This is a genomic window from Streptococcus sp. E24BD (assembly GCF_041807825.1).
GTDB lineage: Bacteria > Bacillota > Bacilli > Lactobacillales > Streptococcaceae > Streptococcus > Streptococcus entericus.
The window spans coordinates 1-55,386 of sequence record NZ_JBGTZB010000011.1 but is presented as its reverse complement, the minus strand read 5'-3'; the positions used below and the strand labels follow the sequence as shown (position 1 = coordinate 55,386).

The window sequence follows — 55,386 nt, the reverse complement described above, 5'->3', positions numbered from 1 at the left end:
ACAATTGGCGAAAGTCTTATTTGACATCAATAACCGACCACGAAAATGTTTGGCTTACAGAACAGCTTTTGAAGCACTATTGAAGGAATTGTGATAAGTGTTGCACTTATTCTTGCAATTTATCTAGTTAAATATACTGACAAACTTCCCCATCTTTATAGGCGTTGTCAATCATGCCGCCGCCAAGGCATTCATCACCATCGTAAAAAACAACCGCTTGACCTGGGGTAATGGCTCGTTGTGGCTCATCAAAGATGACCTCAGCATTGTCGCCTGAAACCTTCACAGTCACTTTACTGTCAGGCTGACGGTAACGGAACTTAGCTGTGCACTCCAAGGTGAATTCTTCTGGCATTTTTTTTGTAAAGTGAACTTGACTGGCTTGTAAACTTGTTGACATTAAGCTATCATGGTAGAAGCCTTGACCAACATAGAGGATATTCTGTGACAAGTCTTTTCCAACAACAAACCAAGGTTGGTTGTCACCACCATGTTGACCCCCAATACCAAGGCCTCCACGTTGACCGATGGTATAATACATGAGACCTGCATGTTCGCCCATATCTCGCCCATCAACGGTCATCATGCGACCTGGCGTCGCTGGTAGATAGTTGCTGAGAAATTCCTTGAAATTTTTCTCCCCGATAAAGCAGATGCCTGTCGAATCTTTCTTTTTAGCGGTCGCAAGGTCTGCCCGCTCTGCGATTGCCCTTACCTCGGACTTCTGCAAATGACCTAGTGGAAACATGGTTTTTTGTAGCTGTTCTTGAGATAGTTGGCTAAGGAAGTAGGTCTGATCCTTACCATTGTCCACTCCACGGAGCATATGAACAGTCCCATCCTTATCGCGTCTCACTTGGGCATAGTGACCTGTCGCCACATAGTCCGCCCCCAAGCTCATAGCATAGTCCAAAAAGGCCTTGAACTTGATTTCCTTGTTGCACATAACATCTGGATTGGGCGTGCGACCCGCACGGTACTGAGCTAAAAAATACTCAAAAACACGGTTCCAGTACTCTTTTTCAAAGTTGACTGAGTAGTAGGGAATTCCCAGCTGGTCCGCCACAGCAGCGACATCCTTGTAGTCTTCGGTTGCTGTGCAAAAGCCATTTTCATCGGTGTCGTCCCAGTTTTTCATGAAAATACCAACGACGTCATAGCCCTGTTCTTTTAACAGCAGGGCGGTCACGGAGGAGTCAACACCCCCGCTCATGCCGACAACGACACGAATCTTGCTATTGTCTGTCATAGATTTCTCCCATCAAATGTTTTTTCTTCTGCCAAATGGCAGAGCTGTCAACGGTCGATTTGAAGGTCGATGTTGAGCCTCTATTATAGCACTATTTTCAGGAAAAGAGGAGTAGAACTCCTCGCTCTACTCCAATCAGTTAAGCTTTTTCCTGCAAGCGACCGGTCTCGATATACACCAAACGCTCACAGATATTGGTCAAGTAATCTGCCATCCGCTCCATGTGGAGCGCGATAGACAAATAATAAGTGCCGCTCAAAACCAAATCAGTCTCCCTGTCCATCCGCCGTCTAACGGTCGCTGATAGAGATTTTCTCTTCTCAACCAAGGCTTCTTCTAACTGTGTGACAACCTGTAATTCCTGCTCTTTTTGATGATTGACCAGAGAGCGAACCAGGCTACACAGATGATGCGCTTGTTGGCCCAAGTCAAGCAGAGCACCCTCCAAGTCGGTCGAGCGAGCATGCCCTTGAAGGTTTAGCAAGCACTTTGCCATCAAGGCGCTGTAGTCTCCAATTTTTTCCAAGTCTGAGCTGATTTGCATCCATGACACAATCTGGCGTAAATCTTTCGCAACAGGTTGTTGTCGAGCAATCAGGTGAGCTGCAGCCACTTCGATAGCCAACTGGGTTTGGTTAATCTCAGCATCTTCTGCTAGAATCTGCTCAGCCAGCGCGATATCATCTGTGGCAAGCACTTGATGCACCTTGACAAAACTTTGCTCTGTCAGGTCAAACAACTGATTGACCTGATGTTGTAAATGGTCTAATTCCTCTTGAAATGCTTGTCTCATGAATTCCTCCTTAGCCAAATCGACCTGTCACATACTGCTCTGTTCGCTCGTCTGTTGGTTTGGTAAAAATCTGAGCGGTGTCACCAAACTCACAAACCTCACCCAAAAGGAAAAAGGCTGTTGTGTCTGCTACTCGAGCCGCCTGTTGCATGTTGTGAGTCACCATGATGATGGTATAATCCTTTTTCAAGTCTTGGAGCAAATCCTCGATTTTCAAAGTAGAAATCGGGTCAAGGGCAGACGTTGGCTCATCCATGAGCAAAACCTCTGGCTCGACTGCCAGAGCTCTCGCTATGCAAATGCGCTGCTGCTGACCACCAGATAAGGACCTGGCACTTTTTTTCAACTTGTCCTTAACCTCATCCCAGATAGCCGCCCCGCGTAGACTTTTCTCGACAATCCGATCCAGCTCTGCCTTATCCTGAATACCGTGTGTCCGCGGACCATAGGCAATGTTATCATAGATAGACATGGCAAAGGGATTTGGTTGCTGGAAAACCATACCGACTTTTTTTCGCAGTTGATTAAGATTGAGGGATTTGTCAAAAATATCCTGACCATCTAGGGAAATATGCCCTTCAATTCGGCATCCTGGTACCAAATCATTCATTCGATTGAGGGTCTTGAGAAAGGTCGTCTTGCCACAACCTGAAGGACCAATCAAAGCCGTTACTTGTTTCTCTGGCAAGTGTAAGTTAATGTTTTTCAGAGCTTGAAAATCTCCATAAAAAAGATTCATCTGCTCCACTACAATCTGTCCCATGCTAAATCCCTTTCGTTAATTTCTTGGAGAGTTGGTTAGAAATGGCCTGAATGACCAAGACTGTGACGATGAGGATAACCCCTGTCGCATAGGCTTCTTTCAAATATAGCCCTTCGCTAGAAAGCACATACATGTGAAGAGCCAAGGAACGCCCTGAGTCTAGGAGATTCGTTGGCATGTTGGTTGATGTCCCTAAAGTGTACATAAAAGCGGCAGTCTCTCCGATTATTCGCCCCACGGCCAGTAACACACCTGCTAAAATACCTGGCATGGCTTCTGGGAGAACAATCCTAAAAATCGTTCGAAGCTTTCCAGCTCCGACAGCAAAACTGGCCTGACGGACACTGTCTGGTACAGCAAGCAAGCCTTCTTCTGTCGCTCGAATAATCAAGGGCAGAACCATCAATACTGACGTCAAAATCCCCGACAAGAGTGAATACTGGAACCCACAAAAGATAACGAAGAACAGCATGCCAAAGAGACCAAAGACAATTGACGGTACACCTTGCAGGGTATCTGCAGCCAAACGAATGAAACCAACCACCTTGCTACCTCGGTTGGCGTATTCAACTAAGTAAAACCCTGCAAAAACACCTATTGGAATTGCCAAAAGAAGCGACCCAAGCACTAAGACAAGGGTGGTCACAATAGAGGACAAGAGAGACATGTTGCTTGAGCTGTAAGTCGTAGAAAAAAGTTCTAAACTCAGGTGAGGAAGACCTTTCATCAAAATAAAACCGATGACCAAAAAAAGTGACCCAAACGTTATCAAGGCTGATAGGTAAACGAGACCTCGCAGTAGCTTATTTTTCATCGTTCTGACCTCCTTTTCACCCAGACAAAGACAGCATTTATCAGCAAAATAAAGAGAAAGAGAACTGCTGCGGTCGTGATTAAGGCTTCTCGATGCTCTCCTGAAGCGTAAGCCATTTCTAACACAATATTGGTCGTCATGGTGCGAACTCCTCGTAACAGACCAGACGGCATGACAGGCTGATTGCCCGCGACTAAGATAACCGCCATGGTCTCACCGATTGCCCGACCAACTCCCAAGATAACGGCAGAAAAAATACCTGATCGAGCCGCTGGCAACATCACCTTAAAGACCGTTCGTTCATGGGAAGCCCCTAGAGCCAGACTAGCAGCATAATCATCTTTCGAAATAGCCCGTAAGGCAGTCTCGGATAGACTGATAATCGTTGGCAAAATCATGATTCCAAGCAAAATCACAGCCGATAAGACGCTTAACCCCGTCCCGCCGTAGGAACGAATCCAAGGAACGATAAACTGCAAACCAAAGAAGCCATAAACAATCGAAGGGATACCTGCCATAACATTTACAGAAGGTTTCAAGAGACTGTATAGGGCTTTAGGACAAAAATAGACCATAAAAACAGCTGTTAAGACCCCGACAGGGACACCCAGCACAATCGCACCTGCTGTGACCAATAAGGAACCGACAATCATCGGGAGAATGCCATAAGTTGGCGGTAGGTTAGACGGTGACCAATCCGTCCCAAAGAGGAAATCCCCTAGTCCTTGCTTCAGCAAAAATGGCAGAGCATTCCCAAAAATAAAGATTGAAATCACCACAATGGCCAGTACAGACAATAAAGCCGATAAAAAGAAAACACCCTTGAAAAGAGACTCTCGCCTTTCTTGTCCTTTAAGCGTTAAACGCATAAACCTCCTCCTTGAAAAGTTGACAAGACCTTGACAGTTTTGTCAACCTAATTGTATACATCTTATTCGCCAATCTCATTCCAAGTCAGGAGTTTTCCAGTATAAATTTCCTTAACTTCTTGAGCCGTTAGAGATTCTAGCGGGTTATCCTTATTGATTACGACTGCGATGCCATCCAGAGCAATCACATCCGCTGTCAATCCTGGCTTTTCCTTGTCTTTGAGTTCACGAGATACCATGCCGATATCTGCAACTCCTTCATGAACAGCAGTTACGCCAGCTGATGACCCATTTGAGGTGATGTCAATTTTGACATCTGGTTGAAGGACTTGATAAGCCTCTGCCAACTGTTCCATCAGGGGTGTTACCGATGTCGACCCAACGATTGAAATTGTGCCAGATTGAGGTGTAGCCTGATAAGCTTGGCTATCTGTTTTTGCTGCCACGTATTTCTTATCTGTCACGATAGCTTGTCCATCGCTTGAGTGGATAAAGGTGATAAAGTCTTGTGCTTGTTTAGACAAACTCTCCTTCCAAACAATGTTAAAGGGACGTTGAATCGGATAAGTCCCGTCCAAGACAGTTTCGTTGCTCGGTGCGACACCATCAATCTTGACAGCCTTGACAACATCTGTCAGTGACCCTAATGACACATAGCCGATGGCACTCGGATTGCCAGATACCGTTCCCACAACCCCCTCGGTATTGTTTTGAATAGTTGCTGCTTTTGTGGTCTGGTCGACTTCTATATCGCCAGACTTTTCCAGTACACCTGTGATGTCAACAAAAGCACCTCGCGTACCTGAACCGTCCTCACGAGAGACGACCATGATATCTCCGAGATTGGAAGTTCCATCACTTCCCTGATTGCCACAAGCAGCCAGACTAGCGCCTACCAGCAAGACAAAGCCTGCTTTAATAAGTTGTTTCAACATGATTGACCTCTTTCTCATAGCTGAAATTTTTTTGTTGTCAGCTATAAATCTAGTCTATCAAGGTTTTGTAAGGATGATATGCAGTTTTTTGTAAAGATTGTGTAAAGAAAATGTATGGAATCCAAGCTCATGTATTGCTTTCATTTCTTTTTGTCATCGGTAGGTAAACGGTAAATTGGCTGCCATGCCCAACTTGGCTTGCTACCTCTATCCGACCATCCATCGCCAGCAAAAGGCTTTGCACAATCGACAGACCCAGACCTGTTCCTCCTGTTTGTCGACTTCGACCCTTGTTAACGCGATAAAATCGTTCGAATATCCGGTCCAACTCCTCTTCTGGAATACCAATACCTGTATCAGCAACTTCTATCTTAACGTCAGTTTTTTCTTGTGACAAAATGACCCTTATCTGACCACCTCTATCCGTATAGCGAATAGCATTGGTTAAGAGATTGAGTAAAACCTGCGACAGTTTTCCCCTATCTCCGAGATAGGGCAATGACAGATTGTCCACACAGGTAAACTCAAGCTCTTTGGCGAACAGTTGCCCTGATAAACTGGCGGACAAGTCAGAGACCAGTTCACCTATCGTAAACTCCTCTTCTAAGATAGCCGATGGAGATTGCTCCAATCGTGACAAGTCCAGAATATCCTGAACAATCTGCTGCAAACGTTGACTTTCTTGGTAAATAATGGTCAAGAACTGATCCCGAACTGCTTCATCATCCTTGGCACCTGACAGTAAAGTCTCTGCAAAGCCTTTGATAGACGTCACCGGAGTCTTCAACTCATGAGAAACATTGCTGACAAAATCTTGACGTACCTGCTCCAAGCGCCGTAAATGCGTCACATCATAAAAAAGAAGTAACAGTTGGGTCAGTTTAGCGCCCTGCAAGACCGGCGACACAATGACATCCACCGTACGTTCTTCAGGAAAGTAAATATCAATTTCCTGATTCAGCATGACTTTCCTGTCCGAAACTTCTTGAATCAATAGATTGAGTTCAGCTGTTTTATTGATTTGGACAAAGGTCTCTCCTGTCAGTTGACTATCAGGAAAATAGAGCTGCATGGACTGGCTGGCCAAGGTCACCTGTCCTCTAGCGTCCAAGACCAATACACCCACAGATAGATGACGGAGCAAGAGGTCAAGCTGACTTTTCTGATGACTGTATTTCTGCTCAAACACGGCTAACTTTTGACCCAATAAGGTCAGATTTTTTCCCAACTCATTGTAAACAGGCACAGACTGTTGCACGTAGTCTTTGTCGTAAATATTTTGCTGCAATCGATAAAGCTGACGCTCGACTTGCTTAATCGGATGACGCAGATAGCTGACCACCAAAAAGAGGCTCAAAAGATGGCAACTATAAAATGCCCAGGCTAGAGATAGCCAGATATTCCCATCCGCAAAGGGAAGCTTGACGAAGAATAGATGGCAAATACTGATTAAGAGAAGCACGCCGCCCAACCATACCAAGAATCTGCGATAGCTTGAGGGTAAAAAATCTCTCATTCCTTATCTCCCACAAATTTATAACCAAATCCTCGAACTGTTTGGATATAGCGCGGATTTTTGGTATCTAGTTCCAATTTTTCCCTAAGCTTACCGATATGCACATCCACCATACGCGTCTCTCCTGTATAGTCATAGCCCCAGATTTTGTCTAGGAGATGCTCTCGACTGTGCGTACGGTTTGCTCGCTTCATCAAAAAACGAAGGAGCTCAAATTCCTTTGGTGTCAAGCTCAACAATTGACCCGACTGATACACCTCGTGACGTTCTTCAAATAAGGTCAAATCCTGAACCTGTAGCACTCGCTCTGTTTCTTGAGTGCTGCGATGGCTTCGCCGCAAAATAGCCTTCACTCTTGCGATGACTTCCCTTGGACTAAAGGGTTTTGTCATGTAGTCATCTGCTCCCAACTCCAGCCCGATGATTTTATCCAACTCATCATCTCTAGCGGTCAACATGAGAATAGGAGTGTCCACACCAGCCTGACGGAGTTTTTTGCAGACTTCCATACCGTGCAGCTGAGGCAGCATCAAATCCAGAATGATAAAATCAAACTGACCAGAAAGAGCTAATTCCATCCCCTTACGACCATTATCCGCACTGGTAACAGAAAATCCATCTTGCTCTAGCGTATAAACCAAAAGGGTTACAATACTGGGTTCGTCTTCCACCACCAAAATCTTTTTCATCACCATTTTCTCTTTCTAACCCGTAAACTTTACCTTTTTACTGTATCATGGCTTGCTAAAAAGGCTGTAAAGTCAGGCTGTTCTCCTATTTTTTGTGATAATGCAACAAAAAGTTCAACCTTTAATCTAGCAGTTAGTTCATGTTAGTGAACATCAAGCTTTATCAGGCCTTTCAAACGCTTATTTTTATTGTCAATTTAATTGATACTTTTGTAAACTTATTTGTCAAACATGTAAAGCTGGGGATAATGATCACACTCTGGATGTTTAGGGTGACAGATGGCTCGACCAAAGTAAATCATGGCTTGATGAGCTGGCAACCAGAGCTCTGGAGGTAAAATAGACATGACCCGTTTTTCGATTTCTAAGGGAGTTGCTGCCGACTTGACAATCTTGTGATGTTTACAAATCCTTGACACATGAGTGTCAACAGCAAATGCTGGAATACCAAAACCAACAGACAGCACGACATTAGCTGTCTTTCGTCCGATACCAGACAGACTCTCCAACTCTTCGCGAGTTTGAGGAACTTGCCCATCAAATCGTTCTAAGAGTTGAACAGAGAGCTCGTGCATGAACTTGGCTTTGTTGCGATAAAGCCCTAGTCTGGCAATATAGGGCGCAATCTCATCAGGACTGGCAACAGCAGCCTCTTGAGGACTTGGAAAGCGCTCAAATAAAGCAGGGGTCGCCTTGTTTACCGCTGCATCGGTTGTCTGGGCAGACAGCATGACAGCAACCAGTAGCTCGTAATGGTTTCGAAAGTCCAGACTGGGCTTAGCGTCTGGGAAAAGCGCGATAATCTCCTCGATAACATGACGAGCGTTTTTCTTGGATAAGAGGGGCATATTACATGACCTTTCCATATAAATTATGTTCCTATCTATCATATCAAAAATTACTGAGAAAGTCTTCTGACCTGCCCAAATGTGGTATAATTGAAGCAGTTACAATTCAAGGAGTGCCTTATGAAAACCCTACGTTTCCAGTCAGTTTTTGACATTATCAGTCCGGTCATGATTGGACCGTCATCGAGCCACACAGCAGGTGCTGTTCGTATTGGAAAGATTGTTCATTCTATCTTCGGTGACATCCCTGAGGAGGTCACCTTTCATCTCTATAACTCCTTTGCCAAAACCTATAAAGGACACGGGACTGACTTGGCTCTAGTCGCTGGTATTTTAGGCATGGAAACAGACAATCCAGACATCAAAAATTCTCTCGAAATCGCCCACCAAAAAGGTGTTCGTATCTACTGGGACATCATCAAAGACAGCAATGCCTCTCACCCCAACACGGCAAAAATCACGGTGAAAAAGGGTGACAAGTCCATGAGCATTACAGGTATTTCCATCGGCGGTGGCAATATCGAGGTGACTGAATTGAACGGTTTTTCAGTGTCGCTCAAGATGAATACCCCAACCATTATTATCGTTCATCAGGATATTCCTGGGATGATTGCTCAGGTGGCTGAGATTTTGTCCCAGCATGACATCAACATTGCCCAGATGACGGTGACCCGTGAGGCAGCAGGAGAGAAGGCCATCATGATTATTGAGGTTGACTCCAGAAACTGTCAACAAGCTGTCAATCAGATTATCAACATACCTCACCTACATAATGTCAATTTCTTTGATTAAGTTGACAACCTTGTCAAGAAAGGATTCCTATGTTTTACACCATTAAAGAATTAGTTGAACAGGCAGATCATGATTTCAAGGGCTCTGTGGCCCAACTCATGCTAGCAACCGAGACTGAGCTGACAGGGCGGACAGCTGATGAAAGCCGAGTGATGATGACCAGAAACCTCGAAGTCCTCAAGTCTTCGGTGGTCAACGGCTTGACCGAAAGTAAGTCTCTAAGCGGTCTGACAGGCGGCGATACCGTTCGTATGGACAAGTACATCCAAGCAGGAAAGACCCTGTCTGATAGCACGGTTTTATATGCGGTCCGAAACGCTATGGCGGTCAATGAGCTCAATGCTAAGATGGGCTTGATTTGTGCAACACCGACAGCTGGCTCAGCAGGTTGCTTGCCTGCAGTGCTCAACGTTGCCATTGACAAATTGCAGCTGACCACTGACCAGCAGTTGGATTTTCTTTTCACCGCAGGGGCTTTTGGTCTGGTCATTGCCAATAACTCCTCCATCTCTGGGGCTGAAGGAGGCTGTCAGGCTGAGGTGGGATCAGCTTCTGCCATGTCAGCGGCTGCCCTGGTCATGGCTGCTGGCGGTACAGCCTTTCAAGCCAGTCAAGCCGTGGCTTTTGTCATCAAAAACATACTAGGACTGATCTGCGATCCTGTGGCTGGTCTTGTCGAAGTCCCTTGCGTCAAACGAAATGCCCTCGGGGCTTCCTTTGCCCTCATTGCAGCAGATATGGCATTGGCTGGTATCTGCTCACAAATTCCTGTGGATGAGGTAGTCGATGCCATGTATCAGGTTGGTAAGGCTATGCCAACCGCTTTCAAAGAAACTGCCGAGGGCGGTCTAGCCGCCACCCCGACAGGAAAATTCTACAGCAAGGAGATTTTTGGCGAATGAGACAAACCGTCTATCTGGTTCGGCATGTCGAGCCTAACTATGACAATCATGACGATGCAACCAGAGAGCTGACCGCCAAAGGCAAACAGGATTGCCAACTGCTGGTTGACTTCTTTAAGCAAAGACCGATAAATCAGATTGTTTCCAGCCCTTACAAGCGAGCTGTGGAGACCATTCAACCCGTGGCTGATCAGCTGGGACTGTCCATTGAGCTAATGGCTGATTTTCGTGAGCGTAAGATTGACGACGTCTGGATTGAGGACTTCAAAACCTTTACGGCTAACCAGTGGCAGGACTTTGCTTACAAGCACAGCGACAGCGGCGAGTCACTAGCTGAGGTTCAGCACCGAACTATTGCTGCCTTGACGGTTTTGTTGGAAAATAGCCGAGCAGAACAGCTGATTGTCTCGTCGCATGGCACAACCATCTCAACCATGCTCAATTACTACAATCCTAAATTTGGTCTAGCTGATTTTGAACGGATTAAGACCCTGATGCCCTTTGTGGTTGAGTTAGTTTTTGACAACTTGACACCATTGTCAATCACCCTTTACAACCTCTTTACAGGAGAATCCTATGACTACACTGCTCTTTGATTTGGATGGCACCTTAGTTGACTCTAGTCTGGATATTATTGATAGCTTTCAACATAGTTTTGAGCAAATGGGGCTCGTCTGTCCTGCCCAAGATCAGCTGATGACCTTTATCGGACCTCCCTTACGATTTACCTTCTCACAGTTCTTCAACCATGATACTGAAGTTGACAAGGCAGTCAACTATTTCCGAAACTATTACGAACATCAGGAAATATATCATGATACAGTTTATGCTGGAATAACTGAGCTGTTGATTGCACTGAAAAGCATGGGCTATCAGCTTTTTGTCACTACCAGCAAGCAAGAAGAAGCTGCTAAAAATGTTTTAGGCAAGTTAGGACTATCACATTACTTTACTGGCATTTATGGTGCAACTGCAAGCCATCATCATAAATCAGATGTGATTAGAAGTTGTTTACAAGACTATCAACTTCAGCCAGAAAACTGCTATATCATAGGCGACACCAAGTACGATATGATTGGCGGACGTGAAACAGGTGTTCACCCAATTGGTGTAGCTTGGGGGTTTGGGAATAGACAGGAGCTATTAGACCACGGTGCAGAGGCGATGATGGATAAGCCTGCTGACCTGCTCAGCTATTTTCAATCATCATAAAAAGGAGCTTTTATCGCTCCTTTTCTTTATGACTTATTGCATGCCCCAAGCAGCAAGTCCTTGATTGTTATAGGCGTTGAGGGCAGAGTTGATTTGGTCATCAACAGTTGCCGTTGAACCCCAGCCAGGCATGGTCTGGAAGAGACCAGATGCACCCGAAGCATTTGCAACGTTTGGGTTGCCATTGGACTCACGTGCAATGATGTATTCCCATGTTGCTTGCGGAACACCTGTTGCTGCAGCCATACGAGCTGCTGCTTCCGTTCCCACAGCACCTGCTGTATTTCCATTTGACAAAACTGTTGGATAACTACCTGCTGTATAAGTTGACACGACAGGGGTAAATTGAACAGCCGATTCTGAAACGACTTCAACTGATTCAACGACTGGCTCCTCAGCTATCACCTCAGGTTCAGTAGGCTTTATCTTGATAGAAACCTTAGGCTCAGCTAATTTTAGCTGAGGAGGCAAGGTTGTTAAGAATACGTTTTTTTCTGACTGGCTAGAGGGTACTTTCTGAGTATCCGCCAAAGCAATAGTACGTGGTAAGTCTTGAACAAATAATTTTGTTAGCAATAGGCCAAACGCCAAAATTGAAAAAGCACTTAGAACTGATAGCAATCTTGTTTTCAGATTTTTATGGTTTAATTGAGACATATACCTTATATCCTTTTTTATTTTAGGTAACAAGACTATTCTACGGTCTATATATTACAAAATGATTAAAAAACAGTGTCTAACTATATCAATAAAGTGAAGAACAGGTAAAATGATATATTTTACCTGTTCTTTTTATCTATTATGAGACACAAGATGTAGTTCTTATCATTTATTTCTTCACAATATCTTGTGTTAAAAACTTTTTTGGTCATTTAATACCAGCCATTAGCCTGCCAAAAGGCAAGGGCTGCCGACCATGATCCATAACGATTTTTAACATATGTGTCAGCCACACGCTCTTGATTTTCTGGCGACAGATCCCCATTCAAATAAGACAAGGTCAATTGATAGCGACCATAATACTGGCCGTTCTGAGCAGTGTAACTGCCGCCTGACTCTTTAAAGGCGATGGTTTCTTTGGTAGCAGCATCTGCTACACTGAGTTGAGACACATAAGAGGTTGATGGCTGATTTTGCACTATTTCTGAAACAGCTGTGACAGATGAATTTTCTTGTTTCTCAGCAGCACCTAATTCCAATGACTGACCAACGTAGATTACATCTGCATTGTCTAATTGGTTCAACTTGACCAAATCTGATACGGTTGTCTTATATGTTTGAGCTAGCTGAGACAGGGTATCACCTGCCTTTACGGTGTAAGTCTCTGCCGAAACATGACATCCATAGGTCATCATTGTAAAAGCAAATGCCGCAAACATGCCTTTAATCAGTTGTTTTTTCGTTATTGTTAATACTGTCATCATGTAACTCCTTTCTGATGAATACCCCTATCTTAACGAAAGTTTTTTACAACAGGATTGAGTTGCAATGACAAATATAACAAAAAGATCATATTTTCTTGCTCGATGAGTTGATGTTAAGAATTTTTAAGGTAAAAAAGAGCGACAGCAAATAACATCATCCCAAAAATAGTAAGGGTGTCTCGGTGTTGCCAAGATAATTGTCGGTATTTTGTCCGACCATCACCCCCCTGATAGCCTCTGGCTTCCATCGCAAGAGCTAAACTCTCAGCCCGCTTAAAACTTGAAGCAAATAAAGGAACCAAAATTGGAATGACTGATTTGACTTTTTGAATCAGATTTCCTTCTCCAAAATCCACCCCCCTTGCCCTCTGGGCATTCATGATACGTACAGTATCATCCATCAAGGTTGGAACAAAGCGCAAGCTTAACGACAGCATGAGCCCAATCTCATGAGCAGGTACTTTCAGTGGTTTCAAGGGTTTTAACAGACTTTCGACCGCATCTGATAAACTCAAAGGAGTTGTCGTAAGGGTCAATAAGGTTGAAAATAGGATAATCAGCAAAAACCGCGAAAAAATCAACAACGACATCTCAAAGCCCTTATCTGTGATAGTTAAAAACCAAATATTAGCGATTGGATGACCAGCAGAGGTGAAAAAGAGCTGAAACATGGTTGTAAAGGCAATAAGCCCAAGCAGCGGCAGAATGCCTTGGATAAAGTAAGATAGGCTTATCCGAGACAGGAAAACCAAACCAAGGACAAGTGCTAGAGCTAAGACATTTGTGACAAGATTATTTGCCCAAAAAATGATGAGAATAAACATCATCATCGCCAGCAACTTACTTCGAGGGTCAAGACGATGAAGAACAGACTGCCCTGGAACATAGCGCCCTAAAATCAGTTTGTCCATGACCGCATCACCTCCTTAAACTCATCGATGGTAATTGGTAAACGGTCCATCGCTACACCACGCTCCCTTAGGCGCCGAGCAAAGGTCGTTACTTTTGGTAGGCCAAGTTGTTTTTCAGTTAACAGGTCAACCTTTTGGAAAATCTCTTGAGGAGAACCTGACAGGACTAATCGACCTGCCTCTAGAACATAAACCTGATCCGCGTAGTTAGCGATATCATCCATCAAATGAGTGACTAAAACGATTGTCATTCCTGATGCGTGTAACTGACTAAATAAAGCCATCAAGTCCCTACGTCCTTTAGGATCAAGACCAGCAGTTGGTTCATCTAGAACGAGAACTGTTGGTTCCATTGCTAAAATCCCAGCAATCGCCACTCGACGCATCTGCCCACCAGATAACTCAAAGGGATTTTTTTCAAATAGATCATCTGAAATCCCAACCAGAGCCAACTTTTCCCGAGCAATGCTCTCAGCTTCCTCAGTAGTCTTACCAAAATTTTTCGGACCAAAGGCAACATCTTTTAAAACCGTTTCTTCAAATAATTGACTCTCTGGAAATTGAAAGACCACTCCAACCTGTTGGCGTAACTGCTTGATTGATTTTGGTTTACTCTTGGCTGAAATGGTCACCCCATTAACCTGAACGTCTCCTTTGGTCGGTATATTAAGCCCATTCAGAAGCTGCATCATCGTTGACTTACCGCTACCCGTATGTCCAATAACCGCCGTATAGGACCCATCCAGAATCCCCAAGTCAATATTAAAAAGAGCGCGCCCTTCAAAAGGCGTCCCTTCTTGATAGGTGTAATTTACTCCCCTAAGTGTAATCCCCATAGGTAGTCTTCTAACTCCTTTTCTGATAAATAGCCGAGCTGTTCATCGAGTGCTAACGCCTCAGCCAGCTGACTAGAGAACGGTTTGTCAAGACCTAAGTCAAGCAATTCATCACCTTTGGCAAATAGTTCGCGTGGTGTCGTATCCAGAACCAACTGGCCTTTTTTCATCACCAACACCCGATCACTCAGCGCTACTTCGTCCAAGTCATGGGTAATCGATAAGACCGTTAGATTTGACCGTATTCGCAACTGCTTCATCAGGGTGATTAAGTCCAGCCGACCTTTTGGGTCTAGCATACTGGTCGCTTCATCCAAGATAATAATCTCAGGTTGCAAGGCAAGTGCTCCAGCGATGGCAACACGTTGCTTTTGTCCTCCTGACAAACGCGCAGGCTCCTTGGTTCGATAAGCAGACATTCCAACCAAGTCAAGAGCCTCCGTCACACGTTTTTCCATTTCCTCATGCGATAAGCCTTGATTTTCCAGACCAAATGCCACGTCATCTTCTACTGTTGACCCAACAAATTGATTGTCAGGATTCTGAAAAACAAAGGCGATTTTTCGACGAATCGCCCATATCGTTTCCTCGGACAAGACCTGACCAGCAACTCTAATTTCTCCCGAATGAGCTTCTAATAACCCATCAATCAATCGAACAGCAGTCGATTTGCCACTGCCATTATGTCCGATAATGGATACCCATTCACCTTGTTTCACGTGAAATGAGAGGTTAGCTAGCGCATAATCCTCTCGTTGGGCATCATACTTAAAATAAACTTGTTTAAGATCTATCATCACTGAAAAGTATCCTTGAGCAGGAAACTCGCTCCCTTAAAATAATCGTAGCCAGAGTAAATCGTAAAGAACAAGGCAACATATAACGTTAACTGACCAATCATCGTCCAATGCCATAGCAGGAAAATGACTGATAGCATTTGAGTAACAGTCTTAATCTTACCAGGCATGGCTGCCGCAAGCACTTCGCCTCCAGTTTCAACCAAAAGTAACCGCAGACCCATCACCGCTAGTTCTCGACAGATGATGATAGCAGACACCCAAGCTGGGGCTAAGTCTGCTCCAACTAGCATGATAAAAGCACTCATGACCAGCATTTTATCTGCTAAAGGGTCAGCAAATTTACCAAAATTTGTGACAACTTTCCATTTTCTGGCCAGATAACCATCTAAATAATCGGTCAAGCTTGCCAGAGCAAAAATCACAGCAGCAACACGATACCAGACCAAACCATTTACTGAACCGAAGATGAGAAAGAGAGGAATCATCACGATTCTCATCACCGTTAGAAGGTTAGGTATATTTTCTTTTTTTAACATGAACTAACCCTACTGAATATTAAAGGTCACAATGCTGTAAGCAGTCGCGGTGAGAGCAGTCTTGTCAAGTTCTTGACCGTTAACTTTGATGGTTACCCCTTCAGTAATGCCCATCTCAAGAACAGCTTGAGTTGCACCTTCTGTCAAGGTTGCGGTATAGGTTGGTTGCTCACTGGATAGGGTAACACCTCCTGCAATATCAGATTTACTCAAAGCGACCCAGCTACGCTCTGCTCCTGATAATGATAACTCAACCTTAATCGGTTTTTGAGCAGTTGTCACCGCAACTGTAATTGCTTCACCGCCACCTGTAACTGCCAATTGAGTTGCTGGAGTAGGAGGAGTTGACTCACTAGGAGTTGTTGATACTTCTGAACTTGATGGTGTTGTTGATACTGATGCTACCGTCTCATTGGCCGTATTCGTTTTGGCAGTCAGAAAGTCTGCTAAATAGTTTTTATAAAGCATAAAGCCAGCAAAAATCAAGGTTGCAAGACCCAACAAGGTCAATATTGGACCGAGAAATCTGTTCCCCTTGCCTGAGCTTGATTTTTGAGAATGGCTGTTACGCCCGCTACGGCGAAGCGTTGTTGAGGTCACAGAGGATGGAACATACTCTGGGTCCTCTGATTTGACCAACTCATCAAAACTAGAGACCTTAAATGGTTCCTCAACCTGTTCAACCTGACTTGCCACCTCCGCTACAGGTTCTTCCGTTGTTTCAAACCCTAGATTTGCAAAGTCTAAATCAACAGCCTCAGCGTAGGTTCTCAAGTACTGCTCTAATTTATCTGCATCAATCAATGAAAATTGATCCAACTCGATAGCTAGTAAATTGTGGGTCGCAATTCCTGTTGAGCGCTCAATGGTTTGGAGAGCTAATCCTTTTTTAGTTCTTGCTTCGCGAAGCAAATCTCCAGTCGTTTTATTCATTTGTCGTCTTCCTTTGTTGTGATTAATTCTATTATAGCAAATTTTTCTAACTTATCCAGCCCCTAGAGAGGAAAAATCGTCACTTCTGCAATATCTGCCGAATGAAAGAAAGTCTCTCCGATTAACAAGACGTTCTCAAGAGTCAATTGGTCTAAAATATCAGGCACGTCAAGATAGAAAAGCTCCTGTGTAGAATGTTCTAAAAATGCACTTGCCAATTCATCTGGGCGATCCAGTGACATTAGAAATTCACCATAAAGTTCTTTTTTTAGACTGAATAACCGTTCTTCAGAGACATCCTTACTTGATTTCCCTTTTTTGAGCGCCTGTTTGATTTTGGCTGACATAGCAATCGGCTCGTTAGTATCAAGTAAAACCATGACAAATTGGAATCGCTCATCAACTTCTATCACCACATCAAACGAATCATTAATTTTTCCGTCATCATACCATTGTTGATAAGTCTTTGATGTCCAACCGATTAGCATATTTAGATATAATTTTAAAGCGGTCTTATAAAAGAGGCTACTGTCCTGAATAGGTTCGTGGCGAAAACCAATTCCCAATTTCGGCATATTGACATCTAATTGCAGTGACTGCTTTTTGACAACAGGTTGATAAGAAATAGCAGAGCGTGATACCCTAACCGGTGTCTGTTGTATCATCTGGCTTGTCAAGTATGTCAATCTTTTGTAAACGACATTTTCATCCACATCCCCAATAACAACAAGGGTCATCCCTTCTGGTCGATAAAAGGTCTCAAAGGCATTTGACAAATCTGTCAACGTTATCTTGGCTATGCTGTCAACTTTTCCAGCCAAATCAACCGCTAAAGGTGTCTCAGGAAAAAGACCTGCTAACAAACTGCTGTAAAGCCTGTAATCAGGATCATCCTGATACATGTCAATCTCTTGACTAATGATTGATTGTTCTTTTTTGATAGAATTTTCTGTAAACCTTGGTTGACTTACCAAATCAATCAGCAGCTCTAAATTTTCATTCAGCTGATCAACGCTTGAGAAAAAATAATTAGTGGTTGTAAAGCTTGTAAAAGCATTTGAATCAGAACCAAGTCCTGTAAACTTCTGAGAAAAATCCTGCTTCCCATTATTCTCAAATACCTGATGCTCTAAAAAATGAGCTAGTCCAGCGCTTGTGGCTATCTTTTGATCATTTACTGTAAACTCAGTGTCAATCCCACCAAACCTAACAGATAACATCCCTATGTTTTCTTTAAAACCCGACTTAGGAATAACGATTAGGCGTAGCCCAGAAGGTAGAATCCCTTGATAAATGGTCTCATTTAAGTGTGGAAAGGCTATCTGCTCTAATGCCATTATTGCTCCCCCTCCATAAAATAAACTGCTTGCAACTTTATCTTATTCGCCAAGCGAACAATATCTTGCTTGCTCACTGCCTGAACCTCTTGCTGAAATTCTGACAAAGTCTTCGCTTTCTCTCCAAAAACAGACCGATTATAGGCTAACTCAATCAGAGATTTGGCATAATCTTCGGACAAGGCTGCGCTATTGACCAGCATTTTCTTGGTTTTCTTCACTAAATCACTGGTAAAACGCCCTGATTTCAAGGCATGGAGTTGTTTGGTCACGAGCTGCATCACACGCTGACGCTGGTCTCGATCAATTCCTGTCTGAATCTTCAAAACAGACTGAAAAGGTTCTAAATGACTCGAAATTGTGTAGGCCAGCCCTGCTTTTTCCCGTAACTCTGTAAATAAAAGAGAGTGCGGAAATAGTCCCAATAAACCATTGGCGACGAGGAGCGAAGCGTAATCTTCTCCACCATAGACCGAGGACACATGGTAAGCCAGATCCAACACAGACTGATTGGCCTGCTTCGTTTCTAATTTTTCTCGTGTAATATTGGTTAGATCTTGTTGGTACTGGTAGTTCAAAGAGACCTGACGAGGAGAAAAAGGCAACTGATGAAGCCCTTGTAATATTTTATACTCATCAATCTTACCCACTAAAAAAATATCAATACGGTCTTCCCTCAACATGCGCTGAAATTCCTGAAAAGCAGTGTAGGAATTCTCCTTGGCAACCTGTTCAGGTGTTGAATAGCTAGATTGTTTGAGGCTATTATGCGTAAAATAAAGCTGGTCTAGTTCCAAATCGCTGTAGTAAAAAATATCTTCCTTATCTGCTTCAAGGTAGTTAATCAGATTAGCCTTTTCCATGTCAAAGATACTTGTTTGATACTGCTCGACCGTCCGTAAAGGATTGAACAAAATACTGCGTAAGAGAGCCATCAATTCATTGACCGTGTCCTCACCACCCAGAGCAAATTCACTTCCCACAGCACTGAGGTCGAGGTCCACCAGATGAACCAAGCCTTTCGTAGTCACTTTAGTGGATAAGCCTGCCCCATAGAGCTCAGCTAATTTTTGACGAAGTAATCGTGGGCTGGGGTAATCAGAAGTCGCTGTTGCTAGCATCTGTGCTACCAGAGCTCGTCTGGCCTTATTCACCTTACTCACATCTGCTGAAAATCGGCAAGTCAGATGGTTGGTCTTAAATTTTTCTGTCTGAACAACGTGTAGGTAAACACCGTCAACAATCTGCATAGCTTCCTTTTCCTTAGATGATAGTCCCTTCATTATAACATTTTATTTAAGACATGACCAAAAAAGACGTCGATTGAGACAATTATGCTATAATAGTCTGGTAACATCTGGAGGATACGATTATGGACTACAAACTTTTCACGGATTTCATCACCCTGCAAGCTCTACTGAAAGACACAGGTATCATTAAAAGTGGCGGTGCTATCAAGGCATTTTTAGCCGAAAACACCGTTCTGGTTAACGGTGAGGATGAGAAACGACGCGGCAAAAAACTCCGTATCGGTGATAAAATTGATCTTACTGATCTTGAACAGACTATTGTAATTGTCGCACCAACTGCTTTTGAAATAGCAGAGCACGAACTCGATATTGCAGAGAAAAAACGAATCGCAGAATTGGTAAAAAAAATGAATCAGGCAACTAAAAAGCAACAAGCTCGGCCGAAAAAGTCAGCTCAAAGCAAAAAACATTACCCTGAAAAAAATAAAAATACTGCTGTTAATCGTACGCAAACTTACCGCAAAGTTGACAACCCTGTCAAGCCAGCAGTGCGATTCCCTGGAGTAGACTTATGTGGCTTGAACGCATTGAGCTAACCAATTACCGCAATTACAAAGAACTATCGACTGATTTCTCTGCTAAACTTAACATCTTTATCGGTCAAAACGCTCAGGGTAAAACTAATGTGATAGAGGCTATCTATTTCTTAGCCTTGACCCGAAGCCATCGAATACGCTTTGATAAAGAACTAATTAACTTCGACGAAAAATCATTTACGATTAGCGGCCTAGTCCACCGCACCAGTGGTAAACTTCCACTTGACATTACCTTGACAGATAAAGGCAGAGTCTGTAAACTAAACCACCTCAAACAAAACAAGCTATCTGATTATATCGGCAAGATGACAGTTGTCCTCTTTGCGCCTGAAGATTTACAACTGATTAAAGGGTCGCCAAATTTAAGGCGTAAGTTTATGGATATTGACCTCGGTCAGATTAAGCCACTCTACTTGTCAGACCTATCAAACTATAATCATGTCCTTAAACAGCGAAACAGCTACCTCAAGTCAACAGATAAGGTTGACACTGTCTTTTTATCTGTTCTTGATGACCAATTAGCGGATTATGGTAGCCGTGTCATTCAACATAGACTTGACTTCGTTGACCAACTAACTATCGAAGCAGACAAAAACCACTACGCGATTTCAAATCAACTGGAACATATCAGTTTGACTTATCAGTCAAGTATCAAATTTACAGACTTGTCAACTTTAAAAGATAATTTTGTCAAGCAACTCGAAAGCAATCATCAACGAGATATCTTCAAACGTAATACCTCTATCGGTCCTCATCGGGACGACCTCACCTTTGCCATCAATGGCATCTCTGCTGACTTTTGTAGTCAAGGACAGCATCGCAGTTTGATTCTATCACTAAAAATGGCAGAAATTGAACTCTTCAAGCAACAGACAGGAGATTACCCGATTTTACTCCTTGACGATGTCATGAGTGAACTGGACAATAAGCGCCAAATGAAACTACTAGAAGGTATCAAAGAGAATGTTCAAACTTTCATCACTACAACCAGCCTTGACCATCTAAAAGGCTTGCCTGAGGATTTGAAAATTTTCCATGTGGAAAACGGCACGATAAAAACGGACTGAACATCGTCCGTTTTTTAATATTACATTGACAAATCTGTCAATCTATTAAGACTTAACAACACCTAACAAGATGGCACCGACCAAGAAACAAGCAATACCGATGTAAACCCAGCGCATTTCATTAGCGGTCTTTTTCTCACCGAGAAAGATAATACCACCGATAATCCCAATAATAGCCCCTAATTGTGAAAAACTAAAGGCAATTGCCAAACCAGCTGTGGAAGCCGCAAAAAGCATGAAGATATTTCCCAAGCTCCATTGAAGACCAACCAAGGCATTTTTAAGCACAACAGGTTCAAAAGATAGCTTAAATCTCATAAAGGCAGCAGCTCCTAGTACCATACCGATTGACATTGGAAAAATAGCTGCCAGCGGTTCAAAGTGCATGATATTATTGAACAAAACAGTATAAGCGACATAACCGAAGGTCGAATAAGCCAAGGCGATAAAGCCTTTTTTCATGTCGTAATTGACAGAAGTGTCAACTGACTTGTCAGGGTCAGTTTTACTAGAAAAATAGAACCCAACAACCAAACTAACCAGGGCTATGCTACCGAGAATAAACTGAATTGGCTTTGCCCATTCTCTAAAAACAAAGGCACCAATCAAGCTACCGACAACCAGTTGGCTACCACCTGACAAGGCGTTAGCCACTGACACTCCCATATACTGCATGGCGGAGAATTGACCGTTCTGACCCATTGCCCAGAGCAATCCACCTAAAATCCCAAAAATCCAGTAGTTAAGAGTTAGGTTCGGCTGAACAATCAGATAAGTCACTGTGGCAAATAGCAGAGCTCCCAAAGTCACACCAAAGGTCTGCTGATTAGCATTTCCCCCAATCTTGTTACTCGCTAAACCAAGACTCCCCCAAGCAATCATAGGGACTAGAGCATATAAAATTCCTTGCATGATACTCCTTTACACGATATTTACAACTCTGTCAACATTGTTGACAAGTTTGTAAACAATACAGTTAAGATAAAAAAGTAGGTCAAGACAAGTCTTTTCCCACTCCTTTATTTATTTTACAAAAATGTTCGGTTTTTGTCAAGCCTCTTAGCAGCTGATGGAATAGTTTGGTGCTTCGTTGGTGATGTGAACATCGTGCGGATGGCTCTCAATCAGACCTGCTCCGCTCATTTCTACAAACTGTGCCTTATCATGCAGGTCTTGAATGGTCGCAGCACCCGTATAGCCCATACCAGCCTTGATACCACCAACCATCTGGAAGACGATATCCGCAGCAGCTCCTTTATAGGCGACACGTCCCTCAATCCCTTCTGGCACAAGCTTATTGGCTTCATTGACAGAACCTTGGAAATAGCGATCTCCTGAGCCTTTTTTCATGGCACCGAGGCTACCCATGCCACGGTAGGTCTTGAACTTGCGTCCTTGGAAAATCTCTGTTTCTCCTGGGGCTTCATCAGTTCCCGCCAGCATTGAACCAAGCATGACCGCATGACCACCAGCTGCTAAGGCTTTAACGATATCTCCAGAATACTTAATGCCTCCGTCAGCAATGAGGGTTTTGCCGTACTCACGCGCCACACCAGCCGCATCGTAAATGGCTGTAATCTGAGGCACACCAACACCTGCGACAACACGAGTGGTACAAATCGAACCCGGACCAATACCAACCTTAACCACATCAACCCCTGCATCATAAAGGGCACGAGCGCCTTCAGCTGTCGCAATATTACCTGCAATCAAGATTTTATCAGGGAAGGTCGCACGAATTTCAGCAATCTTGCGCAAGACACCTGCTGAATGTCCGTGTGCTGTATCAATGACAATCGCATCCGCTCCTGCCTCAAAAAGTGCAGTCGCTCGCTCAAAGGTATCAGATGTCACACCAACAGCTCCTGCAACCAAGAGACGACCGAACTGATCTTTAGCAGCATTTGGAAACTCGATAACCTTCTCGATATCTTTGATGGTGATGAGACCAGATAAACGACCGTCTCCATCCACTAGGGGGAGCTTTTCGATACGGTGTTCCTGGAGAATCTGCTCGGCTGTTTTCAAGTCAGTTCCAACAGGTGCAGTCACCAAATTCTTGCTGGTCATATGGTCTGAAATCGGCTGATTATAGTCAGAAATAAAACGCAAATCTCGATTGGTCAAAATGCCAACCAATTTACGGTTCTCCATGGTTTCAACCACAGGCACACCGCTGATGCGATAACGGCCCATTAACTCATTAGCCTCAGCAATCGTATGGTTTGGTGTCAAGAAAAACGGATCGATAATCACACCATTTTCAGAGCGTTTTACCTTGCGCACTTCCTCAGCTTGAGCCTCGATGGACATGTTTTTATGGACAACACCTAAACCACCCGCACGCGCCATCGCAATGGCCATTGCACTTTCGGTTACAGTATCCATCGCTGCGGTGATAATTGGGATATTCAAGGTCAAATTAGGCGCCAACTGGACACTCATATCTACTTCGTTAGGAAGCACATGACTCTCCGCTGGAATCAGGAGCACATCATCAAAAGTAAACCCTTTTTTCAAAAATTTTGTCTGCCAATTTGACATTAACATAACCTCTTTCTGTGTTTATTGTTACTATCATATCACGCTAAAATCATTTGTCAACCGCTAAGGCAAAGTTTTGATAAATGTTTCGGAATATGCTATCATAAGAGATGAAAAGGAGGGTTTACCATGAAAAAACAGTTGCTTTCTTTAGTAGTTATCCTCATATTAGCCATTCTAAGGCCTTATCTGCTAAAGATACCTGTCTTAGGTCCTCTCTATGGTTTTCTTGAGTTTTTAACCATCGCCCTGATTATCGGCTATATCCTCTACCACATCGGGCTGCACATTTACCTTTGGGTTAAGGTGAGAAAGAAGGACTAGCATGACTAAAAAAGATTGGATAACCTTGCAACTAAGGTTCTCCCGCTAGCCATTAGTGGAGCTATTATCAAGCACTTCGGCTGGTCAGGCTTTGCTATTTTTGTCCTATCCTACATGACTCTCCTTTGGCTGATGATTAACAAGATGAAGCCTTAATCGTTAAGTATTTTTTAGGGAAATAGCAGAGCTGGCAGGTTTCATCTGAGATGACTGGTTGATACTACAGTCCTTATCAGCTATTATCAAAAAAGAAACCATAGCCACCAGCAAGAACGGAAGGTGACTTTTTTACCAGACAAGCTCGGTTTTTACTAACTTAGAGTTCCCAAATCTGACTATAGCGGACCTTATCAGACTCTTCAACATGATGAGCAATTTCAATTATGGTCACATCCATATCAAAAAGCAATTGGCGAATACTCCTAGCAACTTCTCTATCTAAAGACGCTGAAAATTCATCAATCAAAATTAGCGAATATTTGCCTACCAAAGCTCGAGCCAATATGACTCGGGCTTTTTCCCCTCCCGATAGTAGACAACCGTCTGTTCCAACAACAGTATGGCAGTCCTTATCTCCTAAACCAACTTTATCCAACACATTGCTAACCTCGTCTTGAGGAATATCTCGTCCCAAGGTGACATTGAAGCCAATCGTGTCATCAAATAAAATCACATCCTGTGGCACATAGCCAATACTAGAATAGAGATCTGCTCTTGGAATCGTTTCAAGAAGGTGACCATTTATCATAATCTGCCCAGATAAAAGATGATGCTGACGAAACAATACTTTAAATAAAGTTGATTTACCTGAACCTGATTTACCTGTCAATAACACTTTATCGTTAGGTCTAAGGGATCTCGTCAATTCATAAAGCGGATTATCATAACCAATTGTTGCTGTCACAAAATCTAATGATTCAACAGCAAAACCAGCTCCCTTGCTACTATCTAATTCAAAGCTATCTTCAAAAAAAGTCGTCACTTTCTCCAAAATTGGTCTTGTTGATTTGATAGCACTCCACTGTCCCATTGCACGTTCAAGTGGAGCAATCACGCGATCAGAAGCTAGAAAAACAGCTAAAAGGGAACCCGCTGATAATTTTCCCTGTACAGCAAAATAACCACCTATCCCAAACGGAAGCAGAAGGCAGACACCTACCGTCAATCCCAGATAGAAGTTCATCACTACAGGTGCTAATTTTTTATCAAAATTTGCCTTCTCTGAACGTATCAACTGAGACATCAACCGATAAAAAAAATAAGACATTTGACGAGAGTGTTTTATAACACTAATTCCCTTAAACGATTCAGTAAAATCTTTGATGAACTTTTTATTTTCATTTGACCAGATATCAACTGCCCTTTGTAATTGTATTTCAAATAATTTTGGGAAAACAATGGGAAAAATAGCGAATACCATAAAAATAACAGCTAATTCCCAATTGATCATAAAAATATATACCGCTGAAACAGTTGAAAAACTAAGTGAATAAATTAGTTGATTCCAAGCTTGCAGATAATTCTCTTCCAGTAAACTCAAATCATTGAACATCATATTTTGAACAACATCATAACTTTCTTTTTCACTAAAAGACTGTTGAAATATAGCATTTTTTGCTGTCTGTAAAAAAATTGACTAAGTTTGGCTTTATAATAGTCAAAACAGAAAGAAAATAGTTGATTGACTGAAAAAGCAACTACTCCAAAAATAATACCTGTAATCAATAAGTTTAAATCTGATTTCTGAACAGCATCAGTCACACTAGATATAATAACAGGAACAACTAAAGTTCCCATACCACTCAAAATAGCAAACATTAGGGACAATAAAAAATATCTCTTACTGATAAATTGACGTAAAACCATTAATAAATTTCCCCTTCAAATAATTTAGTTTCCTCATCAAGATTGATAAAATGACTAACTGTTAAAACGCCATCATTTTTATAATTCATGTAACGTTTCATTACTAATAAAATCCCTGATGTTCCTGATACTAAATCAGCAGACAATTTGAACAATTGTTCCCCTAAGAAAAGTCCTTGTTCATCATCAAAATATAAAGACATACTATCTATTAACTTTTCAATTTTATATAATATTTTATTTTTCAAATTACTATCTTTAATAACAAATAGACAATCCAATAAAAAATCAACTATACCAGCCATACCTCTCATATAAGTAGCAAATGATGTCAATTCAAACAAAGAAGCGCTTATAATATTTATTAATTGAGTATAATAAAATTCTTTCTTTGTCGTTTGATAAAGCCTTAAACAAGTATAACCTACACCAGCAATGCCATCATATAAATATGGAGAAAAAACTTTAAAAGAAGAATTAATACCTTTGATATATTTATAGAAAATTTTATAAAAGCGATAATTCTGAACACTTATGAAAGTGCTCAGCAAATTCGAATAAAATTTCTACGCTTTTATTAAAACATTAGAATCGTATTAGCATCTGAAACTGTTATTTAATGACATCTATCAGCTGCCTCACTTATTTATTCGTTATCACTTCTAAAAAAACAGTTTAACATCAAAAATTTTTTAATTTTTAATCAAGCACAACATAAAAAGCAGGAAAACAAATGATTTCCTACTTGATGTTATGTTTTCTTTAAAAATAATTAATCCCCATAGCAGCTTTGACCTCTGACAAGGTTTGAGCCGCTGCTTGACGGGCTTTTTCACTGCCCATTTCCAGCATGCGGTAAACCTCGCCCATATCCTTGGCAAATTCCAAGCGGCGTTCGCGAATGGGCGCCAGCTCACGCTCCATGATGTCAAGGAGATAGCGTTTGGTCTTGACATCGCCAAGTCCGCCACGCTGGTAGTGCTCTTTCATGGCTGCAATCTCTACCTTATCCTCCTCATGGCCAAAGACATCAAGGTAATGGAAGACCATATTGCCATCAATCTTGCCTGGGTCTTCGATACGGATATGGTTGGGATCGGTGTACATGGACATGACTTTTTTCTTGACCGTATCAGCATCGTCTGCCAGATAGATACCATTATTGAGGGATTTGGACATTTTAGCATTGCCATCAAGGCCTGGCAGGCGACCTGCTGCTTCATTGTCAGGGTACATGCCTTCTGGCTCGACCAGCACTTCGCAGTTGTAGGTGTGGTTAAAGCTACGGACAATCTCACGGGTTTGCTCAATCATCGGCTTTTGGTCAGTGCCAACAGGAACGAGATTGGCTTTAAAGGCTGTGATGTCTGCCGCTTGGGCAATGGGGTAGACAAAGAAGCCCGTCGGAATGCTCTCTCCAAACCCTTTTTGAGCAATCTCTGTCTTAACAGTTGGATTGCGCTCCAAACGACCAAGAGAGACGAAGTTCATGTAGTACATAGTCAGCTCGGCCAGCTCTGGAATCTGGCTCTGGATAAAAATGGTTGACTTCTCTGGGTCAAGACCGGCTGCCAAGTAATCCAGGGCAACATTCCCAATAGATTCCACGATGGTCTGTGGTTCCTTGGCATGGTCCGTCAGCGCCTGCTGGTCGGCCAGAAAGACAAAGAGGTCGTGCTTGCCTTCATTTTGCAACAAGACACGATTTTTCAGCGAGCCAACATAGTGCCCGATATGCAATTTTCCAGTAGGACGGTCTCCCGTCAAAATAATGGGTTTGGTCATGATGTTCTCCTTTACAGTTAATTGACAGGCTTGTCAACCTGATTAAAATAGTCTTCTTTGGTCAGTCGGTAATGAATCACGGTGACAATGCGGTCAGGGTCATTTTCGTCTCGTTTGGCATAGGGTTCCTCGTGACTAAACTGCATCCCGATTTTTGCTATAACTCGACCTGAAGCAGGGTTTTCCTGATCATGACGAGCAATCAGGCAGTTCATGCCAAGATCTTCAAAAAACAAGTTAAGAAAGGCTTGAGCCGCTCTGTCATGTACCCTTGATTCCAAAAGGCTTTGTTCAGTGTGTACCCAAACTCTGCTCGTCCGACAGCTTCAACTAAGTTGTGCATGTCTAAAGTTCCGATAAATTGCCCTGTCTCTTTTAGTTCAATTCCCCAGCGACCAAATGGGCTGGCTAAATAGATTGACGCAATAATATGTTTGGTTTCATCTAAGGATTGGTTCGGCATGAAAGACCAGCGGACATTGTCAGGATCACAAGCGTAAGCAAACATCTCTTCGGCATCTGCTAGGGTCACTGGACGGAGCAAGAGACGTTCTGTTTCTAAAACCTGATGTTCAGCTAACAATTGATAGATGTTTTTCATCCTAAACTCCTTTCTAACAAAAAATCCCCACGCTAAAAAACTAGCGTGAGGGCGTCTGGGTTGACACGGTACCACCTCTACTTGACAGCATATTGACAACTCTGTCATCTCTATTGACACGATAAGGAGTGCACCCGATGCTTATGGATTTGCATTCTCTGTATGGTTTTCACCCATCAGCCCATTTCACAAGCTCTGCCATTGGCTCACAGCACCGCCAACTCTCTAGAGACAGTATTCTTATTACTCTATCTGATAGGCTTATTTTAGCTAATTTTATGGTGCTTGTCAAGGTGATAAAATCATTCGCACCCTTGACGATTAACCTCTTATCAGTCATAATAGAATTATCAACGTTTCACGTGAAACTATAGATAAGGAGAAAAACATGGTAAAAAAAATAAAAGACTATGCCCTAGTAACCATTGGTTGCTTCATTGCTGCTGTTGGTATAAATGGGTTTATGGCTGGAAATAACATCGTTTCTGGTGGTATCGGAGGACTCTCCTTGAGTTTACAAGCCATGTTTGGTTGGGAAGCTGGAACAGTTGCGCTCGCTATCAATATTCCGTTACTTGTGCTCTGCTATTTCTTTTTAGGAAAATCGACCTTTATCTCGACACTCTATGGTTCTTTTGTTTTTCCAATTTTTATCAATCTGACTGCTAAAATGCCTAGCTTGACGCAAAATCAGCTTTTAGGAGCTGTTTTCGGTGCTATTATCCTTGGAGTTGGTATGGGATTAGTCTTTATGGGCAATTCCTCAACAGGGGGGACCAGTATTCCCATCTGGATATTGCACAAATACACACCCTTATCTCTGGGTGTAGCTATGACAATTGTCGATGGTATTGTTGTTTTAACCGGTCTCATCGCTTTTAAAAATATTGACACTGTCCTCTATTCTATTATTGCCCTACTGATTATAGGCTATGTCGTCAATCTAATGATAGCAGGATTCCAGTCATCGAAAAATATCATGATTATTTCAGAAAAATCAGCCATAATCAAGGAAAAAGTGGCGGAAGCAGCCAACCGTGGTGTCACTGAAATTCCTATTTTTGGTGGCTATACAGGTCGTGAAAAACGTATGCTGATGATTACTGTTTTAACAGTCGAAGTGCCGACCATTGAACACCTTGCCCAAAAAATTGACCCTGCAGCTTTTATCATTATCATGCCTGCTACTCAAGTCATGGGACGCGGCTTCAGTCTACACAAATCTTTTGAAATTAGTGAAGAAGATGTCCTGCCACCAGTTTAGATTAACAGAAGGTTTACAGAATTTGATGCCTCTGTAAACCTGTTTTTTTACCCTAAGGGTTACCAAAACCTTTTGATCGAATATAGTGTTTGGTATAGTTAGTTCAATACTATAGAATAAAAGAGCTATTATAGTGGTGGAAGCGGAATGAGTATAACCGATGACACTGCCACTTTATCAGTAAAGTAAGTCTGAACGTTTACATCACATGTTTCTTTTTATTTAAGATTGACAACAGCTTGACAGAGTTGACGATCTTTACTGGTCTGTCAACTTTTTTTTAGTTTTTTCAAGTTCCTTCTTATAGTGCTTGTAGAGACTATGTCCAGTCAACAAGTTGATCAGGACAATCGCTATGACGATGGCATAAAATTTCCAAGGCTGGTAAAAACCGTTGAGGATGTCATTTCTAAACACAAAAATTAGACTGACCTCTGATAGTACCACGTAAAGGAAGATACCAACTAAGTTGATAAAAAATGATTTTGAATCTTTTTTTCTATCCATAACTGTTTCTGCTTTCTTTTTTGATAAATATATTATATAATATAATTATAAAAAAATCAAATAAAAGGAGGTGGTCGTTATGAGACGATTACTCAAATCTACTGCTACTAGCTTCCTAGCACTGACACTATTCTCCACTTTTTTACCAAGCGTCGCTGTGGTCGCAGATGAACTAACTGAAGAACCTAGAATGACACAAACTAGTTCTATCAATATTGATGACATAAAAATTGTAGAAATCAATAAACAAACCGTACAAGTCCATTACCCGAATGGGACAATTGAAACAGTAGAACTTCGTTTAGATGGTGTTTATTTAAACGGTGAATTTTTTTCCACCTATACGAACACTAATGTCACTTCTTTCAGGTCATACGATGCTAATAGATGGAACCACGTTAAGACCGTTTACGGTAATAAACTTGCTAACAGCTTTTCTAATAGTATTGCTGATTTAGGTATAGGCTATTTGATTGGTAAACTAGGCGCTGCGATAGGACCCTACGGTTGGTTAGTAGGGGCAGCTTACACAGCAATTAACCTCTATGGTGCTTGGCAAGATTCACGTGCTCCATATCCTTACTATATTTCAGATATTTACCTTCACCTTGGAAACAGACAATGGAAAATTGTTACACGCTATTATAGAAATTCAAACTACACAGGATATGCTAGCACTGAGACAAATTTCTATAATTTCTAATCGTACCTTGTGTTTCATCAAAAGAACTTGACAAGATTGACAATCCTGTCAAGTTCTTTTTTGCCAAAATCCTCTTTCTGCTCTGCTATTTCCCTTGAAAAAACAGCGACTTTATCGTAAAATAAAGGGGATTATAGAAAAAATGAGGTAATACGTTTGTTAACAGTTTCTGATGTGTCGCTTCGCTTTAGCGACCGAAAACTTTTTGACGATGTCAACATTAAATTCACTGAGGGCAACACCTATGGTCTGATTGGTGCTAATGGTGCTGGTAAGTCAACGTTCTTGAAAATCCTGGCTGGCGATATTGAGCCAACAACTGGTCACGTGTCACTAGGTCCAAATGAGCGTCTCTCTGTCCTGCGTCAAAATCACTTTGACTATGAGGACGAGCGTGTCATTGACGTGGTTATCATGGGCAATGATGAGCTTTACAGCATTATGAAAGAAAAAGACGCCATCTACATGAAAGAAGATTTTTCTGAGGAAGATGGTGTCCGTGCGGCTGAGCTAGAGGGTGCTTTTGCCGAGCTTGGGGGTTGGGAAGCAGAGAGCGAAGCATCTCAATTGCTCCAAAACCTCAATATCTCTGAGGACCTCCACTACCAAAATATGAGCGAACTTGCTAACGGCGATAAGGTCAAGGTGCTCCTTGCCAAAGCCCTCTTTGGTAAGCCTGATGTACTCCTCTTAGACGAGCCAACCAACGGTCTGGACATCCAGTCCATCACTTGGTTGGAGAACTTCTTGATTGATTTTGACAATACCGTTATCGTGGTGTCTCACGACCGTCACTTCCTAAACAAGGTCTGCACCCACATGGCTGACTTGGACTTCGGTAAAATCAAGATTTTCGTTGGTAACTACGACTTCTGGAAAGAATCTTCTGAATTGGCTGCTCGCCTGCAAGCTGACCGCAATGCTAAGGCAGAAGAGAAAATCAAGCAACTCCAAGAATTTGTTGCTCGTTTCTCAGCGAACGCTTCTAAATCTAAACAAGCCACCTCTCGTAAGAAGATGTTGGATAAGATTGAGCTGGAAGAAATTGTCCCGTCCAGCCGTAAATACCCCTTTGTCAACTTCAAGTCTGAACGCGAGATTGGTAACGACCTCTTGACCGTTGAAAACCTGAAAGTAACCATCGACGGTGAGGTTATCTTGGACAATATCAGTTTTATCCTACGTCCGGGCGATAAGACTGCTCTTATCGGGCAAAATGATATTCAAACAACTGCTCTCATCCGTGCCTTGATGGGAGAAATTGATTACGAGGGAACAATCAAGTGGGGCGTGACTACCTCTCGCAGCTACCTGCCAAAAGACAACACCAAAGACTTCGCTGGCAGCGAGTCTATCCTTGACTGGCTCCGCCAATTTGCCAACAAGGAAGAGGATGATAACACCTTCTTGCGTGGTTTCTTAGGCCGCATGCTCTTCTCAGGTGATGAGCCTCTCAAGCCTGTCAACGTCTTGTCAGGGGGCGAAAAAGTGCGTGTTATGCTATCCAAACTCATGCTCCTCAAGTCTAATGTTCTCATCCTTGATGACCCAACCAACCACTTGGATTTGGAATCTATTTCGGCTCTCAACGACGGTCTCAAAGCATTCAAAGAATCCATTATCTTTGCCAGCCATGACCATGAGTTTATCCAGACACTCGCTAACCACATCTTGGTCATTTCTAAAAATGGGGTAATCGACCGTATTGACGAGACTTATGATGAATTCCTTGAAAATGCTGAAGTGCAAGCCAAGGTTAAGGCTCTTTGGGCACAATAATCTATGGAGAGTTGGGTAACCAGCTCTCTTTCTTAAAAATAATCCATGAAACAAAAATATTTCTTTTTTCTTGCTAGCTTTTTTATTCCCTTGACAATACTGTCAATTAGTTTGTCAATCCAAAATATCTGGTGGGGAAGCGATACCACTATCCTAGCCAGTGACGGTTTTCATCAGTATGCCATTTTTGCAACAACACTGAGAAATATCCTGCACGGTCAAGATAGTCTTTTCTACAGCTTTACAAGTGGTTTAGGGCTTAATTTTTATGCGTTAATGAGCTACTATTTAGGCAGTTTCTTGTCTCCTTTGGTTTACTTTTTTGATGTCAAGTCGATGCCTGATGCGCTCTACTTATTTACACTTGTCAAGGTAGGTTTGATAGGTTTGTCAACCTTTACAAGTCTGTCAACTATTTATAAAAAAGCCAATCATTGGTTACTTATCAGTCTATCAACATTATTTGCCTTGATGAGTTTTAGCATAAGCCAAATTGAAATCAACATGTGGCTGGATGTCTTTATCCTAGTTCCTCTGATTATACTTGGTTTGCATCGGTTGATTCATCAGCAAAGTTACTGGTTGTATGTCACTGCTTTAACCACACTCTTTATCCAAAATTACTACTTTGGGTATATGACAGCCATTTTTATCAGTCTATGGTTTTTAGTTCAGTTGACAGAGTCTGTCAAGAACCGCTTGCGCTCAATCATTGATTTTATCATTTGTTCTGTTTTATCTGGTTTAATCAGTGCCGTCATGCTCCTTCCAACCTATCTGGATTTGAGAACACATGGTGAAACCTTGACAAAGTTGTCAAAAATCTTGACAGAAAAATCTTGGTATCTGGATTTATTTGCTAAAAATTTTGTCGGTAGCTATGATACCACTAAATTCGGAGCCATTCCGATGATTTATGTTGGCTTGTTGCCCCTGATTCTCGCTCTGCTATTTTTCACAATAAAATCTATCAAATGGCCCATTAAACTCGCCTATGCACTGCTTTTGATGACAATTATAGCTAGCTTTTATTTGGAGCCATTAGACTTGTTCTGGCAGGGGATGCATGCGCCAAATATGTTTCTTCATCGCTACTCATGGGTCTTTTCCATTAGCATTATTTATCTAGCTGGGAAAACTTTAGAGCATCTTGAAAAGGTCAAATGGGCACACCTTATCACCGTGTTTGCTTTCCTACTATTTGGTTTTTCAGCAATAGTCTACTTCCGCTCTCACTACCCTTTTTTACACATTGAGCAATTTGGGATAACAGCCTTGTTCCTGTTGGCTTATCTCATTATATTTGTTAGTTTTCACGCTAAACAAATTCCATATAAACTTTACATTGTCTTGACACTTTTCTTTACAGTTTTTGAAATAAGTGTCAACAGTTACTATCAGTTAAACGCTTTAAGCCAAGAATGGCATTTTCCATCACGTGATAGCTATGAGAGACAGTTGTCAGATATTGACAACCTTGTCAAGTCTGCAAAGGATAAGCATGCAACTTTCTTTCGCATGGAAAGGTTGCTACCACAAACAGGTAATGATAGCATGAAGTTTGGTTATAACGGGATTTCTCAATTTTCATCTGTTCGTAACCGTCAATCTAGCCAATTATTGGATAAATTTGGTTTCCGATCTGACGGCACAAATCTCAATCTGCGTTACCAAAACAATACCTTAATTGCTGACAGTCTGTTCAACATCACTTTCAATCTGCATCATAACCCCCTTAATAAATATGGCTTTGAGTTTGGAAACCAAATTGGTGAGATGTTTCTTTATGAAAATCGTAATGCTAGCCAATTAGCTATTCTGACTAAGGAACCATTTACTGATTTTGACCTCACTGTCAATACACTTGACAACCAAACCAAGCTACTCAATCAGTTATCAGGTCTTAATCATACGTATTTTTATAAATTGTCAAGCTTTACAGATAACCTAACAGATGTTGACAAGCAACTTGTCACAACTGTCAAAAAAGACGATGGTTCATCTAGTGCTAATTTTAGCATTGAGGTCACCTCAAATAGTCAAGTTTATCTGAGTTTGCCTCATACCACCTCGTCAAATCCAGATAATAAAGAAACAAAAATTCTTATCAATGGGCAGTTGATGAGTTTTACCCGTGACAATGCTTTTTCATTATTTGATTTAGGGTATTATGCCTCTGCTCAAAACCTTGAGATTGAGATGATTTTTCCTGAGACAACTGACGTCAGCTTCCATAAACCCAATATCTATGCTCTGGATACCTTGGCTTATCAGCAAGCGATTGATCAGGTCAATAGCCGAGCAGTGGATGTGACATCTGCCGGCAATCAAGTCTCGATTACCTATGATAGCCCGGCTGACGCCTCGCTTTTGGTCACCCTCCCCTATGATAAGGGATGGACAGCTAAACAAGATGGGAAACCACTTCCTGTCAAATCTGCTAACGGTGGTTTAATCCTCCTAGATGCCAAAAAAGGGCATGGAGAAATTGTATTGACCTTTGTCCCAAATGGGCTAAAAGCAGCAACTATACTCTCCAGCATCGGAATGATCTCTTTTGTTTTATTTTATTCTCATCGAAAACGGCAACTCATCAAGCAATCAAATGTCCAAAATTGCCACCATCAAATGTGATGAAACTTGCTATTTATTTTAGAAATGATATAATAGAAATAGAAAAGAGCTGAGCGGGAACTCAACTCAACGTAGAACCGTTTAAGACGGTGGCTCGTATTTCAGATATAACCCATCCTAATCGCTCAAAAGTGGGAACGGGTTATTTCTTTTTGTCTAAAAAATAGTAACTTTTTTGATTTACTATTTCTACGTTAATATCTATAAAAATGATTTTACAATTTACATGAACGTTAATAAGTCTCATTGACAATGATTTTACTAACTTCCTAACTTTTTATGTAAAAAATATAAGCATCTCATATTTGAAAAATGAAAAAAACGTTGATTTTTCAACGTTTCTATGTACTTTATACTCCGCCAACAGGGCTTGAACCTGTGACATCATGATTAACAGTCATGCGCTCTACCAACTGAGCTATGGCGGATAGAACACTCCGTACGGGATTCGAACCCGTGTTACCGCCGTGAAAAGGCGGTGTCTTAACCCCTTGACCAACGGAGCGTGTCGTTTAATACTTTATTAGTTTAGCAGATATTTTTTGTTTTGTCTAGTCTACTGCTCAACTTTTTTGAACTTTTTAGCCGTTGACAACTAGAGAAGGTTTTTGGTAAAATGGTTCTGTTATGGTTCCATAGCTCAGCTGGATAGAGCATTCGCCTTCTAAGCGAACGGTCGCAGGTTCGAATCCTGCTGGAATCAGAGTTAAACAGCTAAGGTTTTCCTTGGCTGTTTTATTTTTCCTGACGAATAACTTTATGAATAACCAACAGAGGAGGAAACAGTAAAAATAAACCGAATTCCTCCAAAAAGGCAGACAGGTAATGGGAAAGGATAATGCCAAGAATAAAGCTGATTAACACAGCACATCTTTGCATACCTTGTTTGATTTTCACCTGATTGCCCGATAAAAAGCCTTCTGACAAAAGATAAGCACCTGCCTTAACATTTCCCGTCATCATGACATTGGCATACTGGATAGATCCGATTCGCTTAAACACTTCAACTTGAAATGATGAAAAAAGGGCTAGCATCGATATGGTGATATCACTATCGACCATTGGAGCACTAACAGCTGCGAGAAATAGCAGAGCCATCATCACGCGTATCGCTAACAAATGGTAAGGACAACCAGCTGATAACGCCCAGTCTTTCATCACATAAATCAGCAATTGCCCTATACCAAATACCAAGATAGGCAAACAATAAGACCAAGCCTCAAGCCATTTGAATTCAGCTAAACGAAGACCAAGAAAAATTAAATTTCCTGTCTGAGCACCTGCAAAACGCCCACCTTGAGTGTTGTAAGTATAAGCATTGATAAACCCGCTGATAGCAGCCATGGTAAAGGCTACCCAAAAGGCATCAAACACACGATGTTTCCTCACACTATTCTCCTATTTGTGATAAGGGCTACCTTCAGCAATCATAAAAGCACGGTAAATTTGTTCGATAAGGACTAACCTCATCAGCTGATGTGGCAGTGTCAAGTGACCAAAACTCAAGTTCACATTAGCTCGCTTTTTTATAGCATCAGAAAGCCCTAAACTCCCTCCAATGACAAAGGTCAAAGTGGAATAACCTGCCGTCATCTTTTCCTGAATAAGCTGGCTAAAATCCTCTGACGACAGCTGTTTCCCCTCGATAGCTAGAACAACGACAAAATCACGGTCACCAATCTTACCTAAAATACGTTCTGCTTCTTTCGTCATAATCTGTTGATTTTCAAGAAAGCTAGCGCGGTCAGGTGTTTTTTCGTCAGCAACTTCAATCAAATCAACCTTAGCAAAACGGCCAAGACGCTTTTTATATTCTGCAATACCATCTTTGAGATAGTGCTCTTTTAATTTTCCAACACTGATTAATTTGATGTTCATAATAGTATTATACCACAAAATATTGTTGTTATTCACAAGGTTTTCCACAGACTGTGGAAACTTTATTTTTTAACTGTTTTAAGATATAATTAAGTCAAGGGGATTATATTATCCACAACATCAAAAGGAGAATAAACTATGACATCTAAGTTTTTTAAACGATTAATTATCTTAGTGCTGATGGTTTTATCAGGAATCATCGGCGGGCTATCAACCTACGCCCTAATCGGCTATTTACCTAATCATAACATTATCTCGCAAACAACGACCACCACAAATAGTAGTGAAAGTAAGGTAACCATTAACCAGACAGAAGTCAAAACAGCCACCACTGAAGCGGTCAAAACAATCCAAGATGCTGTTGTTTCTGTGGTTAACTACCAAACACAAGTTAGCCAAGAGGATTTATACAGTCGGATTTTTGGCAATAGCAGTGCCACAACTCAATCTGGAGAATTGGCCGTTCACAGTGAAGGGTCCGGAGCTATCTACAAAAAAGATGGCAAATTTGCCTACGTGGTGACAAACAACCATGTGGTTGAAGGGGCTGAAAAACTCGAAATTATCCTCTCAAACGGCACTCGACTGGAGGGAGAATTGGTCGGAGCTGATACTTATTCCGATTTAGCCGTCATCAAAATCTCATCTGACACCATCCAAACTGTCGCACAGTTTGCGGACTCTTCCACACTTACCCTGGGAGAACCTGCTATCGCTATCGGTAGTCCACTTGGCAGTGAATATGCCAATTCTGTCACAGAAGGCATCATTTCAGGATTGAGCCGAACAGTGACCTCAACCAACAATAAAGGACAGACCGTATCAATCAATGCCATCCAAACAGATGCCGCTATTAACCAAGGTAACTCTGGTGGTCCTCTTGTGAACATCAAAGGACAGATTATCGGGATTAACTCGGTCAAAATCACCTCATCACGCACCAACGTTGCTGTCGAAGGTATGGGCTTTGCCATTCCATCAAATGATGTTGTGTCCATTATCAGCCAACTTGAAACCAACGGTCAGGTCATTCGACCAGTTATCGGGATTACTATGGCAAATCTCACCGACGTCGCTGCCAATCTCTACGGTCAGTTGAATCTTCCAAACGACGTTACAAGTGGCATTGTCGTTGCTAGCGCTCAAGAAGGCATGCCTGCAGAGGGCAAACTTGAACCTTATGATGTCATCACAGCCATCAACGATGAGCCGATTCATTCTATCAGTGACCTTCAGAGCGTTCTTTATAAAAATAAACTCGGTGATACAATTACTGTAACCTTCTATCGAAAAAATGAAAAGAAAACAGTCAACATCACCTTGACAAAAACAACTCAAGATCTCTCTTCAACGCAATAATTGACAAGATTAAAAACTCACTTTACAATAAAGTAAAGTGAGTTTTATCATAGAAAGCAGGTCATATGGCAGAGCAACTGGTCAATCTTCCTATCAATAGCATTTCAAAAAATCCTTATCAACCACGCTTGAACTTTTCAGAACAAGAATTGGAAGAACTAGCCCAATCCATCAGAGAAAATGGCTTAATTCAGCCTATTATTGTCCGAAAATCACCTCTTGTTGGCTATAAATTGATTGCTGGTGAACGTCGTTTTAGGGCCTGCCAGTTAGCTGGGTTAACGCATATTCAAGCTATTGTGAAAGAGCTAACTGATGAAGAAAGCATGAAGCAAGCTATCATTGAAAATCTTCAGCGCTATGATCTTAATCCCATAGAAGAAGCCCTGTCCTATCAGCAATTGATTGATAAACTAGGTGTTACCCATGACGAGATTGCTAACACGTTAGGAAAATCTCGTCCTTATGTCTCAAATAGCCTGAGACTGCTTAACTTAACGGAACAGGCAAAAAAAGCTCTCATCACTAAGCGTATCAGCTCTGGGCATGCTAGACTGCTACTAAGCCTCCCTAAACAAAACCAAAATAATTGGCTTGAGGCGACCATTGCAAAGGATTGGACCGTGCGCCAACTCGAAAGGCAATTAAAAACAAGACCTGTTAAAGCATCAAAAAAATCAGATCCTTTTATCAAAGAACAAGAAATGCTTTTAAAACAACAACTGGGATTAAATTGTCAGTTCACTCTCAATCAAGCAGGCAAAGGCCATCTCAAAATTGAATTTTCTTCTTTTGATGATATCGACAATTTTATCAACAGGTTGACGATTGCTGTTGATAAGTAAATCTTAAAAACAGCCTTTTTCCACAAGTCATTCATCTTAAATAACCAGCTTATCAAATGAATTCACAACTTTTCCACAAGATGTGGAAAAGTTGTTTTAACAATGTGGAAGGAAACTAATATACTTGTGGAAAACTTTATTAAAATATGCTAAAATAGAAAAACAAGCAACCAAGGAGACACTAATGACTAAACAAGAACATCTCTTTTGGAATAAGATACTAGACTTATCAAAAAAAGAATTCACTGAAAAAACCTTTGAATATTTTATACTTGATTCTAAATTGATAAAGGTTCAGGATAAGACTGCTCAAATTCTTGTCCCAAAAGTCAAGCAAAATTTCTGGCAAACCAATATTGAATCAATTATTTTAACAGCTGGTTTTGAGGTTTATGATGATGAAATTAAGATTAACTACCTCACTGATGAGGACATCACAAACGATGAGTTTAGACAGGTTAGCTTAGCTCAACCAACAGTTGTTGAGGAGGTCTATCACTCACCTCAACAAGCCAATCTCAATCCAAAATACCGCTTTAATAATTTCATCCAAGGAAAAGGCAGTGCTTGGGCTTTTGCGGCTGCTCTAGCTGTTTCCAGTAACCCAGGAACAGTTTATAACCCCCTCTTTATCTGGGGCGGTCCTGGACTTGGAAAAACACACCTTCTGAATGCCATCGGCAATCAGGTATTGGAAGACAACCCGAGAGCAAAGGTGAAATACATCACCACTGAAGATTTTGTCAATGAATTTGTCAACCACATCAAATTATCCAGCATGGAAGAATTGAAAAATCAATTTCGAGAGCTGGATGTCCTTCTCATCGATGACATTCAATCCTTGGCCAAAAAAACAGGGACGCAGGAAGAATTTTTTAATACCTTCAATGCCCTTCACGCTAATAACAAGCAAATTGTGCTGACCAGTGACCGTGCGCCTGACCAGCTAAATGACTTGGAAGAACGTCTTGTGACGCGCTTCAGTTGGGGGTTAACACAGGACATTACACCTCCTGACTACGAAACACGTGTGGCTATCCTCCTTGATAAAATACAAGATTATGCCTTTGATTTTCCAACAGAAGCTATTGAATATCTCGCTAATCAATTTGATTCTAACGTGCGTGAGCTAGAAGGGGCTTTAAAAAATATTAGCCTTGTGGCTAATGCTAAAGGTGCAACAACCATTACCGTAGATTTAATTGCTGAAGCTCTTCGTGCCATTAAGCCGGATAAAATCAAAAAAACAGTCATCGCTATTGGTGATATTCAAGAACAAGTTGGGAAATTCTATGACATTGCTGTTAAAGATATAAAAGGAACTAAACGACAACAAAATATTGTCTTAGCTCGTCAAATTGCCATTTATCTGACCCGTGTCATGACAGACTACAGCTTACCAAAAATCGGAAAAGAATTCGGTGGACGAGACCATTCAACAGTCCTACATTCCTACAATAAAATCAAAGACATGATTGAACAAGATGTCAATCTGGAAATCGAAATCAATACCATCAAAAGTAAACTGACCTAGGCTGTGTAAAACTTTCTTTCTAAGTTACCCTTTTTCCACAAGTTATCCACAGTGCTTTTGCTTAGTTAATTCAATAAATAATTGTCTTTTCCCCATTATCAACAAGACCTACTACTATTACTAATTCTAATACTTATAAAATAAAGGAGATGCCATGCTACAATTTTCCATCAATAAAGCTTTTTTCCTACAAGCCTTAAATGCCACCAAGCGAGCTATTTCAAGTAAAAATGCTATCCCTATTTTGTCTACAATTAAAATTGAGGTTAAGAAAGATTATTTGACCCTAACAGGGTCAAATGGTCAAATTTCAATTGAGCATACCATTGCAAGTTCTCAAGAAGATGCAGGACTTTTAATTACGACACCAGGTGCCATCTTACTTGAAGCTAACTTTTTCATCAATGTTGTGTCAAGTCTGCCTGATGTCAGCCTCGAGGTCACTGAAATTGAACAAAAACAAGTTGTTATTCGTAGCGGTAAGTCTGAAATTATTCTAAAAGGTAAGGATGTTGACCTCTACCCTCGTCTGCAAGAAATTTCAACCAGCAACCCTCTCGTTTTTGAAACCAAAGTGTTACGTCAGTTGATTGCAGAAACAGCCTTCGCAGCTAGCACTCAAGAAAGTCGTCCGATTTTGACTGGTGTGCATCTGGTGTTATCTCATCATCAAGAGTTCAAGGCTGTCGCAACAGATTCTCACCGCTTGAGCCAACGTCAAATCAGCTTGGAAAAAGCCAGCGATAACTTTGATGTGGTTGTTCCTAGTCGTTCCTTAAGAGAATTCTCAGCAGTCTTTAATGATGAGGTTGAGACAGTTGAAGTCTTCTTCTCTAGCAGCCAGATGCTTTTTAGAACAGAAACTATTTCTTTTTACACGCGCCTGCTTGAGGGGAATTATCCCGATACCGACCGCCTCTTGACAAAGACTTTCGACACAGAAGTGGTCTTCACCACTAGCAAACTTCGTCAGGCTATGGAGCGTGCTCACCTCATGTCTAATGCGACTCAAAATGGGACAGTAAAACTTGAAATCACAGGTAAGGCTGTCGCTGCCCATGTTAATTCGCCAGAGGTTGGTCAGGTTCACGAGGAACTTGATACCGAGAGTATCTCAGGCAGTGAGTTGACCATCAGTTTCAACCCGACTTATTTGATTGATGCCCTCAAAGCCATCAAGAGTGAACAGGTCACTATTCGCTTTATCTCCCCTGTTCGTCCCTTTACCCTCACTCCTGCTGATGATAGTGAGAACTTTATCCAACTCGTGACGCCTGTGCGCACCAATTAAACAAAAGCTCCTCGTGGGCTTTTTTGGTAGATAGATGACAGTATATATTCTTTACAATCCCTCTTCTGGCAATGGCAGAGCTACTCAGCTGGTTGCTACCCTCAAGAAGACCTATCCAGAACTCTCCTATGCTTTATTTGCCACAGATAAGGCAAAACTGATGAGAAAAGACATGTCAAGACTATTCTGAGCCAATTTGAGCCGTCTAGGGACCGTTTCCTCATCATCGGTGGAGATGGGACCTTGTCCAAGTCTTTGAGTTACTGGCCAGCTGAGCTTCCCTTTGCCTACTTACCAGCAGGTTCTGGTAATGATTTTGCTCGTTCGCTAGGTGGTCTCACGATGGCACAGGTCATGAGGTCACTGCTCAACCATGCTCCCAAAGCCACCACTGTTCTAGCCAATGACCAGCAAGTGGTGGTGAACAGCCTAGACGCTACCTATGCTGCTCAGACTGTGGCTTTATCTGAGCAATCAGGACTTAAAAAGGGCTTGAACTGTTTTTCTATGGGCAAGTTAGCCTATATCTTACTAGGAATTAAAGCCCTCTTTGTCACTTGCCCTGTGTCTGTCCGTCTGACGGTTAACGGTCAACTTGTTGACCTTGATAATCTCTTTTTCTTCTCTGTGTCTAATAACACCTTTTTCGGTGGTGGGGTGACCATCTGGACGAGCAGCCATGTGACAAGAAAGGAAATGGTCTGTGTTTGGGCAAAGGATAGAGGGATTTTTGGCAATTTACTGACCTTGGTCCCCATTCTTTTGAAAGGTCACGAGAAAAGCAAACACCTCTCTCACTTAGTAGGGCAAGAGGTGGAGATAGAATTTGAAAAGCCTGAGCTTGTTCAGATTGACGGTGACTTGACAGAGTTGTCAAGTATTAATTTGATCTGTCAGACCAGGTGGATTTATAGTTAAAGGAGAATCAGATGTATCAATTAGGATCCCTTGTGGAAATGAAAAAGCCCCACGCCTGCACCGTCAAATCAACTGGTAAAAAAGCCAACAGCTGGGAGGTGGTGCGTGTAGGAGCTGACATCAAAATCAAATGCACCAACTGCGAGCACATTGTTATGATGAGCCGCCATGATTTTGAGCGGAAGATGAAGAAGGTACTACAGTTATAAAAGCTATAACTATGCGGTTTTTAGAGGATTATGCAATGGATAGTGGCGTAAGATGTTGCTAGTTTTTCAGCCGAAAATGGCTTATACTAGCCTTATCACGTTAAAAGGAGAATTACTCATGAAACACCATCCCTTATTACAATCGATAATGCTAACGGTCACTTTTTTATTAGGTTCTATAGGATTAGCATATTTTGATATTCCAAGTCCTTTAATTGATTTGCTGATGAATAGTTTTGCTGTTGTCCTTATTTACTTTTTTACCGTAATATTTGACAAAACAAGGTTATCAGTTTTAAAGATGACTTGGACCAAAAAATCAGCTAAGGGATTTTTAGTTTCTCTGATGCTAACAGCCCTTCCTGTTGTGACGAGTGCTGTGATAGCTCGACTAGTATTTCATGAAAAGCCTTTTTTAATTCGTGGAACAGTTAATGCTACTGCTATTATTTTTACCTTGATTATGTTCTTTGCTGAGGCTTTTATCAAACAAGGGTTTCCAGAAGAATTGATTTTTAGGGCTTATATATTAAATAGATTGAAAACTCGATATAGCCAATTAACTTCTATGATTTGGTCAGTCCTTCTCTTTACAGCTATTCATGCAATCCACCTGTTTAAGGAAGGTATTTGGATGGGTTTATTGGTCATGGGATATGCGTTTAGCTTTGCTTGTCTGGCTAGCTTACTAACCATTATATTTGATACGAGCTGGGCAGCAGTTGCTGTTCATGGGGGTATTCATTGGTGGACAGCTGTTATGCTGCTATTTGGTGTTTCTGAAAGTCCAGCAACAATAGCTATGCAGAGCACCTTTTTATTGATGCTATCCTTGTATCTCTTTTACCAATTTAAACCTAATATTGTTGGAGGTTGATGTGATTAAATTACCTGAACAACTCAAACAGCTAAGAGCCAGTCATCACCTGTCTCAAGATGATTTGGCAAAGGAATTATTTGTCTCTCGTCAAACGATTTCTAAATGGGAAAACGGGGAATCAACTCCTGATTTAAATAGTCTAGTAACACTGGCCAATCGGTTTGAGGTGAGTTTAGATGAGCTGATTATTGGAAAGTCATCATCATCAAAGCGTATCATTGAACGTATTATCGAAAAAGAAGCTCCTTCCCAAATCACTTTCTATCATTTCGTCAGTGATCCTAAAAATCGTTGGTTAGTGATTTCAATCTTAATTTTACTCTTTATTGCTATTATGAATTTTGGTACATAAACACTATATTTGTCTCTGTCAACTGCTGGTTGACACCTTAAAATATTTGCTTGCCAATTATTTTTGGGCTATACTAGACTTATCAAGAATACAGGAGAGTTTCTATGACCATATTTTCAGAGCAGTTAAAACAGGCAAGAAAGGCTAAGAACTTATCACAAGAGGACTTGGGAAATCAACTGTTCTTGTCACGGCAGTCTATTTCCAAATGGGAGAAGGGAGACGCAACACCTGATCTTGACAATCTTGTCAAGTTGGCGTCAATCTTAGACCTGAGTCTGGATGAGCTGGTGCTTGGTAAGGCACCTGAAGTCAAGATTGAGCGAATTGTCGAAAAATCTGCTTCTACTTGGACAGTTAAAAAGGTTATCATACTTTATTGGATTATCATTGGTAATCTCTTACTGACTCTACTGCTTTATATTCTTTTAGCGATATTTAAAATTATCCCTTCGACATACTACTAAGTTATCCCCTGAGCTCATGCAGTTCAGGTATTTTTTTATGGTCTAAAAAAGGTCTGCACCTGCTCAAACTCAGTGTTGTCAAGGGTTGCAACCAGATGGAAAACCTTTAGTTGACAGCAAAAGTGCTGGAATGTTTAGCACTACTAGGCTATACTGGGAGCAGAAAGAGCAAGGAGGGTTAGAGGATGACTGCTACTTAATTGACAAACAAATAATGTTTGAGACACAGCACATCAATTTAGGAGGTTCTTATGCAACTTGATTTACATCAGATTTCTAAGCGGTATGGTTCTAAAATCGTCCTTGACCAGATTTCTGCTCAGCTGACCCCTGGCCTCTATGGACTTCTGGGGGCTAACGGAACTGGTAAGACTACCCTGCTTAACCTGCTCTGCCATTTCACCAACCCCGACAGCGGAACCATCGAGCTGGACGGTAAGCGTGAGGCTAGCTACTTTTATGAGCAGGTAGGTTTTCTGCCCCAGCACTTTAGCTATTATGGAAACTTTACAGGTCTGGACTTTCTACTCTACATAGCAACCTTAAAAGGCATGCCTAAAAAACAGGCCAAAAAAGAGGCTGACCACTTGCTGCGACTGGTTGGGCTTTACGATGTCCGTCGCAAGCGGATTGCGACCTACTCTGGCGGCATGAAGCAGCGGCTAGGCATCGCTCAAGCTCTACTCAATGATCCGAAAATTCTGATTTTGGATGAGCCGACGGTGGGGCTCGATCCCAAGGAGCGGGTTAAGTTTCGCAACATTATCAGCGACCTGTCCGCCCACAAAATCATCATTTTATCCACCCACATCGTCTCCGATGTGGAGGCCATCGCCAAGGAGATTATCATTTTGAAAAATGGGCAATTTCTTCAGCAGGGCAGTAGCCAAGAGTTGCTTGCGACCATGATTGGTAAGGTCTGGGAGTTTCCTGTGCCTGACGGTTCACATCTGCCAAGCGGTGACCACCTTGCCGTGATCAATGAGAAAGTGACTTCATCTGGCCGAGTGTTCCGTGTGGTCAGCGATGATCGACCAAGCCAGCAAGCTCAGCTTGTTCAACCAACCTTGGAAGACCTCTACATTTACCACTTTAGAGAGGAGCAAGTCTCATGAGAACTATCTTATCCTTTGAATTGACCAAATTACTCCGTAAAAAATCAGCTCTAGGAGCAGTAACGGTTGCCCTACTAGCCTTACTTGGCTTGTTTTATATGCATTTCTTCTGGAGTCATATTAGTAATGGTTACCACGGTGCTATCGTAAAAGGTAAGGCAGCCGTTGCTATCAATCGGCAGATTGCCGAAGAGCATAGTGGCTATTTATCTGACGATTTAATCAGCTCCATCCTCAATGATTACGCCAAAAATCAACCTGACCTCAAGAAAAAAGGTGTTTACAGCGTGGTTTCTCATTACGCCATCAATACCCTAGTTCCAGAACCAACGGAGATGCTGATTGCCATCAACCAGAGTGATGAGGTGCTCCAATTTGATAACATCAAACTGAAATCTCAGGAAGAGCTAGGATCGCATTTCCCACTTGGGGACTTGAAGCTGGGAAATTTCGCCCCTTGGAACCAACTCTTTCTAGTCAGTAACAGTGCCTATATCCTTGTCTTGCTTTTGTCTGTCTACCTATCTGCCCCTCTCTTTTCTGGTGATACTGCTAAGCAGATGAATCCGCTTCTTTTGACGACCAAGTACGGTCGTAATAAATTGACAGTGGCTAAATTGACAGCTAGTTTAGTGATTAGTACCAGTTTGTTTGTTGCCTTTTATGCCATTATTTTAGCGGTCTTTGCTTGGTATTTTGGGTTCAGCGGCTGGGATACTAGTGTCCAGCTCAACCTTGACTGGATTACGCCTTTTGAAAACATCATGGCCTTTCCAGAGAAATTGACACTTCTGTCAACCTTTGTCAACCTAGTTATTTTTCAGTTTATCGGTCTTATCTTCATCACAGCTGTCAATGCCTTTATCTCCAGCAAAACCAATTCTCCCTTGACAACCTTTGCGGTGTCTGCTGGTGCGATTTTTGTACCAAGTTTTCTCCTACAAGTCTTTCAAGGTGGGCTTATTCATAAATTGTTGACCATTGTCTCTGTATCAACCTCTAATACAGCAGGTTTGATGTTACAGTTGTCTCATAAAGGATCTCAAGGCTTTTTCTTGGATAGCTTTTGGTTAAATGGCTTTAGTATTTTGGTCATTAGATTGTTATTAGTGTTTGGACTAGTCCTGTGGACTTATAGAAACTTTAAAAAATCAAGTCATTAAGGACTTGCCACCTTTTGTTGCGTTCTTTCAAGCTATCTGTTTCTTGTTTGCTCAAAGAAATTTGGCTATAATGGGTGTAAAGAAAGCGAGGTTGACGGTATGAATAAATTTCCAGAGCAATTAAAAACACTCCGCACCCAAAAAAGCTGGTCTCAAGATGACCTAGCCAATCAACTCCATCTTTCTCGTCAAGCCATCTCACGATGGGAAAACGGCGAAACCTCACCTGACCTTGACACCCTTGTCAAGTTAGCGTCAATCTTTGAGGTGACCCTTGACGAGCTGGTGACGGGTGTGAAGCCAGTCAATTTTAATGACAAAGTAGAAGAAGATGATGATGAAAATCTTCAACTTTTGAAGGGGAGAGAATTTGTTCTAAATCCTGAGACAGGAAAATATGAAAAAAGAGATGGACTATCTATTTTACTGGATTTATTCTCAGAATATTGGTGGATTTTGCTAGCTGTGATTCCTTGGTTGATTTCCTTTTTCTAAGTTGATAGAAACGTAACTATTGCCACCTTTTGTTGCGGTCTTCCCTGAACTGTTTCTAGGCTGCTCGGGGATTTTTTGATAGAATAAAGGTAAAGAAAGCGAGGTAACTCTGATGAACAAATTTGCAGAGCAATTAAAAGATTTCCGTCATCAAAAAGGTCTATCGCAAGATGACTTAGCTAATCAACTCCATCTTTCGCGTCAAGCCATCTCACGATGGGAAAACGGTGAAACGGCACCTGACCTTGACACCCTTGTAAAGCTATCGTCAATCTTTGAAGTGACTCTAGATGAGCTGGCGACAGGAATCAAACCTGAGCCAGTTATTGTTGAGAAAGTGGTTGAAGTTGAAAAAGAATTTAAAATTCCAGCTGAGTTTCACCAACATCAAGGCTATGGTAAAATGAATGTCTGGGATTTCTTAGCAGATTATTGGTGGGTTATTATACCTATCCTAGGTTATATCGGATGGATATTAGGAAAATAAGCTTGCACCGAGCAAGCTTTTTTGTTGATTTTCTGCTATAATAGTCATGATTGAATTTTTAGATGGAGAAAAAAATTATGGCTTTAACAGCAGGTATCGTCGGTTTGCCAAACGTGGGCAAATCAACCCTTTTCAACGCAATTACCAAAGCTGGTGCGGAGGCGGCTAACTACCCCTTTGCGACCATTGATCCAAACGTCGGCATGGTGGAGGTGCCAGATGAGCGTCTGCAAAAGTTGACCGACCTGATCACACCGAAAAAGACAGTACCGACGACCTTCGAGTTCACCGACATTGCAGGTATCGTGAAAGGCGCTTCTCGTGGGGAGGGGCTGGGCAATAAATTCCTGGCCAACATCCGTGAAGTGGACGCTATTGTCCATGTGGTGCGTGCTTTTGATGATGAAAATGTCATGCGCGAGCAAGGCCGTGAAGACGCCTTTGTCGATCCGATTGCGGATATTGAAACCATCAATTTGGAGCTTATTTTAGCTGACCTTGAAAGTGTCAATAAACGCTATGCGCGTGTAGAGAAGATGGCGCGTACCCAAAAAGACAAGGATTCCGTTGCGGAGTTCACTATCTTGCAAAAAATCAAGCCTGTCCTTGAAGACGGGAAGTCAGCTCGGACGGTTGATTTCACTGATGACGAGCAAAAGATTGTCAAGCAGCTCTTCCTCTTGACCACCAAGCCTATCCTCTATGTGGCCAATGTCGATGAGGACAAGGTCGCAGCCCCTGACAATATCGGCTATGTCCAGCAAATTCGTGACTTTGCAGCGACGGAAAATGCGGAAGTGGTAGTGATTTCAGCCCGTGCCGAAGAAGAAATTTCTGAACTGGAAGATGAAGATAAGACAGAGTTCTTAGAAGCCATCGGCTTGACTGAGTCAGGTGTAGATAAGTTGACCCGTGCTGCCTATCACTTATTAGGGCTTGGCACCTACTTTACTGCTGGTGAAAAAGAGGTGCGTGCTTGGACTTTCAAGCGGGGGATTAAGGCGCCACAAGCAGCTGGTATCATTCACTCCGACTTTGAAAAAGGCTTTATCCGTGCGGTGACCATGAGTTACGACGATCTCATGCACTATGGTAGCGAGAAGGCAGTCAAAGAAGCTGGTCGCCTGCGTGAAGAAGGCAAGGAATACATTGTCCAAGATGGTGACATCATGGAGTTTAGATTTAACGTCTAGCATTTTTCTTAGAGCTATTAGGTGTTAAGTTGTTTTGATAAACCACGCGTTTAATGACTAAGGCTTGCCTACTTATCTTTCAAGAAAAAGATAGACATTTGATGCTTAAATCGGCTGGAACCTTTTTCCAGCCCTTTTGGTGTTTAGATATTGAGGTAAAAAAGATGACAGTTATTCTTATGAGGCACGGACAAGATGAGCAAGGCTATCGTGGTGGCTGGAGTTCGCAAGGATTGACAGCACTAGGAAGAGAGCAGGTTGCTAAAACTGCTGAATCTCTCACTCAGTTGATGATTGACCAGATGATTTCTAGTGATTTGCTACGTGCCCTAGAGACTGCTGACATCATTGCAAAAAAGTGCCAACTATCATTTTCAGTTGATAGTGACTTGAGAGAAATCAATAATGGTGACCTATCAGGATTAGACAATCAGCTGGCAGAAAAATGGTACCCAGGTCTCTATTACAATACCCTTTCCTATCAAGAAGCCTATCCAAATGGGGAAAGCCCAGCAGATTTTTTCAAGAGAGTTTCTCGTTTTTACGATAAACTAAAAACAATGGATCAAACAGTTCTAATTATTACTCATGGTGGGGTTATCAATGCCCTTTACTGCTTCAATAAACAAATTCCACACACCAATAAGTACCAAGAGATTAGCTTGGAACATGGTGAATACTTAATTATAGAAATAGGAGACTAGCATGGTAAAACTCATCGTTGGGTTGGGTAATGTCGGCAGCAAGTATGACCAGACCCGCCACAATGTCGGCTTCATGGCCATTGACAGACTTGTCAAGGACCTTGACGCCACCTTTACAGAAGATAAAACCTTCAAAGCCTATATCGCTAAAAGTGTTATCAATGGTCAAAAGGTCTACTTTGTCAAGCCGACCACTTATATGAACAACAGTGGCCTTGCCGTTCGAGCCATTCTGGCCTTCTACAACATTGACCTCAAGGATTTGATTGTCATCTATGACGACCTTGACATGGAAGTGGGCAAGATTCGCTTCCGCCAAAAAGGATCAGCTGGCGGTCACAATGGTATCAAGTCAATCATTGCTCATATCGGTAGTCAAGAATTTGACCGTATCAAAATTGGTATCGGCCGTCCAAAACCGAATGTCGCAGTGGTCAATCATGTTTTGACAAGATTTGACCAAGACGATTACATCACCATTCTAAATACCTTGGATAAGGTTGACAGTGCTGTCAAATTCTATTTGCAAACCAAGGACTTTGAAAAGACAATGCAGCAGTACAATGGATAAGATGACTTTAATTGACCTGATTGGTCAAAGTAAACCCTTAAAAGAGTGGGCATCCAGCCTTTCTAGCAGAAATCGTCAGCTTGTCATGGGCTTATCAGGGTCAAGTAAGAGCTTGGCTATTGCCTTTGCCTATGAACAGACAAGAGGTAAATTGGTTCTGGTGACCTCTAGTCAGAATGACGCTGAAAAAATAGCAGATGAGTTAGCCAGCCTTATTGGTGAGGAGCATGTCTTCACCTTTTTTGCAGATGATATGCCAGCAGCTGAGTTTATCTTTGCCTCAAAAGACCGGACCCAGTCTCGCTTGACGAGTTTGAACTTTTTGTTAAATCCGTCAGCGACAGGTATTTTAGTGACAACTCTGATTGGCACCAGACTTCATCTGCCAAGCCCTCAACAGTATGAGTCAGCTCAGTTGTCGCTAACGCTTGGTCAGGAGGTAGACCTTGACACGTTTGTCAAGAAATTGTCAACTATGGGTTATACCAAGGTGTCACAAGTCTCCAACCAAGGAGAGTTTGCTAAACGTGGAGATATTTTAGACATTTATGGGTTGACAGATGATCAGGCCTATCGTCTAGAGTTCTTTGGCGATGAGCTGGATAGGATTAGATACTTGGATATTGACAGTCAGAAATCTCTAGATAATCTCGAGCAAGTTGTTATCACTCCAGCAGATACTCTACTTTTTGATGAGCAGGATCGCTTGCGATTGGTGGAGGTTTTGCAGTCAGCTGTCCAGAAGGCTTCTGATGAAGCGCTACCCTACCTCAGTGACCTCTTGTCAACGACAGAGGCTGGTTATCGGCATCGTGATCTTGGAAAATGGCTGTCGCTGCTCTACGAACATCCCCATACCTTGATGGATTACTTGCCGACTGGAACACCCGTTTTCTTTGATGATTTTCAAAAAATCGTTGACCGACATGCTCGCTTTGAATTAGAAGCCGCCAATCTCTTGACAGATGATTTACAACATGGTAAATCTCTGTCAACCTTATCTTACTTTGCCGATAGCTACGCACAGTTGAGAAAATACGAACCTGCTACCTTCTTTTCAACCTTCCATAAGGGCTTGGGCAATATCAAATTCGATCAGTTGTACAATTTTACCCAATACCCCATGCAGGAGTTTTTCAATCAGTTTCCTCTCTTGATTGATGAAATTGCGCGTTATCAAAAACAAGGGTCAACGGTTGTCTTGCAAGCAACAACAGAATCTAGCCTAGAAAAGTTAATAAAAAGTTTACAAGATTATCAATTTGATTTACAATACTGTCAATCTGACAAGCTTTTAAAAGGTCAGGTGCAAGCCACTATTGGTCAACTAACTAGCGGCTTCTATTTTGCAGATGAGCGTTTAGTGGTCATCACTGAACGAGAAATTTTTCATAAAAAAATCAAGCGTCGTCCGCGTCGTCAGAACATCTCTAACGCTGAACGAATCAAAGATTACAGTGAGTTGTCAACAGGTGATTATGTGGTTCACCAGGTTCATGGTGTTGGTCGTTTTTTAGGGATTGAGACCATCAAGGTATCGGGAATTCATCGGGATTATTTAACCATTGAGTATCAACATGCTGACCGGATTTCCATTCCCATTGATCAGATTGACAGCTTGTCCAAGTACGTCGCTAGTGACGGCAAAGTTCCTAAAATCAATAAACTCAATGATGGTCGTTTCCAAAAGGCTAAGCAAAAAGTGTCCAAGCAGGTGGAAGACATTGCTGATGACTTGCTGAAACTTTATGCCGAACGTAGCCAGCTCAAGGGCTTTGCCTTTGCTCCAGATGATGACCAGCAGCGGGAGTTTGATGATGATTTTGCTCATGCTGAAACAGATGATCAGTTACGCTCCATCAAGGAAATCAAGGCTGATATGGAAAAAGATAAGCCCATGGATCGGCTTTTGGTCGGTGATGTCGGCTTTGGTAAGACTGAAGTTGCCATGCGAGCAGCCTTTAAGGCTGTTAACAGTGGCAAGCAGGTAGCTGTTCTCGTGCCGACAACTGTCCTTGCCCAACAGCACTATGACAACTTCCGTGAGCGGTTCGACAATTTTGCTGTTAATGTGGATGTTCTGAGTCGGTTCAGAAGTAAGACTGAACAAATTGACACTCTTGACAAGTTACGTAAAGGTCAAGTTGACATTATTATCGGCACCCATCGTTTCCTATCAAAAGACGTTGACTTCCTAGACTTGGGTCTTTTGGTCATTGATGAAGAGCAGCGCTTTGGTGTCAAGCATAAGGAACGGTTAAAAGAGTTGAAAAGTAAGGTGGATGTGTTGACCTTGACAGCGACACCGATTCCTAGAACCCTTCACATGTCCATGCTTGGTATCCGTGATTTATCGGTGATTGAGACACCACCAACCAATCGCTACCCTGTTCAAACCTATGTGATGGAGACTAATCCTGGCATGATCCGCGAAGCGATTCTTCGGGAAATGGACAGGGGTGGACAGGTCTTCTACGTTTACAATAGAGTTGACACGATTGACAAGAAAGTGTCAGACCTCAAAGACCTGGTGCCAGAGGCAAGCATTAGCTTTGTCCATGGTCAGATGACAGAGATACAACTAGAAAATACCCTGTTGGACTTTATCGCTGGGACTTATGATGTTTTAGTGGCTACGACTATCATTGAAATTGGGGTTGATATTTCTAACGTTAATACCCTCTTTATCGAGGATGCTGACAAGATGGGTCTGTCAACCTTGTATCAACTTCGAGGTCGGGTTGGCCGTAGCAATCGCATCGCCTACGCCTACCTTATGTACCGACCTGACAAGGTCTTGACAGAGGTTTCCGAGAAGCGTTTGGAGGCGATTAAGGGCTTCACAGAACTAGGATCTGGTTTTAAGATTGCCATGAGGGATTTGTCCATTCGTGGGGCGGGTAATATCCTTGGGGCATCACAGTCTGGCTTTATTGACTCAGTTGGCTTTGAGCTTTACAGTCAATTGCTTGAGGAAGCTATTGCCAAAAAGCAAGGCAAGTCAACTGCCAGAGAGAAAGGCAATGCTGAGCTCAACCTCCAAATGGATGCCTACTTGCCATCTGATTACATCACTGATGAGCGACAGAAAATTGCTATTTATAAGCGGATTCGTGAAATCAATAGCCGAGCAGATTATCAGGACTTGCAAGATGAGCTGATTGACCGCTTTGGAGAGTACCCAGACCAGGTAGCCTATCTGATTGAGATTGGTCTGGTCAAGGCTTGTCTGGATGCTGCCTTTGTTGAAAGGGTTGATCGACAGGGGGACCAGCTCAAGGTTGTCTTTGAAAAAGCTTCACTCAAATACTTCCTCACTCAAGATTATTTTGAAGCCCTGTCAGTCACAACACTTAAGGCAACCATTGGTGAGCATGATGGCAAAATCGAGATTGTCTTTAACATCAGACAACTCAAGGATCACCAAATCCTCGGCGAATTAGTCGCTTTTGGTGACCAGCTAGTATTGATTCGGGCAAGGAAAGCTGAGAAAACGAACTGATGATAAATCCCTATACCCCATCATTTACTTCATTTGAACTGAATAACACCCAACTAGCACTTCATCGGACATTTTTAGGGCTCTATGCTGATTCCCAGTAAAAACTAACCGTATCTACTATTTGTCAAGCAACTCCCTTGTCACGGTCTAGTTTCTATAACTATTGTGACCATGTTGAGCAGCTGAAGGTTGAAGTTGAAGATAGGATAGTGCTTGAGTTGATGCAGGGAACGGGTCCCTTGATTAAGCTAGATGATTTGGCATTTGTTGCAGTGACGATTGATTTTGTGACCAAACACCGTGAGTTTTTTGAAGCTTCCTTGATCAAAAGACCCAACCCAGCCTTTATTGACAAGTGGAAACAAGCTATCAAATACCATTTTTATCCGAAATTAGCCATCAGCCACCCCAAAACAGTTGACATCACCTTGGAAATACTAGCATCTGCTGTTGTGTCAACCTTGACTTATCTCCTAAAAAAGCCGACCACGCCTCTCAGTATTGAGGAACTTGGTCAGCTAATTTTTAAAGTGATTGATTAAATTGTTTTGATGGGTTTACCTGTTTGCTGATAGAGCCATTTAAAGATAAAAGCAGGCAGAATAAAGCTGGCGTATTCACCCATCACTCTCCATAATCCCCAACCAAATTTGAGTGAAGAGCCAGGATAGAGCACTAAATCAGCATTATGGAAAGGAAAATCCAGTAGCCAGTGAGAAAAAGCTACTAAAGTAGTTGACAGGCCAATAGTATTATCTTTTCGATAGAAAAAATAGGCTAAGCTACCTGCGACTAAGGAACAAACGATTCCCATTAAGAGCGAGTGATCCCAGTCAATTTGGGTTAAATCAAAGTATAGGTAAGGTTTTGTTTCCAAAATAGGATCTACCCTTGAGATACCTAACATGATGCTAATCCCATTAACAATATCAATGGCTCCTGTTGCCAAAAAAAATCGGCATAACAGGCAATTCAGGTTTTTTAGCCTTAACAGTAGTTGCTAGAGCATAGTGTCCCAAATACATCGTGTATCCTCATTTCGTTTTGATGGACTTAGTTTAATCTTTTTAGAGGAGATTGTGTAGGACACTTTTTTAAAAAGTGTCCGGACATCAATATCGAAGTAAACTTGACAAACCTGGGAGTTTTTATAGCAAACTTGGATGACTCAAAAAAGAAATGGGGTTACTACAGCAAGAGTTGGCATAGAAAATCGATCATCACTCACCTTCAAGTTGTTTGATTAATTTTTTCACTTTTGTAATGATATTCTTTTTCCCTTTAAAAGCATTTCCGGAAGCGAGTTTTTGGACAAGATTCCACTCTTCGTTAGTAAGTAATTTT

Annotated in this window: 59 protein-coding genes, 3 tRNA genes and 1 pseudogene; 32 read left to right on the top strand and 31 right to left on the bottom strand. The window is 41.9% G+C overall.

Annotated features, from left to right (window positions below; translation table 11 throughout):
* Positions 1 to 127 precede the first annotated feature (127 nt).
* From mnmA to nth, 9 genes are all read right to left on the bottom strand, one after another.
* On the bottom strand, positions 128 to 1,249 hold the full coding sequence (gene mnmA, locus ACERC5_RS04240; RefSeq protein WP_373660211.1) for a tRNA 2-thiouridine(34) synthase MnmA: 1,122 nt from the start codon (positions 1,247 to 1,249) through the stop codon (positions 128 to 130).
* Between the two features lie 139 nt (positions 1,250 to 1,388).
* Entirely contained in the window at positions 1,389 to 2,042 is a 654-nt protein-coding gene (gene phoU, locus ACERC5_RS04235) for a phosphate signaling complex protein PhoU (protein ID WP_373660210.1), read from the bottom strand.
* Positions 2,043 to 2,052: 10 nt separating this feature from the next.
* Entirely contained in the window at positions 2,053 to 2,805 is a 753-nt protein-coding gene (gene pstB, locus ACERC5_RS04230; RefSeq protein ID WP_373658674.1) for a phosphate ABC transporter ATP-binding protein PstB, read from the bottom strand.
* Position 2,806: 1 nt separating this feature from the next.
* On the bottom strand, positions 2,807 to 3,619 hold the full coding sequence (gene pstA / locus ACERC5_RS04225) for a phosphate ABC transporter permease PstA (protein ID WP_373660209.1): 813 nt from the start codon (positions 3,617 to 3,619) through the stop codon (positions 2,807 to 2,809).
* The gene (gene pstC, locus ACERC5_RS04220; RefSeq protein ID WP_373660208.1) at positions 3,616 to 4,488 is read right to left on the bottom strand and encodes a phosphate ABC transporter permease subunit PstC; all 873 of its coding nucleotides are present in this window, start codon (positions 4,486 to 4,488) and stop codon (positions 3,616 to 3,618) included. Before pstC ends, pstA begins: the two co-directional genes overlap by 4 nt.
* Before the next feature lie 62 nt (positions 4,489 to 4,550).
* Positions 4,551 to 5,426: a substrate-binding domain-containing protein gene (locus tag ACERC5_RS04215; RefSeq protein ID WP_373658727.1), complete on the bottom strand. Its 876-nt coding sequence runs from the start codon at positions 5,424 to 5,426 to the stop codon at positions 4,551 to 4,553.
* Between the two features lie 124 nt (positions 5,427 to 5,550).
* On the bottom strand, positions 5,551 to 6,939 hold the full coding sequence (gene pnpS, locus ACERC5_RS04210) for a two-component system histidine kinase PnpS (RefSeq protein WP_373658677.1): 1,389 nt from the start codon (positions 6,937 to 6,939) through the stop codon (positions 5,551 to 5,553).
* Entirely contained in the window at positions 6,936 to 7,628 is a 693-nt protein-coding gene (locus tag ACERC5_RS04205) for a response regulator transcription factor (protein ID WP_373658678.1), read from the bottom strand. Before ACERC5_RS04205 ends, pnpS begins: the two co-directional genes overlap by 4 nt.
* A gap of 218 nt (positions 7,629 to 7,846) precedes the next feature.
* The gene (nth, locus tag ACERC5_RS04200; RefSeq protein WP_373660215.1) at positions 7,847 to 8,476 is read right to left on the bottom strand and encodes an endonuclease III; all 630 of its coding nucleotides are present in this window, start codon (positions 8,474 to 8,476) and stop codon (positions 7,847 to 7,849) included.
* Between the two features lie 120 nt (positions 8,477 to 8,596).
* Between nth and sdaAB the strand changes: the two genes are divergently transcribed.
* From sdaAB to ACERC5_RS04180, 4 genes are read left to right on the top strand one after another with little or no spacing between them, the layout of a single operon-like run.
* Positions 8,597 to 9,268, top strand: coding sequence for an L-serine ammonia-lyase, iron-sulfur-dependent subunit beta (gene sdaAB, locus ACERC5_RS04195; protein ID WP_373660207.1), 672 nt, complete (start codon positions 8,597 to 8,599; stop codon positions 9,266 to 9,268).
* A 29-nt stretch (positions 9,269 to 9,297) separates the two neighbouring features.
* Positions 9,298 to 10,170: an L-serine ammonia-lyase, iron-sulfur-dependent, subunit alpha gene (gene sdaAA / locus ACERC5_RS04190; RefSeq protein ID WP_373660206.1), complete on the top strand. Its 873-nt coding sequence runs from the start codon at positions 9,298 to 9,300 to the stop codon at positions 10,168 to 10,170.
* Positions 10,167 to 10,766 carry a histidine phosphatase family protein gene (locus tag ACERC5_RS04185; protein ID WP_373660205.1) on the top strand — a complete coding sequence of 200 codons (600 nt, stop codon included), beginning with the start codon at positions 10,167 to 10,169 and terminating at the stop codon, positions 10,764 to 10,766. Before sdaAA ends, ACERC5_RS04185 begins: the two co-directional genes overlap by 4 nt.
* Entirely contained in the window at positions 10,747 to 11,382 is a 636-nt protein-coding gene (locus ACERC5_RS04180) for an HAD-IA family hydrolase (protein WP_373658682.1), read from the top strand. The genes ACERC5_RS04185 and ACERC5_RS04180 overlap by 20 nt, the downstream gene beginning before the upstream one ends.
* A gap of 33 nt (positions 11,383 to 11,415) precedes the next feature.
* Here the strand turns inward: ACERC5_RS04180 and ACERC5_RS04175 are convergent, their stop codons facing one another.
* From ACERC5_RS04175 to yfmF, 9 genes are all read right to left on the bottom strand, one after another.
* Positions 11,416 to 11,958, bottom strand: coding sequence for a transglycosylase SLT domain-containing protein (locus ACERC5_RS04175; protein ID WP_373658684.1), 543 nt, complete (start codon positions 11,956 to 11,958; stop codon positions 11,416 to 11,418).
* Positions 11,959 to 12,254: 296 nt separating this feature from the next.
* Positions 12,255 to 12,761 (bottom strand): LysM peptidoglycan-binding domain-containing protein, encoded by a 507-nt coding sequence (locus ACERC5_RS04170; RefSeq protein WP_373660214.1) that lies wholly within the window; start codon positions 12,759 to 12,761, stop codon positions 12,255 to 12,257.
* 158 nt (positions 12,762 to 12,919) lie between these two features.
* On the bottom strand, positions 12,920 to 13,717 hold the full coding sequence (locus tag ACERC5_RS04165; protein ID WP_373660204.1) for an energy-coupling factor transporter transmembrane protein EcfT: 798 nt from the start codon (positions 13,715 to 13,717) through the stop codon (positions 12,920 to 12,922).
* Positions 13,705 to 14,553, bottom strand: coding sequence for an energy-coupling factor transporter ATPase (locus ACERC5_RS04160; protein WP_373660203.1), 849 nt, complete (start codon positions 14,551 to 14,553; stop codon positions 13,705 to 13,707). The genes ACERC5_RS04165 and ACERC5_RS04160 overlap by 13 nt, the downstream gene beginning before the upstream one ends.
* On the bottom strand, positions 14,529 to 15,350 hold the full coding sequence (locus ACERC5_RS04155; RefSeq protein WP_373658689.1) for an energy-coupling factor transporter ATPase: 822 nt from the start codon (positions 15,348 to 15,350) through the stop codon (positions 14,529 to 14,531). Before ACERC5_RS04155 ends, ACERC5_RS04160 begins: the two co-directional genes overlap by 25 nt.
* On the bottom strand, positions 15,350 to 15,889 hold the full coding sequence (pgsA, locus tag ACERC5_RS04150; protein ID WP_373660202.1) for a CDP-diacylglycerol--glycerol-3-phosphate 3-phosphatidyltransferase: 540 nt from the start codon (positions 15,887 to 15,889) through the stop codon (positions 15,350 to 15,352). The genes ACERC5_RS04155 and pgsA overlap by 1 nt, the downstream gene beginning before the upstream one ends.
* Positions 15,890 to 15,898: 9 nt before the next feature.
* The gene (locus ACERC5_RS04145) at positions 15,899 to 16,822 is read right to left on the bottom strand and encodes a helix-turn-helix domain-containing protein (protein WP_373658691.1); all 924 of its coding nucleotides are present in this window, start codon (positions 16,820 to 16,822) and stop codon (positions 15,899 to 15,901) included.
* Between the two features lie 62 nt (positions 16,823 to 16,884).
* Positions 16,885 to 18,159, bottom strand: coding sequence for an EF-P 5-aminopentanol modification-associated protein YfmH (gene yfmH / locus ACERC5_RS04140; protein WP_373660201.1), 1,275 nt, complete (start codon positions 18,157 to 18,159; stop codon positions 16,885 to 16,887).
* Entirely contained in the window at positions 18,159 to 19,409 is a 1,251-nt protein-coding gene (gene yfmF / locus ACERC5_RS04135; RefSeq protein WP_373660213.1) for an EF-P 5-aminopentanol modification-associated protein YfmF, read from the bottom strand. The genes yfmH and yfmF overlap by 1 nt, the downstream gene beginning before the upstream one ends.
* Positions 19,410 to 19,531: 122 nt before the next feature.
* Between yfmF and yaaA the strand changes: the two genes are divergently transcribed.
* Complete coding sequence (gene yaaA / locus ACERC5_RS04130; RefSeq protein ID WP_373658693.1) at positions 19,532 to 20,005, top strand: S4 domain-containing protein YaaA; 474 nt, start codon at positions 19,532 to 19,534, stop codon at positions 20,003 to 20,005.
* The gene (gene recF, locus ACERC5_RS04125; RefSeq protein ID WP_373658694.1) at positions 19,981 to 21,072 is read left to right on the top strand and encodes a DNA replication/repair protein RecF; all 1,092 of its coding nucleotides are present in this window, start codon (positions 19,981 to 19,983) and stop codon (positions 21,070 to 21,072) included. The genes yaaA and recF overlap by 25 nt, the downstream gene beginning before the upstream one ends.
* 45 nt (positions 21,073 to 21,117) lie before the next feature.
* Here the strand turns inward: recF and ACERC5_RS04120 are convergent, their stop codons facing one another.
* Both ACERC5_RS04120 and guaB read right to left on the bottom strand, forming a co-directional pair.
* Positions 21,118 to 21,984, bottom strand: a complete 867-nt coding sequence (locus ACERC5_RS04120) for a GRP family sugar transporter (protein ID WP_373660200.1) — start codon at positions 21,982 to 21,984, stop codon at positions 21,118 to 21,120.
* A gap of 147 nt (positions 21,985 to 22,131) precedes the next feature.
* Positions 22,132 to 23,616: an IMP dehydrogenase gene (gene guaB, locus ACERC5_RS04115; protein ID WP_373658696.1), complete on the bottom strand. Its 1,485-nt coding sequence runs from the start codon at positions 23,614 to 23,616 to the stop codon at positions 22,132 to 22,134.
* A gap of 129 nt (positions 23,617 to 23,745) precedes the next feature.
* Between guaB and ACERC5_RS04110 the strand changes: the two genes are divergently transcribed.
* Together ACERC5_RS04110 and ACERC5_RS04105 are read left to right on the top strand one after the other, a co-directional pair.
* Positions 23,746 to 23,940: a hypothetical protein gene (locus ACERC5_RS04110; protein ID WP_373658697.1), complete on the top strand. Its 195-nt coding sequence runs from the start codon at positions 23,746 to 23,748 to the stop codon at positions 23,938 to 23,940.
* A 15-nt stretch (positions 23,941 to 23,955) separates the two neighbouring features.
* The gene (locus ACERC5_RS04105) at positions 23,956 to 24,096 is read left to right on the top strand and encodes a hypothetical protein (RefSeq protein ID WP_373658698.1); all 141 of its coding nucleotides are present in this window, start codon (positions 23,956 to 23,958) and stop codon (positions 24,094 to 24,096) included.
* Positions 24,097 to 24,256: 160 nt separating this feature from the next.
* On the opposite strand, the gene ACERC5_RS04100 is transcribed toward ACERC5_RS04105, so the two are convergent.
* The 5 genes and pseudogenes from ACERC5_RS04100 to ACERC5_RS04080 all read right to left on the bottom strand — a co-directional run bounded on the left by ACERC5_RS04100 (position 24,257) and on the right by ACERC5_RS04080 (position 28,192).
* Positions 24,257 to 25,495: an ATP-binding cassette domain-containing protein gene (locus ACERC5_RS04100; protein WP_373660199.1), complete on the bottom strand. Its 1,239-nt coding sequence runs from the start codon at positions 25,493 to 25,495 to the stop codon at positions 24,257 to 24,259.
* Entirely contained in the window at positions 25,492 to 25,806 is a 315-nt protein-coding gene (locus tag ACERC5_RS04095) for a hypothetical protein (RefSeq protein WP_373660198.1), read from the bottom strand. The genes ACERC5_RS04100 and ACERC5_RS04095 overlap by 4 nt, the downstream gene beginning before the upstream one ends.
* Positions 25,806 to 26,357, bottom strand: coding sequence for a lanthionine synthetase LanC family protein (locus ACERC5_RS04090; RefSeq protein ID WP_373660197.1), 552 nt, complete (start codon positions 26,355 to 26,357; stop codon positions 25,806 to 25,808). The genes ACERC5_RS04095 and ACERC5_RS04090 overlap by 1 nt, the downstream gene beginning before the upstream one ends.
* Positions 26,358 to 26,568: 211 nt before the next feature.
* Complete coding sequence (gene trpS, locus ACERC5_RS04085; RefSeq protein WP_373660196.1) at positions 26,569 to 27,591, bottom strand: tryptophan--tRNA ligase; 1,023 nt, start codon at positions 27,589 to 27,591, stop codon at positions 26,569 to 26,571.
* A 17-nt stretch (positions 27,592 to 27,608) separates the two neighbouring features.
* A pseudogene (locus ACERC5_RS04080) lies at positions 27,609 to 28,192 on the bottom strand (GNAT family N-acetyltransferase).
* A 388-nt stretch (positions 28,193 to 28,580) separates the two neighbouring features.
* On the opposite strand from ACERC5_RS04080, the gene ACERC5_RS04075 reads away from it, so the two are divergent.
* Positions 28,581 to 29,456 carry a YitT family protein gene (locus tag ACERC5_RS04075; RefSeq protein ID WP_373658702.1) on the top strand — a complete coding sequence of 292 codons (876 nt, stop codon included), beginning with the start codon at positions 28,581 to 28,583 and terminating at the stop codon, positions 29,454 to 29,456.
* A 258-nt stretch (positions 29,457 to 29,714) separates the two neighbouring features.
* On the opposite strand, the gene ACERC5_RS04070 is transcribed toward ACERC5_RS04075, so the two are convergent.
* Entirely contained in the window at positions 29,715 to 29,963 is a 249-nt protein-coding gene (locus ACERC5_RS04070; protein WP_373658703.1) for a hypothetical protein, read from the bottom strand.
* A gap of 79 nt (positions 29,964 to 30,042) precedes the next feature.
* On the opposite strand from ACERC5_RS04070, the gene ACERC5_RS04065 reads away from it, so the two are divergent.
* From ACERC5_RS04065 to ACERC5_RS04055, 3 genes are all read left to right on the top strand, one after another.
* Positions 30,043 to 30,666 carry a hypothetical protein gene (locus tag ACERC5_RS04065; RefSeq protein ID WP_373658704.1) on the top strand — a complete coding sequence of 208 codons (624 nt, stop codon included), beginning with the start codon at positions 30,043 to 30,045 and terminating at the stop codon, positions 30,664 to 30,666.
* Positions 30,667 to 30,822: 156 nt separating this feature from the next.
* On the top strand, positions 30,823 to 32,445 hold the full coding sequence (locus tag ACERC5_RS04060; protein WP_373660195.1) for an ABC-F family ATP-binding cassette domain-containing protein: 1,623 nt from the start codon (positions 30,823 to 30,825) through the stop codon (positions 32,443 to 32,445).
* 111 nt (positions 32,446 to 32,556) lie between these two features.
* Positions 32,557 to 35,079, top strand: coding sequence for a YfhO family protein (locus ACERC5_RS04055; protein WP_373660194.1), 2,523 nt, complete (start codon positions 32,557 to 32,559; stop codon positions 35,077 to 35,079).
* 355 nt (positions 35,080 to 35,434) lie between these two features.
* Here ACERC5_RS04055 and ACERC5_RS04050 read toward each other — a convergent pair.
* Both ACERC5_RS04050 and ACERC5_RS04045 read right to left on the bottom strand, forming a co-directional pair.
* Positions 35,435 to 35,507: transfer RNA gene (locus tag ACERC5_RS04050), tRNA-Asn, on the bottom strand.
* Positions 35,508 to 35,512: 5 nt separating this feature from the next.
* A tRNA-Glu gene (locus ACERC5_RS04045) sits at positions 35,513 to 35,584 on the bottom strand.
* A 124-nt stretch (positions 35,585 to 35,708) separates the two neighbouring features.
* On the opposite strand from ACERC5_RS04045, the gene ACERC5_RS04040 reads away from it, so the two are divergent.
* Positions 35,709 to 35,782 (top strand) — tRNA-Arg (locus tag ACERC5_RS04040).
* A 32-nt stretch (positions 35,783 to 35,814) separates the two neighbouring features.
* Here ACERC5_RS04040 and ACERC5_RS04035 read toward each other — a convergent pair.
* The gene (locus ACERC5_RS04035) at positions 35,815 to 36,468 is read right to left on the bottom strand and encodes a YoaK family protein (RefSeq protein WP_373660193.1); all 654 of its coding nucleotides are present in this window, start codon (positions 36,466 to 36,468) and stop codon (positions 35,815 to 35,817) included.
* Positions 36,469 to 36,477: 9 nt separating this feature from the next.
* Positions 36,478 to 36,957 carry a 23S rRNA (pseudouridine(1915)-N(3))-methyltransferase RlmH gene (gene rlmH, locus ACERC5_RS04030; RefSeq protein WP_026216570.1) on the bottom strand — a complete coding sequence of 160 codons (480 nt, stop codon included), beginning with the start codon at positions 36,955 to 36,957 and terminating at the stop codon, positions 36,478 to 36,480.
* A gap of 138 nt (positions 36,958 to 37,095) precedes the next feature.
* Here rlmH and ACERC5_RS04025 point away from each other — a divergent pair, with 138 nt between their 5' ends.
* From ACERC5_RS04025 to ACERC5_RS03935, 19 genes are all read left to right on the top strand, one after another.
* Entirely contained in the window at positions 37,096 to 38,316 is a 1,221-nt protein-coding gene (locus ACERC5_RS04025; protein ID WP_373658708.1) for a S1C family serine protease, read from the top strand.
* Positions 38,317 to 38,381: 65 nt separating this feature from the next.
* Positions 38,382 to 39,161 carry a ParB/RepB/Spo0J family partition protein gene (locus ACERC5_RS04020; protein ID WP_373660192.1) on the top strand — a complete coding sequence of 260 codons (780 nt, stop codon included), beginning with the start codon at positions 38,382 to 38,384 and terminating at the stop codon, positions 39,159 to 39,161.
* Positions 39,162 to 39,345: 184 nt separating this feature from the next.
* On the top strand, positions 39,346 to 40,695 hold the full coding sequence (dnaA, locus tag ACERC5_RS04015) for a chromosomal replication initiator protein DnaA (protein WP_373660191.1): 1,350 nt from the start codon (positions 39,346 to 39,348) through the stop codon (positions 40,693 to 40,695).
* Between the two features lie 154 nt (positions 40,696 to 40,849).
* Positions 40,850 to 41,986 carry a DNA polymerase III subunit beta gene (gene dnaN, locus ACERC5_RS04010; RefSeq protein WP_373660190.1) on the top strand — a complete coding sequence of 379 codons (1,137 nt, stop codon included), beginning with the start codon at positions 40,850 to 40,852 and terminating at the stop codon, positions 41,984 to 41,986.
* Between the two features lie 34 nt (positions 41,987 to 42,020).
* Positions 42,021 to 42,176, top strand: a complete 156-nt coding sequence (locus ACERC5_RS04005; RefSeq protein ID WP_373658712.1) for a hypothetical protein — start codon at positions 42,021 to 42,023, stop codon at positions 42,174 to 42,176.
* Complete coding sequence (locus ACERC5_RS04000; protein ID WP_373660212.1) at positions 42,170 to 42,904, top strand: diacylglycerol kinase family protein; 735 nt, start codon at positions 42,170 to 42,172, stop codon at positions 42,902 to 42,904. The genes ACERC5_RS04005 and ACERC5_RS04000 overlap by 7 nt, the downstream gene beginning before the upstream one ends.
* A gap of 11 nt (positions 42,905 to 42,915) precedes the next feature.
* Positions 42,916 to 43,113, top strand: coding sequence for a DUF951 domain-containing protein (locus tag ACERC5_RS03995; protein ID WP_373658713.1), 198 nt, complete (start codon positions 42,916 to 42,918; stop codon positions 43,111 to 43,113).
* A gap of 118 nt (positions 43,114 to 43,231) precedes the next feature.
* Positions 43,232 to 43,990 carry a type II CAAX prenyl endopeptidase Rce1 family protein gene (locus ACERC5_RS03990; RefSeq protein WP_373658714.1) on the top strand — a complete coding sequence of 253 codons (759 nt, stop codon included), beginning with the start codon at positions 43,232 to 43,234 and terminating at the stop codon, positions 43,988 to 43,990.
* Position 43,991: 1 nt separating this feature from the next.
* Positions 43,992 to 44,345, top strand: coding sequence for a helix-turn-helix domain-containing protein (locus tag ACERC5_RS03985; RefSeq protein ID WP_373658715.1), 354 nt, complete (start codon positions 43,992 to 43,994; stop codon positions 44,343 to 44,345).
* A 104-nt stretch (positions 44,346 to 44,449) separates the two neighbouring features.
* A complete protein-coding gene (locus ACERC5_RS03980) occupies positions 44,450 to 44,812 on the top strand; it encodes a helix-turn-helix domain-containing protein (RefSeq protein ID WP_373658716.1) in 363 nt (120 codons plus the stop codon).
* Between the two features lie 251 nt (positions 44,813 to 45,063).
* Complete coding sequence (locus tag ACERC5_RS03975) at positions 45,064 to 45,927, top strand: ABC transporter ATP-binding protein (RefSeq protein WP_373658717.1); 864 nt, start codon at positions 45,064 to 45,066, stop codon at positions 45,925 to 45,927.
* Positions 45,924 to 47,090, top strand: a complete 1,167-nt coding sequence (locus tag ACERC5_RS03970) for a hypothetical protein (RefSeq protein WP_373660189.1) — start codon at positions 45,924 to 45,926, stop codon at positions 47,088 to 47,090. The genes ACERC5_RS03975 and ACERC5_RS03970 overlap by 4 nt, the downstream gene beginning before the upstream one ends.
* A 99-nt stretch (positions 47,091 to 47,189) precedes the next feature.
* On the top strand, positions 47,190 to 47,585 hold the full coding sequence (locus ACERC5_RS03965) for a helix-turn-helix domain-containing protein (RefSeq protein ID WP_373658719.1): 396 nt from the start codon (positions 47,190 to 47,192) through the stop codon (positions 47,583 to 47,585).
* A gap of 112 nt (positions 47,586 to 47,697) precedes the next feature.
* Entirely contained in the window at positions 47,698 to 48,072 is a 375-nt protein-coding gene (locus tag ACERC5_RS03960; RefSeq protein WP_373660188.1) for a helix-turn-helix domain-containing protein, read from the top strand.
* A gap of 77 nt (positions 48,073 to 48,149) precedes the next feature.
* Positions 48,150 to 49,265: a redox-regulated ATPase YchF gene (gene ychF / locus ACERC5_RS03955; RefSeq protein WP_373658721.1), complete on the top strand. Its 1,116-nt coding sequence runs from the start codon at positions 48,150 to 48,152 to the stop codon at positions 49,263 to 49,265.
* A gap of 164 nt (positions 49,266 to 49,429) precedes the next feature.
* A complete protein-coding gene (locus tag ACERC5_RS03950; protein WP_373658722.1) occupies positions 49,430 to 49,969 on the top strand; it encodes a histidine phosphatase family protein in 540 nt (179 codons plus the stop codon).
* Between the two features lies 1 nt (position 49,970).
* A complete protein-coding gene (gene pth / locus ACERC5_RS03945; RefSeq protein WP_373658723.1) occupies positions 49,971 to 50,540 on the top strand; it encodes an aminoacyl-tRNA hydrolase in 570 nt (189 codons plus the stop codon).
* The gene (gene mfd / locus ACERC5_RS03940) at positions 50,533 to 54,042 is read left to right on the top strand and encodes a transcription-repair coupling factor (protein WP_373660187.1); all 3,510 of its coding nucleotides are present in this window, start codon (positions 50,533 to 50,535) and stop codon (positions 54,040 to 54,042) included. Before pth ends, mfd begins: the two co-directional genes overlap by 8 nt.
* 137 nt (positions 54,043 to 54,179) lie before the next feature.
* On the top strand, positions 54,180 to 54,584 hold the full coding sequence (locus tag ACERC5_RS03935; RefSeq protein ID WP_373658725.1) for a hypothetical protein: 405 nt from the start codon (positions 54,180 to 54,182) through the stop codon (positions 54,582 to 54,584).
* On the opposite strand, the gene ACERC5_RS03930 is transcribed toward ACERC5_RS03935, so the two are convergent.
* Positions 54,581 to 54,949: a hypothetical protein gene (locus tag ACERC5_RS03930; RefSeq protein WP_373660186.1), complete on the bottom strand. Its 369-nt coding sequence runs from the start codon at positions 54,947 to 54,949 to the stop codon at positions 54,581 to 54,583. The two genes, ACERC5_RS03935 and ACERC5_RS03930, sit on opposite strands and share 4 nt — an antisense overlap.
* Between the last annotated feature and the right edge of the window lie 437 nt (positions 54,950 to 55,386).

Bases quoted from the DNA above. Each gene is read 5' to 3' on its own strand.
- mnmA (WP_373660211.1), bottom strand. From the start codon at position 1,249: ATGACAGACAATAGCAAGATTCGTGTCGTTGTCGGCATGAGCGGGGGT.
- phoU (WP_373660210.1), bottom strand. From the start codon at position 2,042: ATGAGACAAGCATTTCAAGAGGAATTAGACCATTTACAACATCAGGTC.
- pstB (WP_373658674.1), bottom strand. From the start codon at position 2,805: ATGGGACAGATTGTAGTGGAGCAGATGAATCTTTTTTATGGAGATTTT.
- pstA (WP_373660209.1), bottom strand. From the start codon at position 3,619: ATGAAAAATAAGCTACTGCGAGGTCTCGTTTACCTATCAGCCTTGATA.
- pstC (WP_373660208.1), bottom strand. From the start codon at position 4,488: ATGCGTTTAACGCTTAAAGGACAAGAAAGGCGAGAGTCTCTTTTCAAG.
- pnpS (WP_373658677.1), bottom strand. From the start codon at position 6,939: ATGAGAGATTTTTTACCCTCAAGCTATCGCAGATTCTTGGTATGGTTG.
- ACERC5_RS04205 (WP_373658678.1), bottom strand. From the start codon at position 7,628: ATGAAAAAGATTTTGGTGGTGGAAGACGAACCCAGTATTGTAACCCTT.
- nth (WP_373660215.1), bottom strand. From the start codon at position 8,476: ATGCCCCTCTTATCCAAGAAAAACGCTCGTCATGTTATCGAGGAGATT.
- sdaAB (WP_373660207.1), top strand. From the start codon at position 8,597: ATGAAAACCCTACGTTTCCAGTCAGTTTTTGACATTATCAGTCCGGTC.
- sdaAA (WP_373660206.1), top strand. From the start codon at position 9,298: ATGTTTTACACCATTAAAGAATTAGTTGAACAGGCAGATCATGATTTC.
- ACERC5_RS04185 (WP_373660205.1), top strand. From the start codon at position 10,167: ATGAGACAAACCGTCTATCTGGTTCGGCATGTCGAGCCTAACTATGAC.
- ACERC5_RS04180 (WP_373658682.1), top strand. From the start codon at position 10,747: ATGACTACACTGCTCTTTGATTTGGATGGCACCTTAGTTGACTCTAGT.
- ACERC5_RS04170 (WP_373660214.1), bottom strand. From the start codon at position 12,761: ATGTTTGCGGCATTTGCTTTTACAATGATGACCTATGGATGTCATGTT.
- ACERC5_RS04165 (WP_373660204.1), bottom strand. From the start codon at position 13,717: ATGGACAAACTGATTTTAGGGCGCTATGTTCCAGGGCAGTCTGTTCTT.
- ACERC5_RS04160 (WP_373660203.1), bottom strand. From the start codon at position 14,553: ATGGGGATTACACTTAGGGGAGTAAATTACACCTATCAAGAAGGGACG.
- ACERC5_RS04155 (WP_373658689.1), bottom strand. From the start codon at position 15,350: ATGATAGATCTTAAACAAGTTTATTTTAAGTATGATGCCCAACGAGAG.
- pgsA (WP_373660202.1), bottom strand. From the start codon at position 15,889: ATGTTAAAAAAAGAAAATATACCTAACCTTCTAACGGTGATGAGAATC.
- ACERC5_RS04145 (WP_373658691.1), bottom strand. From the start codon at position 16,822: ATGAATAAAACGACTGGAGATTTGCTTCGCGAAGCAAGAACTAAAAAA.
- yfmH (WP_373660201.1), bottom strand. From the start codon at position 18,159: ATGGCATTAGAGCAGATAGCCTTTCCACACTTAAATGAGACCATTTAT.
- yfmF (WP_373660213.1), bottom strand. From the start codon at position 19,409: ATGCAGATTGTTGACGGTGTTTACCTACACGTTGTTCAGACAGAAAAA.
- yaaA (WP_373658693.1), top strand. From the start codon at position 19,532: ATGGACTACAAACTTTTCACGGATTTCATCACCCTGCAAGCTCTACTG.
- recF (WP_373658694.1), top strand. From the start codon at position 19,981: ATGTGGCTTGAACGCATTGAGCTAACCAATTACCGCAATTACAAAGAA.
- ACERC5_RS04120 (WP_373660200.1), bottom strand. From the start codon at position 21,984: ATGCAAGGAATTTTATATGCTCTAGTCCCTATGATTGCTTGGGGGAGT.
- guaB (WP_373658696.1), bottom strand. From the start codon at position 23,616: ATGTCAAATTGGCAGACAAAATTTTTGAAAAAAGGGTTTACTTTTGAT.
- ACERC5_RS04110 (WP_373658697.1), top strand. From the start codon at position 23,746: ATGAAAAAACAGTTGCTTTCTTTAGTAGTTATCCTCATATTAGCCATT.
- ACERC5_RS04100 (WP_373660199.1), bottom strand. From the start codon at position 25,495: ATGATGTTCAATGATTTGAGTTTACTGGAAGAGAATTATCTGCAAGCT.
- ACERC5_RS04095 (WP_373660198.1), bottom strand. From the start codon at position 25,806: ATGGTTTTACGTCAATTTATCAGTAAGAGATATTTTTTATTGTCCCTA.
- trpS (WP_373660196.1), bottom strand. From the start codon at position 27,591: ATGACCAAACCCATTATTTTGACGGGAGACCGTCCTACTGGAAAATTG.
- ACERC5_RS04075 (WP_373658702.1), top strand. From the start codon at position 28,581: ATGGTAAAAAAAATAAAAGACTATGCCCTAGTAACCATTGGTTGCTTC.
- ACERC5_RS04070 (WP_373658703.1), bottom strand. From the start codon at position 29,963: ATGGATAGAAAAAAAGATTCAAAATCATTTTTTATCAACTTAGTTGGT.
- ACERC5_RS04065 (WP_373658704.1), top strand. From the start codon at position 30,043: ATGAGACGATTACTCAAATCTACTGCTACTAGCTTCCTAGCACTGACA.
- rlmH (WP_026216570.1), bottom strand. From the start codon at position 36,957: ATGAACATCAAATTAATCAGTGTTGGAAAATTAAAAGAGCACTATCTC.
- ACERC5_RS04025 (WP_373658708.1), top strand. From the start codon at position 37,096: ATGACATCTAAGTTTTTTAAACGATTAATTATCTTAGTGCTGATGGTT.
- ACERC5_RS04020 (WP_373660192.1), top strand. From the start codon at position 38,382: ATGGCAGAGCAACTGGTCAATCTTCCTATCAATAGCATTTCAAAAAAT.
- dnaA (WP_373660191.1), top strand. From the start codon at position 39,346: ATGACTAAACAAGAACATCTCTTTTGGAATAAGATACTAGACTTATCA.
- dnaN (WP_373660190.1), top strand. From the start codon at position 40,850: ATGCTACAATTTTCCATCAATAAAGCTTTTTTCCTACAAGCCTTAAAT.
- ACERC5_RS04005 (WP_373658712.1), top strand. From the start codon at position 42,021: ATGACAGTATATATTCTTTACAATCCCTCTTCTGGCAATGGCAGAGCT.
- ACERC5_RS03995 (WP_373658713.1), top strand. From the start codon at position 42,916: ATGTATCAATTAGGATCCCTTGTGGAAATGAAAAAGCCCCACGCCTGC.
- ACERC5_RS03990 (WP_373658714.1), top strand. From the start codon at position 43,232: ATGAAACACCATCCCTTATTACAATCGATAATGCTAACGGTCACTTTT.
- ACERC5_RS03980 (WP_373658716.1), top strand. From the start codon at position 44,450: ATGACCATATTTTCAGAGCAGTTAAAACAGGCAAGAAAGGCTAAGAAC.
- ACERC5_RS03975 (WP_373658717.1), top strand. From the start codon at position 45,064: ATGCAACTTGATTTACATCAGATTTCTAAGCGGTATGGTTCTAAAATC.
- ACERC5_RS03970 (WP_373660189.1), top strand. From the start codon at position 45,924: ATGAGAACTATCTTATCCTTTGAATTGACCAAATTACTCCGTAAAAAA.
- ACERC5_RS03965 (WP_373658719.1), top strand. From the start codon at position 47,190: ATGAATAAATTTCCAGAGCAATTAAAAACACTCCGCACCCAAAAAAGC.
- ACERC5_RS03960 (WP_373660188.1), top strand. From the start codon at position 47,698: ATGAACAAATTTGCAGAGCAATTAAAAGATTTCCGTCATCAAAAAGGT.
- ychF (WP_373658721.1), top strand. From the start codon at position 48,150: ATGGCTTTAACAGCAGGTATCGTCGGTTTGCCAAACGTGGGCAAATCA.
- ACERC5_RS03950 (WP_373658722.1), top strand. From the start codon at position 49,430: ATGACAGTTATTCTTATGAGGCACGGACAAGATGAGCAAGGCTATCGT.
- pth (WP_373658723.1), top strand. From the start codon at position 49,971: ATGGTAAAACTCATCGTTGGGTTGGGTAATGTCGGCAGCAAGTATGAC.
- mfd (WP_373660187.1), top strand. From the start codon at position 50,533: ATGGATAAGATGACTTTAATTGACCTGATTGGTCAAAGTAAACCCTTA.
- ACERC5_RS03930 (WP_373660186.1), bottom strand. From the start codon at position 54,949: ATGTTAGGTATCTCAAGGGTAGATCCTATTTTGGAAACAAAACCTTAC.